The sequence below is a fragment of the Nitrospirillum viridazoti CBAmc genome, assembly GCF_000730165.1.
In the GTDB taxonomy this organism is placed as follows: Bacteria; Pseudomonadota; Alphaproteobacteria; order Azospirillales; family Azospirillaceae; genus Nitrospirillum; species Nitrospirillum viridazoti.
This window is the reverse complement of the sequence record NZ_CP022110.1, coordinates 281,967-336,866: the sequence shown is the minus strand read 5'-3', so window position 1 is coordinate 336,866 and position 54,900 is coordinate 281,967. Positions and strand designations below refer to the sequence as shown.

55 protein-coding genes and 4 tRNA genes (2 of these 59 running past the window's edge) are annotated in these 54,900 nt (G+C 67.7%); 37 read left to right on the top strand and 22 right to left on the bottom strand.

Annotated features, from left to right (window positions below; all coding sequences use genetic code 11):
- Window positions 1-904: the 3' portion of a retropepsin-like aspartic protease family protein gene (locus Y958_RS01660; RefSeq protein WP_186291217.1), read on the top strand. Its footprint begins 173 nt before the window's first position; the window shows 904 of its 1,077 coding nt (coding positions 174-1,077); its start codon lies off the left edge, out of view; the stop codon is at window positions 902-904.
- 110 nt (window positions 905-1,014) lie between these two features.
- The gene (locus Y958_RS01655) at window positions 1,015-2,058 is read left to right on the top strand and encodes a retroviral-like aspartic protease family protein (RefSeq protein ID WP_186291216.1); all 1,044 of its coding nucleotides are present in this window, start codon (window positions 1,015-1,017) and stop codon (window positions 2,056-2,058) included.
- A gap of 173 nt (window positions 2,059-2,231) precedes the next feature.
- On the opposite strand, the gene gltB is transcribed toward Y958_RS01655, so the two are convergent.
- Together gltB and Y958_RS01645 are read right to left on the bottom strand one after the other, a co-directional pair.
- On the bottom strand, window positions 2,232-6,803 hold the full coding sequence (gltB, locus tag Y958_RS01650; protein WP_088870647.1) for a glutamate synthase large subunit: 4,572 nt from the start codon (window positions 6,801-6,803) through the stop codon (window positions 2,232-2,234).
- Between the two features lie 21 nt (window positions 6,804-6,824).
- Window positions 6,825-8,273 (bottom strand): NAD(P)-dependent oxidoreductase, encoded by a 1,449-nt coding sequence (locus tag Y958_RS01645; RefSeq protein WP_088870646.1) that lies wholly within the window; start codon window positions 8,271-8,273, stop codon window positions 6,825-6,827.
- A gap of 453 nt (window positions 8,274-8,726) precedes the next feature.
- On the opposite strand from Y958_RS01645, the gene Y958_RS01640 reads away from it, so the two are divergent.
- Window positions 8,727-9,542, top strand: coding sequence for an undecaprenyl-diphosphate phosphatase (locus Y958_RS01640; RefSeq protein WP_088870645.1), 816 nt, complete (start codon window positions 8,727-8,729; stop codon window positions 9,540-9,542).
- Between the two features lie 151 nt (window positions 9,543-9,693).
- Here the strand turns inward: Y958_RS01640 and Y958_RS01635 are convergent, their stop codons facing one another.
- The gene (locus tag Y958_RS01635; protein ID WP_050898708.1) at window positions 9,694-10,698 is read right to left on the bottom strand and encodes a complex I NDUFA9 subunit family protein; all 1,005 of its coding nucleotides are present in this window, start codon (window positions 10,696-10,698) and stop codon (window positions 9,694-9,696) included.
- A 309-nt stretch (window positions 10,699-11,007) separates the two neighbouring features.
- On the opposite strand from Y958_RS01635, the gene Y958_RS01630 reads away from it, so the two are divergent.
- The 9 genes from Y958_RS01630 (at window position 11,008) to ptsN (ending at window position 18,180) form a co-directional block, all read left to right on the top strand.
- Window positions 11,008-11,094, top strand: a tRNA-Leu gene (locus Y958_RS01630).
- Window positions 11,095-11,395: 301 nt separating this feature from the next.
- Window positions 11,396-11,482: transfer RNA gene (locus Y958_RS01625), tRNA-Leu, on the top strand.
- 147 nt (window positions 11,483-11,629) lie between these two features.
- Window positions 11,630-12,241 (top strand): ribonuclease D, encoded by a 612-nt coding sequence (locus Y958_RS01620; RefSeq protein WP_040850048.1) that lies wholly within the window; start codon window positions 11,630-11,632, stop codon window positions 12,239-12,241.
- Between the two features lie 216 nt (window positions 12,242-12,457).
- Window positions 12,458-13,270 (top strand): LPS export ABC transporter periplasmic protein LptC, encoded by an 813-nt coding sequence (gene lptC, locus Y958_RS01615; protein ID WP_145727979.1) that lies wholly within the window; start codon window positions 12,458-12,460, stop codon window positions 13,268-13,270.
- A 29-nt stretch (window positions 13,271-13,299) separates the two neighbouring features.
- The gene (locus Y958_RS01610) at window positions 13,300-14,331 is read left to right on the top strand and encodes an LptA/OstA family protein (RefSeq protein ID WP_088870643.1); all 1,032 of its coding nucleotides are present in this window, start codon (window positions 13,300-13,302) and stop codon (window positions 14,329-14,331) included.
- Window positions 14,328-15,137 carry an LPS export ABC transporter ATP-binding protein gene (gene lptB / locus Y958_RS01605; protein WP_004272214.1) on the top strand — a complete coding sequence of 270 codons (810 nt, stop codon included), beginning with the start codon at window positions 14,328-14,330 and terminating at the stop codon, window positions 15,135-15,137. The genes Y958_RS01610 and lptB overlap by 4 nt, the downstream gene beginning before the upstream one ends.
- Before the next feature lie 61 nt (window positions 15,138-15,198).
- On the top strand, window positions 15,199-16,734 hold the full coding sequence (rpoN, locus tag Y958_RS01600; RefSeq protein ID WP_088870642.1) for an RNA polymerase factor sigma-54: 1,536 nt from the start codon (window positions 15,199-15,201) through the stop codon (window positions 16,732-16,734).
- A 138-nt stretch (window positions 16,735-16,872) separates the two neighbouring features.
- Window positions 16,873-17,517 carry a ribosome hibernation-promoting factor, HPF/YfiA family gene (gene hpf, locus Y958_RS01595; RefSeq protein ID WP_088870641.1) on the top strand — a complete coding sequence of 215 codons (645 nt, stop codon included), beginning with the start codon at window positions 16,873-16,875 and terminating at the stop codon, window positions 17,515-17,517.
- 204 nt (window positions 17,518-17,721) lie between these two features.
- Complete coding sequence (gene ptsN, locus Y958_RS01590) at window positions 17,722-18,180, top strand: PTS IIA-like nitrogen regulatory protein PtsN (protein WP_088870640.1); 459 nt, start codon at window positions 17,722-17,724, stop codon at window positions 18,178-18,180.
- 154 nt (window positions 18,181-18,334) lie between these two features.
- Here the strand turns inward: ptsN and ubiG are convergent, their stop codons facing one another.
- On the bottom strand, window positions 18,335-19,078 hold the full coding sequence (ubiG, locus tag Y958_RS01585) for a bifunctional 2-polyprenyl-6-hydroxyphenol methylase/3-demethylubiquinol 3-O-methyltransferase UbiG (RefSeq protein ID WP_088872418.1): 744 nt from the start codon (window positions 19,076-19,078) through the stop codon (window positions 18,335-18,337).
- 412 nt (window positions 19,079-19,490) lie between these two features.
- On the opposite strand from ubiG, the gene Y958_RS01580 reads away from it, so the two are divergent.
- The 12 genes from Y958_RS01580 to Y958_RS01525 all read left to right on the top strand — a co-directional run bounded on the left by Y958_RS01580 (window position 19,491) and on the right by Y958_RS01525 (window position 33,695).
- On the top strand, window positions 19,491-20,726 hold the full coding sequence (locus Y958_RS01580) for an aspartate kinase (RefSeq protein WP_088870639.1): 1,236 nt from the start codon (window positions 19,491-19,493) through the stop codon (window positions 20,724-20,726).
- 172 nt (window positions 20,727-20,898) lie between these two features.
- A complete protein-coding gene (locus Y958_RS01575) occupies window positions 20,899-21,996 on the top strand; it encodes an NAD(P)H-dependent flavin oxidoreductase (protein ID WP_244909328.1) in 1,098 nt (365 codons plus the stop codon).
- 155 nt (window positions 21,997-22,151) lie between these two features.
- Complete coding sequence (gene ptsP, locus Y958_RS01570; protein WP_088870638.1) at window positions 22,152-24,359, top strand: phosphoenolpyruvate--protein phosphotransferase; 2,208 nt, start codon at window positions 22,152-22,154, stop codon at window positions 24,357-24,359.
- 140 nt (window positions 24,360-24,499) lie between these two features.
- Entirely contained in the window at window positions 24,500-24,793 is a 294-nt protein-coding gene (locus Y958_RS32700) for a helix-turn-helix domain-containing protein (protein ID WP_088870637.1), read from the top strand.
- Window positions 24,738-25,736, top strand: a complete 999-nt coding sequence (locus Y958_RS32695; RefSeq protein WP_088870636.1) for a RodZ domain-containing protein — start codon at window positions 24,738-24,740, stop codon at window positions 25,734-25,736. Before Y958_RS32700 ends, Y958_RS32695 begins: the two co-directional genes overlap by 56 nt.
- Window positions 25,736-27,352: a GH39 family glycosyl hydrolase gene (locus Y958_RS01555; protein ID WP_244909327.1), complete on the top strand. Its 1,617-nt coding sequence runs from the start codon at window positions 25,736-25,738 to the stop codon at window positions 27,350-27,352. The genes Y958_RS32695 and Y958_RS01555 overlap by 1 nt, the downstream gene beginning before the upstream one ends.
- Before the next feature lie 140 nt (window positions 27,353-27,492).
- A complete protein-coding gene (ispG, locus tag Y958_RS01550) occupies window positions 27,493-28,629 on the top strand; it encodes a flavodoxin-dependent (E)-4-hydroxy-3-methylbut-2-enyl-diphosphate synthase (RefSeq protein ID WP_088870635.1) in 1,137 nt (378 codons plus the stop codon).
- 174 nt (window positions 28,630-28,803) lie between these two features.
- Window positions 28,804-29,892: a peptide chain release factor 1 gene (gene prfA, locus Y958_RS01545; RefSeq protein ID WP_088870634.1), complete on the top strand. Its 1,089-nt coding sequence runs from the start codon at window positions 28,804-28,806 to the stop codon at window positions 29,890-29,892.
- Window positions 29,893-29,918: 26 nt separating this feature from the next.
- Window positions 29,919-30,755, top strand: a complete 837-nt coding sequence (prmC, locus tag Y958_RS01540) for a peptide chain release factor N(5)-glutamine methyltransferase (protein WP_088870633.1) — start codon at window positions 29,919-29,921, stop codon at window positions 30,753-30,755.
- A 347-nt stretch (window positions 30,756-31,102) separates the two neighbouring features.
- On the top strand, window positions 31,103-31,558 hold the full coding sequence (locus Y958_RS01535) for a DUF4167 domain-containing protein (protein ID WP_088870632.1): 456 nt from the start codon (window positions 31,103-31,105) through the stop codon (window positions 31,556-31,558).
- 259 nt (window positions 31,559-31,817) lie between these two features.
- Window positions 31,818-32,753 (top strand): IS110 family RNA-guided transposase, encoded by a 936-nt coding sequence (locus Y958_RS01530; protein ID WP_088870517.1) that lies wholly within the window; start codon window positions 31,818-31,820, stop codon window positions 32,751-32,753.
- A 234-nt stretch (window positions 32,754-32,987) separates the two neighbouring features.
- Window positions 32,988-33,695, top strand: a complete 708-nt coding sequence (locus tag Y958_RS01525; protein ID WP_088870631.1) for a glutathione S-transferase N-terminal domain-containing protein — start codon at window positions 32,988-32,990, stop codon at window positions 33,693-33,695.
- A gap of 1 nt (window position 33,696) precedes the next feature.
- On the opposite strand, the gene Y958_RS01520 is transcribed toward Y958_RS01525, so the two are convergent.
- Window positions 33,697-34,053 (bottom strand): GIY-YIG nuclease family protein, encoded by a 357-nt coding sequence (locus Y958_RS01520; RefSeq protein WP_244909326.1) that lies wholly within the window; start codon window positions 34,051-34,053, stop codon window positions 33,697-33,699.
- 262 nt (window positions 34,054-34,315) lie between these two features.
- Between Y958_RS01520 and Y958_RS01515 the strand changes: the two genes are divergently transcribed.
- On the top strand, window positions 34,316-35,014 hold the full coding sequence (locus Y958_RS01515) for an SDR family NAD(P)-dependent oxidoreductase (protein ID WP_088870630.1): 699 nt from the start codon (window positions 34,316-34,318) through the stop codon (window positions 35,012-35,014).
- A 26-nt stretch (window positions 35,015-35,040) separates the two neighbouring features.
- Window positions 35,041-35,910 carry an NAD(P)-dependent oxidoreductase gene (locus Y958_RS01510; protein ID WP_088870629.1) on the top strand — a complete coding sequence of 290 codons (870 nt, stop codon included), beginning with the start codon at window positions 35,041-35,043 and terminating at the stop codon, window positions 35,908-35,910.
- A 33-nt stretch (window positions 35,911-35,943) separates the two neighbouring features.
- On the opposite strand, the gene Y958_RS01505 is transcribed toward Y958_RS01510, so the two are convergent.
- From Y958_RS01505 to Y958_RS01495, 3 genes are all read right to left on the bottom strand, one after another.
- Window positions 35,944-36,840, bottom strand: a complete 897-nt coding sequence (locus tag Y958_RS01505) for a DMT family transporter (RefSeq protein WP_088870628.1) — start codon at window positions 36,838-36,840, stop codon at window positions 35,944-35,946.
- Window positions 36,841-36,940: 100 nt separating this feature from the next.
- Window positions 36,941-37,495 (bottom strand): flavin reductase family protein, encoded by a 555-nt coding sequence (locus Y958_RS01500; protein ID WP_088870627.1) that lies wholly within the window; start codon window positions 37,493-37,495, stop codon window positions 36,941-36,943.
- A 93-nt stretch (window positions 37,496-37,588) separates the two neighbouring features.
- Window positions 37,589-38,506, bottom strand: a complete 918-nt coding sequence (locus Y958_RS01495; protein WP_088870626.1) for a LysR family transcriptional regulator — start codon at window positions 38,504-38,506, stop codon at window positions 37,589-37,591.
- Window positions 38,507-38,641: 135 nt separating this feature from the next.
- Here Y958_RS01495 and Y958_RS01490 point away from each other — a divergent pair, with 135 nt between their 5' ends.
- The 3 genes from Y958_RS01490 (at window position 38,642) to Y958_RS01480 (ending at window position 41,222) form a co-directional block, all read left to right on the top strand.
- Entirely contained in the window at window positions 38,642-39,397 is a 756-nt protein-coding gene (locus tag Y958_RS01490) for an SDR family oxidoreductase (RefSeq protein WP_088870625.1), read from the top strand.
- Window positions 39,398-39,638: 241 nt separating this feature from the next.
- On the top strand, window positions 39,639-40,058 hold the full coding sequence (locus tag Y958_RS01485; RefSeq protein WP_088870624.1) for a CopD family protein: 420 nt from the start codon (window positions 39,639-39,641) through the stop codon (window positions 40,056-40,058).
- Between the two features lie 165 nt (window positions 40,059-40,223).
- Window positions 40,224-41,222 carry a transporter gene (locus Y958_RS01480; RefSeq protein ID WP_088870623.1) on the top strand — a complete coding sequence of 333 codons (999 nt, stop codon included), beginning with the start codon at window positions 40,224-40,226 and terminating at the stop codon, window positions 41,220-41,222.
- 6 nt (window positions 41,223-41,228) lie between these two features.
- Here Y958_RS01480 and Y958_RS01475 read toward each other — a convergent pair whose 3' ends face one another.
- Window positions 41,229-41,882: a TetR/AcrR family transcriptional regulator gene (locus tag Y958_RS01475; RefSeq protein WP_088870622.1), complete on the bottom strand. Its 654-nt coding sequence runs from the start codon at window positions 41,880-41,882 to the stop codon at window positions 41,229-41,231.
- A 112-nt stretch (window positions 41,883-41,994) separates the two neighbouring features.
- On the opposite strand from Y958_RS01475, the gene Y958_RS01470 reads away from it, so the two are divergent.
- The gene (locus Y958_RS01470) at window positions 41,995-42,813 is read left to right on the top strand and encodes an SDR family NAD(P)-dependent oxidoreductase (RefSeq protein WP_088870621.1); all 819 of its coding nucleotides are present in this window, start codon (window positions 41,995-41,997) and stop codon (window positions 42,811-42,813) included.
- Here the strand turns inward: Y958_RS01470 and Y958_RS01465 are convergent.
- Both Y958_RS01465 and Y958_RS01460 read right to left on the bottom strand, forming a co-directional pair.
- Window positions 42,804-43,205 carry a hypothetical protein gene (locus tag Y958_RS01465; protein ID WP_088870620.1) on the bottom strand — a complete coding sequence of 134 codons (402 nt, stop codon included), beginning with the start codon at window positions 43,203-43,205 and terminating at the stop codon, window positions 42,804-42,806. The genes Y958_RS01470 and Y958_RS01465 overlap by 10 nt on opposite strands.
- A 15-nt stretch (window positions 43,206-43,220) precedes the next feature.
- Complete coding sequence (locus tag Y958_RS01460) at window positions 43,221-43,610, bottom strand: tautomerase family protein (RefSeq protein ID WP_088872414.1); 390 nt, start codon at window positions 43,608-43,610, stop codon at window positions 43,221-43,223.
- Window positions 43,611-43,762: 152 nt separating this feature from the next.
- Between Y958_RS01460 and Y958_RS01455 the strand changes: the two genes are divergently transcribed.
- Window positions 43,763-44,659, top strand: a complete 897-nt coding sequence (locus tag Y958_RS01455; RefSeq protein ID WP_244909325.1) for a LysR substrate-binding domain-containing protein — start codon at window positions 43,763-43,765, stop codon at window positions 44,657-44,659.
- Between the two features lie 19 nt (window positions 44,660-44,678).
- Here the strand turns inward: Y958_RS01455 and Y958_RS01450 are convergent, their stop codons facing one another.
- The 3 genes from Y958_RS01450 to Y958_RS01440 all read right to left on the bottom strand — a co-directional run bounded on the left by Y958_RS01450 (window position 44,679) and on the right by Y958_RS01440 (window position 46,426).
- Window positions 44,679-45,917 (bottom strand): MFS transporter, encoded by a 1,239-nt coding sequence (locus Y958_RS01450; RefSeq protein ID WP_088870618.1) that lies wholly within the window; start codon window positions 45,915-45,917, stop codon window positions 44,679-44,681.
- Window positions 45,918-46,177: 260 nt separating this feature from the next.
- Window positions 46,178-46,252 (bottom strand) — tRNA-Gly (locus Y958_RS01445).
- A gap of 99 nt (window positions 46,253-46,351) precedes the next feature.
- Window positions 46,352-46,426: transfer RNA gene (locus Y958_RS01440), tRNA-Gly, on the bottom strand.
- Between the two features lie 308 nt (window positions 46,427-46,734).
- On the opposite strand from Y958_RS01440, the gene Y958_RS01435 reads away from it, so the two are divergent.
- The 4 genes from Y958_RS01435 to Y958_RS01420 all read left to right on the top strand — a co-directional run bounded on the left by Y958_RS01435 (window position 46,735) and on the right by Y958_RS01420 (window position 49,185).
- A complete protein-coding gene (locus Y958_RS01435; RefSeq protein ID WP_088870617.1) occupies window positions 46,735-47,667 on the top strand; it encodes a thioredoxin family protein in 933 nt (310 codons plus the stop codon).
- A 25-nt stretch (window positions 47,668-47,692) separates the two neighbouring features.
- On the top strand, window positions 47,693-48,358 hold the full coding sequence (locus Y958_RS01430) for an LON peptidase substrate-binding domain-containing protein (protein WP_088870616.1): 666 nt from the start codon (window positions 47,693-47,695) through the stop codon (window positions 48,356-48,358).
- A gap of 189 nt (window positions 48,359-48,547) precedes the next feature.
- A complete protein-coding gene (locus Y958_RS01425; RefSeq protein ID WP_040845462.1) occupies window positions 48,548-48,733 on the top strand; it encodes a Trm112 family protein in 186 nt (61 codons plus the stop codon).
- An 11-nt stretch (window positions 48,734-48,744) separates the two neighbouring features.
- Window positions 48,745-49,185 carry a gamma-butyrobetaine hydroxylase family protein gene (locus Y958_RS01420; RefSeq protein WP_088870615.1) on the top strand — a complete coding sequence of 147 codons (441 nt, stop codon included), beginning with the start codon at window positions 48,745-48,747 and terminating at the stop codon, window positions 49,183-49,185.
- 154 nt (window positions 49,186-49,339) lie between these two features.
- Here Y958_RS01420 and Y958_RS01415 read toward each other — a convergent pair whose 3' ends face one another.
- A complete protein-coding gene (locus Y958_RS01415; RefSeq protein WP_088870614.1) occupies window positions 49,340-49,975 on the bottom strand; it encodes a MarC family protein in 636 nt (211 codons plus the stop codon).
- A 263-nt stretch (window positions 49,976-50,238) separates the two neighbouring features.
- On the opposite strand from Y958_RS01415, the gene Y958_RS01410 reads away from it, so the two are divergent.
- On the top strand, window positions 50,239-50,943 hold the full coding sequence (locus Y958_RS01410) for a CoA transferase subunit A (RefSeq protein ID WP_088870613.1): 705 nt from the start codon (window positions 50,239-50,241) through the stop codon (window positions 50,941-50,943).
- Between the two features lie 12 nt (window positions 50,944-50,955).
- A complete protein-coding gene (locus Y958_RS01405) occupies window positions 50,956-51,621 on the top strand; it encodes a 3-oxoacid CoA-transferase subunit B (RefSeq protein WP_088870612.1) in 666 nt (221 codons plus the stop codon).
- Between the two features lie 115 nt (window positions 51,622-51,736).
- On the opposite strand, the gene Y958_RS01400 is transcribed toward Y958_RS01405, so the two are convergent.
- The 7 genes from Y958_RS01400 to Y958_RS31800 form a co-directional block, all read right to left on the bottom strand.
- The gene (locus Y958_RS01400; protein WP_145728001.1) at window positions 51,737-52,543 is read right to left on the bottom strand and encodes a substrate-binding periplasmic protein; all 807 of its coding nucleotides are present in this window, start codon (window positions 52,541-52,543) and stop codon (window positions 51,737-51,739) included.
- 108 nt (window positions 52,544-52,651) lie between these two features.
- Window positions 52,652-52,867 (bottom strand): hypothetical protein, encoded by a 216-nt coding sequence (locus tag Y958_RS01395; RefSeq protein ID WP_040845461.1) that lies wholly within the window; start codon window positions 52,865-52,867, stop codon window positions 52,652-52,654.
- Between the two features lie 14 nt (window positions 52,868-52,881).
- A complete protein-coding gene (locus Y958_RS01390) occupies window positions 52,882-53,118 on the bottom strand; it encodes a hypothetical protein (RefSeq protein WP_138918615.1) in 237 nt (78 codons plus the stop codon).
- Window positions 53,119-53,338: 220 nt separating this feature from the next.
- Entirely contained in the window at window positions 53,339-53,875 is a 537-nt protein-coding gene (gene pspC, locus Y958_RS01385; RefSeq protein WP_211098509.1) for an envelope stress response membrane protein PspC, read from the bottom strand.
- Window positions 53,872-54,102, bottom strand: a complete 231-nt coding sequence (gene pspB / locus Y958_RS01380; RefSeq protein WP_040845458.1) for an envelope stress response membrane protein PspB — start codon at window positions 54,100-54,102, stop codon at window positions 53,872-53,874. The genes pspC and pspB overlap by 4 nt, the downstream gene beginning before the upstream one ends.
- A 7-nt stretch (window positions 54,103-54,109) precedes the next feature.
- On the bottom strand, window positions 54,110-54,781 hold the full coding sequence (pspA, locus tag Y958_RS01375) for a phage shock protein PspA (RefSeq protein WP_088870610.1): 672 nt from the start codon (window positions 54,779-54,781) through the stop codon (window positions 54,110-54,112).
- Window positions 54,782-54,795: 14 nt separating this feature from the next.
- Window positions 54,796-54,900, bottom strand: partial view of a hypothetical protein gene (locus tag Y958_RS31800; protein WP_157999463.1) — the 3' portion only. It continues 66 nt past the right edge of the window; only the last 105 of its 171 coding nucleotides appear in the window; its start codon lies beyond the right edge, outside the window — the gene reads right to left on this strand; it ends in the stop codon at window positions 54,796-54,798.

Genomic DNA, 54,900 nt, shown 5'->3' with positions numbered 1-54,900 from the left:
CGCGCGCATGCTGGTCGATACCGGTGCCTGGATGTCAGTGCTGACCCGGTCGTCGCTGGCCCCCTTGGGGCTGAAGGCGGTGGATGCGCAAGGCGAGATGATCGGCATCGACGGAACCAGCCGCCTGTTGCAGACCACCATGGACAGCCTGGAACTGGGCACCTGGCATGGCCGCGATGTCCGGGTCTATGTCGGCGGCTATGGGTCCTTGGGGGACAATGCCGTCGGCGCCCTGGGCATGGACCTGCTGGAGCGCTACGACATGGAATTCGACCTGGCCCACAACCTGCTGAACCTGTTCAAGCCGGAAAAGTGCGACAACGACGTCCTGGCCTATTGGTCGAACAGCTACAACGTCACCGACATGGACGATGTGCGCGGCAACCGCTCCCGCATCCGCGTTCCCGTGCTGGTCAACGGCCAGACCGTGCACGCCGAACTGGACAGCGGCGCCAGCATCACCGTGCTGGATGAGGGCGTGGCCCGGCGCGTGGGCATCGACGTCATCGCCGGTGATGCCGCGAAAGCCGGGAACCTGCAAGGCGCCAACGGCTATTCCGTCGAAACCCATATCGGCACCTTCGACAGCTTCAGCATCGGCGATGAGACCATCCGCCATGCCAAACTGCGCGTGACCGACCTCTACAATCGCGTGGGCACAACCTATGTCGGCAGCCGCCTGAGCACCTCCTACGGTGACACGGACATGTATCTGGGGGCGGACTTCCTGCGCAGCCACCGCGTCTATATCGCGTCCAGCCAGCGCAAGGTCTATTTCACTTACCAGGGCGGGCCGGTGTTCCAGGTGGTGGGCCCGGCGCTGACCGCCGTGTCCCGCGGCGCCAAAGCGGACGAGGAGACGGAGCCGTCCGCCGCCGCCCCAACGAAGGCCCAAGGGCAATAGCGGCGGCGGCCCGTTTCCCGTCGCGGCGCTTGATCCCCACACCGTTTGCGTGCACTCCTCAATGTGCATGAATGCGAACGATCATGGCTGGGCGGGAAAGGGGGGAAGAGATGCGCACGCGGTCGCGGGCCTTGCTTGCCGGGGTCGCCTTTGTGGTCCTTTCCATGATCGGCGGGACGACGGGCGCCTGGGCCGCCGACACCTGCCAGATGGTCAAGTCGGACAGCCTACCGGTGGTCATGGACGGCAACCAGCCGCTGGTGAAGGTGGAGGTCAACGGCCATCCCGTCTATTTCCTGGTCGACACCGGCGCCTCGCTCAGCATGATCCTGCGCAACAAGGCGGAGGAGTTGGGGCTTCCAGCCTTCAGCGGCCGCAACGGCACGCTGAGCGGCGTGGGCGGGCGCAGTGACATCCAGACCACCCGTATCCCCACTTTCACCCTGGGCCAGCATACGGTCACCGACATGCCCTTGACCCTGTCGGGGGAGCGTGGCATCGGCCGCGCCGACGTGGTGGGCCTGCTGGGTGAGGACGTGTTCCGCAAGTTCGACGTGGAATTCGACTTGGCCCACGGCGTCATCAACCTCTACCAGCCACGCGGGTGCGAGACCGCTTTCCTGGGCTTCTGGTCGGATGCGGCGATGACCGCCGACATGCGTCCCGTGAACCCGCAGAATCCCAAGATCACTTTGGACGTGACGGTGGCCGGACAGCCGGTCCGGGCCATCCTGGACAGTGGCGCCAGTTATTCCGTCCTCTCCCTGCAAGCGGCGGCGCGCGCCGGGGTCACCCCGGAAACACCCGGCGTGGTCATGGGTGAAAAGGCCCAAGGCATCGGCGCCAAGGGCGTGCAGGATTGGGTCGGCGTCTTCGACGGCTTCACCCTGGGGGATGAGACGATCAAGCACGCCAAGCTGCGTTTCGCCGACCTGTTCGGCATGGGCACCTACACCGAAGCTGGGTCCCGCCTCGCCATCGACAACGCTCAGAATCGGCCGGAAATGCTGCTGGGCGCGGACTTCCTGAAAGCCCACCACGTGCTGATCGCCCACAGCCAAAACAGGCTGTATTTCACCTACAATGGCGGCCCCGTCTTTCAGGTAACCGGCCCCGCCCTGAAGCGCGCGGCGAGCGGCGACGGCACCAACTGATCCACAAACAAAAACCGCCACCGGAATGCCTCCCGGCGGCGGTCGCGTTTTCCGGAGGGCGGTGGCGGGTGCCGGCCGGCACCCCCTTGCCCCCTCTCCTTCGTCCCTCTTCGTGGGGCTCCCTTCACGGAAGATGCCCCGGTCGAAACCGGGGCGTCCGAGAGTGGAAAAGGTTACTCGGCGCTGAGCGCCTGCGGCGGGACGACAGGCACCGCCAGGCGGTGCAGCATCTCCTTGGGCACGATCTGCCAGAAATGGCCGCGCACCAGCGGCCAGTCGTTCAGCAGGGTCATGGCCCAGCGGCTCTGCGTCCGCGCCACATGCTCCTCGATCAGGGACACCAGCATGTCCTCGTAATGCTGGACCTCGATGCGCTGGAAGATGACGCTGTCGGGGTTGATGTGCAGTGGCAGGGTGCCCGTTGGATCATAGACGAAGGCCATGCCGCCGGTCATGCCGGCCGCGAAGTTGTCGCCGACGCCGCCCAGGATGACCACCATGCCGCCGGTCATGTACTCGCAGCCGTTGGAGCCGCAGCCCTCCACCACCACCGTGGCGCCGGAGTTGCGGACGGCGAAGCGCTCACCCGCCTGGCCGGCGGCGAACAGCTTGCCCGCCGTGGCCCCATACAGCACCGTGTTGCCGATGATGGTGTTCTCGTTCGACTTCAGCGGCGTGGCCGTCATGGGCCGGACGATGATGGTGCCGCCCGACAGGCCCTTGCCGACATAGTCGTTGGCGTCGCCGAACACCTCCAGGGTCAGGCCCTGGACGGCGAAGGCGCCCAAAGACTGGCCGGCGGAACCGCGCAGCCGCACTGTGCAATGGCCGGGCTGCAGGCCGCTCATCCCGAACTTGCGGGTGATCATCGCCGACATCCGGGTGCCGATGGCGCGGTGCGTGTTCTGGACGTTGTAGGCCAGCTGCATCTTCTCGCCATCGTCGAACAGCTGGCGGGCGTCGCGGATCATCTGGGCGTCCAGCGTGTCCGGCACCTCGTTGCGGCCCACCTGAGTGCAGTACCGCGCGCTGTCGCCGGCGGGGTCGGCCTGGGCCAGCAGCGGGTTCAGGTCCAGGTCGTCCAGGTGGACGGCGCCGCGGCTGACCTGGTGCAGCAGGTCGGTGCGCCCGATGACCTCACGCAGGGTGCGGAAGCCCAGGCTGGCCAGGATCTCGCGCACCTCTTCCGCCATGAAGCTGAACAGGTTCACCACCTTTTCCGGGGTGCCCACGAACTTCTGCCGCAGGCTTTCATCCTGCACGCACACGCCCACCGGGCAGGTGTTGCTGTGGCACTGGCGGACCATGATGCAGCCCATGGCGATCAGGCTGGCGGTGCCCACGCCGAACTCCTCGGCACCCAGCATCGCCGCCATGACGATGTCGCGGCCGGTCTTCAGGCCGCCGTCGGTGCGCAGGGTGACGCGATGCCGCAGGCGGTTCAGCGTCAGCACCTGCTGCACCTCGCTGAGGCCCATTTCCCACGGCAGGCCGGCGAACTTCACGCTGGTCTGGGGCGAGGCGCCGGTGCCGCCGACATTCCCCGACACCAGGATGACGTCGGCGCCGGCCTTGGCCACGCCGGCGGCGATGGTGCCGATGCCTGAGCGGCTGACCAGCTTCACGCAGACCTTGGCGTCCGGGTTGATCTGCTTCAGGTCGTAGATCAGCTGCGCCAGATCCTCGATCGAATAGATGTCGTGGTGCGGTGGCGGGCTGATCAGCATGACGCCGGGCGTGCTGTGGCGCAGGCGGGCGATCAGTTCCGTCACCTTGAAGCCGGGCAGCTGCCCGCCCTCGCCGGGCTTGGCGCCCTGGGCCACCTTGATCTCGATCTCGCGGCACTGGTTCAGGTACTCGGCGGTGACGCCGAAGCGGCCCGACGCCACCTGCTTGATGGCTGAGTTCCAGTTGTCGCCGTTGGCGTCCGGCTTGAAGCGCGCCGGGTCCTCGCCACCCTCGCCGCTGTCGGACTTGGCGCCGATGCGGTTCATGGCAACGTTCAGCGTGCCGTGCGCCTCGGGACTGAGGGCGCCCAGCGACATGGCCGGGGTGATGAAGCGCTTGCGGATGGCGGTGATGCTTTCCACCTCGTCCACCGAGACCTTGCCCTTGGAGGGGCGGAAGTCCAGCAGGTCGCGCAGCTGCAGGGGCGGGCGCTTGTGCACGCCTTCGGAGTAGCGCTTGAAGGTGGAATAGCTGTCGTTGGACACCGCCTGCTGCAGTAGGTGGATCAGGCCGCCTTCCCAGGCGTGGCGGTCGCCGCCCTTGCGGAACTTGTAGAAGCCGCCGATGGGCAGGGCCACGACCTCCTCGTTCCAGGCCAGCGCATGCTGTTCCAGCACGTCCTTCTGGATGCCGACAAGGCCCAGGCCGGAGATGCGGCTGATCATGCCGGGGAAGTGCTCGGCCACCAGCGAACGGGACAGGCCCACCGCCTCGAAGTTCAGGCCGCCGCGATAGCTGGAGACGATGGAGATGCCCATCTTGGACATGATCTTCAGCAGGCCTTCATTGATGGCCTTCTTGTACCGCTCCAGGCATTTTTCCAGGGGCATGTCGCCGAACAGGCCGCGCCGCTGGCGGTCGGCGATGGCCTCCTGCGCCAGGTAGGCGTTGACCGTGGTGGCGCCCACGCCGATCAGGACGGCGACGTAGTGCACGTCCAGGCACTCGCCCGCCCGCACGTTCACCGAGGTGAAGGTGCGCAGCTGCTGGCGGATCAGGTGGGTATGGACGGCACCCGTCACCAGGATCATGGGCAGGGCGGCACGGCCCGGGCCCATGGCCTCGTCCGTCAGGATCAGGTGGGTGGCGCCGCCGCGCACGGCGTCCTCCGCCTCCTGCCGCACGCGGCGCAAGGCGTCGGTCATGGCGAACTCGCCGCCTTCGGGATCGAAGGTGCAGTCGATCTCCGCCGCCGTATCGCCCATGTAGCGGCGCATGGCGGTGAATTCCGCCGTCGTCAGGACGGGGGTTTCCAGCTGCAGCAGGCGGGTCTGGCTGTCATCCTCGTCCAGGATGTTGCCCAGGTTGCCCAGCCTTGTCTTCAGGCTCATCACCCGCTGCTCCCGCAGGCTGTCAATGGGCGGGTTGGTGACCTGGCTGAAGTTCTGGCGGAAATAGTGGTGCAGGCCCCGGTAGCGGTCGGACAGAACGGCCAGGGGGCTGTCGTCGCCCATGGAGCCCACGGCCTCCTTCGCGTCCTCCACCATGGGGTGCAGGATGGTCTCCACATCCTCCATGGAGATGCCGTAGGCCACCTGGCGGCGGCGCAACTGGTCGCGGCTGAGCTCGGCCGTGGCGGCGGGCGCCCCCTTCACCAGGTCGTCCAGCACCGTGATGTGGCGCACCCAGCTGCCGTAGGGCTTGCCGGCGGCCAGGGTGTCCTTGATCTCGCGGTCCTTGTAGAGGCGGCCTTCGGCCAGGTCCAAGGCGATCATCTGCCCGGGCCCGAGGCGGCCCTTTTCCTGCACCGTATATTCCTCGACCTTGGTCATGCCCGTCTCGGAACCGGCGATCAGCAGGCCGTCGCCGGTGACGACGTAGCGCATGGGGCGCAGGCCGTTGCGGTCCATGCCGCCCACGACCCAGCGGCCGTCATACATGGCCAGGGCCGCCGGGCCGTCCCACGGCTCCATCACCGCGTTGGCGTAGCTGTACAGGTCGCGGTGGTTCTGCGGCATGGTCTCGCGGTCGGACCAGGCCTCCGGCACCAGCATGGTCTTGACCATGGGGGCGGAGCGGCCGGAGCGCACCAGCACCTCGAACACGGCGTCCAGGCAGGCGCTGTCCGACCCGCCGGCGGGGATGATGGGCTTCACGTCCTCGATCAGGTTGCCGAAGATCTCGTGACCCATGCGGGTCTCGTGCGCCTTCATCCAGTTGACGTTGCCGCGCAGCGTGTTGACCTCGCCGTTGTGCGCCAACATGCGGAAGGGCTGGGCCAGCCACCAGGTGGGGAAGGTGTTGGTGGAATAGCGCTGGTGGTAGATGGCGAAGTTGGATTCGAAGCGCTCGTCCAGCAGGTCCGGGTAGAAGGACGTCAGCTGTTCCGCCAGGAACATGCCCTTGTAGATGATGGAGCGGCAGGACAGCGTGCAGATGTAGAAGTCGCTGATGCTTTCCGCCTTCACCGCCTTCTCGATGCGGCGGCGGATGACGTAGAGGTCACGCTCCAGCTGATCTTCCGGGATGTTGCGCGGGTTGCCCACCATGATCTGCTCGATCTCGGGGCGGGTGGCGTTGGCCTTCTCGCCGATGATCTCGATGTTGATGGGGACTTGGCGCCAGCCGTAGATGGTGTAACCGAACTTCAGGATTTCCGTCTCGACGATGCAGCGGCAGCGCTCCTGCGCCTCCATGTCGGTGCGGGGCAGGAAGACCTGGCCGACCGAGATCAGGCCGTCGGGCGGCAGATGGCCGCTGCGGGCCACATGCTCGCGGAAGAAGCTCTGCGGGATCTGCAGGTGGATGCCGGCGCCATCGCCGGTCTTGCCATCGGCGTCGACGGCACCGCGATGCCACAGGGCGCTGAGCGCCTCCACCGCCTTCTCCACGACGGAGCGGCGGGGCTTGCCGTCGATGGCCGCGACGAAGCCCACGCCGCAGGCGTCATGCTCCATCTCCGGCGACCAGACGTGCGCCGCTTCCAGGCGGGCGGCGCTGGCGCGGTAGCGCTCGACGAACTCGGCGCCAGTCTCGGTTCCATTGGAAACGGAAAGGGGGCGGCCGTTCTCGATCATCTCGCTCATCTCAAATCCCCCTTACTCGGCGGCCAGCGGCGCGGTGGCGGCGCGTGCAGCGATATAGTTATGGATGCCGGCGGCGGCGTCGCGGCCGTCGCGGATGCCCCAGACGACCAGCGAGGCGCCGCGCACGATGTCGCCGGCGGCGAACACGCCCTCCAGATTGGTCATCAGGGTGCGCGGGTCGGCCATGACGGTGCCCCAGCGGCTGACCTTCAGGCCCGGCTCGCCGAACAGGGTGGGCAGCGGCTCGGGATCGAAGCCCAGGGCCTTGATCACCAGGTCGGCCTCCAGCGTGAAGGCGGAGCCCTCGATGGGCTGCGGCGTCTGCCGGCCGGAGGCGTCGGCCACGCCCATGTGCATGCGGTGGGCGCGCACGCCCGTCACCTGGCGGTCGCCCAGGAAAGCGTCCGGGGCTGCCTGCCACACGAACTCCACGCCCTCTTCCTCAGCATGGGCCACCTCGCGCTGGCTGCCCGGCATGTTGGCGCGGTTGCGGCGGTACAGGCACTTCACCGACTTGGCGCCCTGGCGGATGGCGGTGCGCACGCAGTCCATGGCGGTGTCGCCGCCGCCGATGACGACGACGTTCTTACCCTTGGCGTTCAGGCGGCCGTTCTCGAAATCCACCACCGTGTCGCCCAGGCCGGTGCGGTTGCTGGCAGTCAGGTAGTCCAGCGCCGGGACGATGCTGTCCACGCCGCTGCCCGGGCCTTCCAGCTCACGCGCCTTGTAGACGCCAGTGGCGATCAGGATGGCGTCGTGCTGCACGCGCAGCTGGCCCAGCGTGGCGTGGCGGCCGACCTCGAAGCCCAAATGGAAGACGACGCCGGCGTCGGCCAGCAGCTTGGCCCGGCGCTCGACCACCTCCTTCTCCAGCTTGAAGCCGGGGATGCCGTAGATCAGCAGGCCGCCCACGCGATCGTAACGGTCGTAGACATGCACCTGATAGCCCTTGCGGCGCAGCTGGTCGGCGGCGGCCAGGCCGGCGGGGCCGGCGCCGATGATGCCGACGCTCTGCGGCCGCTCGCGCACCGGGGCGGCCGGCTTCACCCAGCCGCGTTCCCAGGCGGTGTCGGTGATGTACTTCTCGACGGCGCCGATGGTGACGGTGCCGTGGGTCGACTGCTCGATGGTGCAGTTGCCCTCGCACAGCCGGTCCTGCGGGCAGATGCGGCCGCAGATCTCGGGGAAATTGTTGGTGGCCTGCGAGACCTCATAGGCCTCTTCCAGGCGGCCCTCGGCGGTCAGCTTCAGCCAGTCGGGGATATTGTTAGAGACGGGACAATGCACCTGGCAGAAGGGCACGCCGCACTGGGAGCAGCGCGAGGCCTGGGTGGCCGCCTGGTCGTCCGCAAAACGGGCGTAGATTTCATCGAAATCCCGACGGCGCAGCGCGGGCTCGCGTTTGTCAGGCATCTGCTGGTCCGTGTGGACGAACTGGAGCATCTGCTGCTTCTGCGCCATGGCCTTGATCCTTCGTGCTCTGCCCCGACGGCCCGTGCGGTGGCCGGCGGAGATGTTCCCCGTCTCGCCCGCGCCGCAGCGGAAGGCCGCCGGGTCATGGGCTTGCGCACAAGCGGGTGCGCCGAGTTCATATAAGTCGTTACGCCCCACCGCTCCAGCACTTTTTCACGTTAGGTCAGCTTAACTGTCCTATTGTGCATCGAGCACGTGACTCAGGTGTGGAAAAGCGGTGACTGCCCCATTCGCATCCGCGATATATAATACACATTCGTTTACCATATCCCTATATCCCATTGATTTACATGGAGACATAGAATGAGAATCCTTGTCACGCTACGGCATCCGCATTCCCAAGCGGCTGTCGCCGCCCGGCGCGACCGCTGCTATAAGCAGGCTGCCATCCAGCGGCCGGGTCCCGTCCGGCCGCCAATCGCCCCTAGACGTTGAGGCGCCATGTCTTTTTTGCAGACCCTGATCTTCGCGATCATCCAGGGCATCACCGAGCTTTTCCCCATCAGCAGCGTCGCCCACGGGGTGCTGACGCCCTTCCTGCTGGGCTGGGGTCTGGACCAGGCCTTCCTTAAGGAACACTTCCTGCCCTATCTGGTGATGCTGCACCTGGGCACGGCGGCGGCCCTGCTGGTGTTCTTCTGGCGCGACTGGGTCAACCTGCTGGCGGGCGTGGTCAAGGGGGGCCCGGACCGCCGCGTGCTGGCCCTGCTGGTGGTAGGCACCATCCCCGCCGCCATCCTGGGCCTGGCCTTCGAGAAGGTGCTGCGCGCCGCCTTCAGCGACCCGTTCAACGCCGCAATCTTCCTGATCGTGAACGGCTTCCTGCTGTTTTTTGGCGAGCGGCTGCGCGGCCGGGGCGAGCGCACGCTGGCCGACCTCAGCTTCGTCCAGGCCCTGCTGATCGGTCTGGCCCAGTCCCTGGCCTTGATCCCCGGCTTCTCCCGGTCCGGCGCCAGCATGGTGGCGGGCTTCTGGGCCGGCCTGAAACATGAGGAGGCGGCGCGCTTCTCCATGCTGCTGGCCACCCCCATCATCGCCGGCGCCAGCCTGTTGGTGGTGCCCAAGATGCTGCGCCAGGCGGAGGGCGACGTGATCCAGAGCGCGCTGGTGGGCGGCGCCGTATCAGGCGTTTGCGCCCTGGTCGCCGTCTGGGCGCTGATGCGCTGGTTCAAGCGCAACGAGATCGACGCGATGCGGCCCTTCGCCTTCTATTGCTGGGCCTTGGGCGCCGTCGTGCTGGGAATGATCTATATTTAAGAAGCGCGCCGATCCCGAATCGGTCAACGAAAAGGGCGCCTCCCGGCCGGGAAGGCGCCCTTTCCATTTAGATCTCTACCAGCAGCATGAGCCTTCGCTCGTGCCGCTGCAGGATGCGACTGCGTCCGCGCCCGGCGCCTGAGGGAATCTCTCAGTAATGCGTGCCGTGGGCGTCGATCTTGGTCAGCACCGGCAGGGACGGACCCTGGCGATGGCTGTCGTAACGGCCGGCCAGCTGGAAGCGATCCAGGTAGGTCGGCAGGATCACCTCGGCGGCGGTGGGCGCGACACCGAGGTCGGCCAGGCCCGGCAGCTTACCGGACAGGACGTTGTCGCTCTTCAGCAGGGTCACCTGGTCGCGGGTCAGCGGCTTGCCGGGCACCATCTCCAGAAAGGCGGCCTGCAGGCTGGCCAGGCCCCAGGGTAGGGACACCAGGCGGGTCTTACGGCCGGTCAGGTCCAGGACCAGTTGGATCAGCTCGCGGAAACTGTAGGCGCGGGGGCCGCCCAGCTCGAAGGTCTTGCCCTCGGCGCCGGCGCGGGTCACGGCGTTGATGATGGCATCGGCCACGTCACCGACATAGACGGGCTGGAAGCGGGTGGCGCCGCCGCCGATCAGCGGGACGAAGGGCAGCGTCTTGGCCATCCCGGCGAAGCGGTTGAAGAAATTGTCCTCAGGCCCGAAGACGACGCTGGGGCGTAGGATGGTCGCCTCGGGGAACACGGCGCGGACCGCCTGCTCCCCCGCCGCCTTGCTGCGGGCGTAGGCGGAGCGGGAATTGGCGTCGGCGCCCAGGGCGGAGACGTGCACCAGCCGGGCGACATCGGCCCCCTTGGCCAGGCGGGCGATGCGGCCGGCGGCCTCGGCATGCACTAGGTCGAAGCGCTGGCGTCCGCTCTCGGCCAGGATGCCCATCAGGTTGATGACGATGTCGGCGCCCTGGATGGCGCGGGCGACGGAGGCGTCGTCGGCGATGTCCACGGCCATGGGGACGATCTGGCCCACGGCGCCGTTCATCTTGAGGAAGGCGGCCTCGCCCGGGTGGCGGGCGGGCACGCGGATGACGCAGCCCGTCTTGGCCAGGCGCCGGATGACATGGCGGCCGATGAAGCCGGCCCCGCCGAACACGGTGGCGATACGAATGCTAGTGCCCATCCTCTTAGACCCTCTGCCCACTAAACGAATGACCCGCCAGACCTGTTGGTTCCGACCATACCCGCATGCGGGCAGTGATCGGGGCCGGCGGCGGCCGGAGACCCAAGCTTATAGCGAAGCCCGCGGGCCAGGGCTAGGCGCTTGGCCAAGGCCTGAAATGCAAGGAGGAGGACGCGCCCATGCACGTGCGTGGGCGGGCGAGGCGGGACACCGGACGCCCCTTCCCGTATGCCTTCCCCAAAAACGAAAAAAGCCAAAAGAAGAGTATTGACAGGCCCCGGCCATAATCGTACTTAGGCGGCCCGCGCTGCCCAGGTGGCGGAATTGGTAGACGCGCAGGTTTCAGGTACCTGTGGCAGAGATGTCGTGGAAGTTCGAGTCTTCTCCTGGGCACCAATTACAGCGCGGGTTCAACGCAGGGCCGCCGTGTTCCAAATGGAACCGGCGGCCCGCGGCGTTTCTGGGGCCTGCTGACGCGTCCATCGCCCCCATCTTTCCCATCGAATACCTGCCCCATCGAATACCTGCCAGGTCGCCTCCCCCCAACACCTCGTCCTTGCCGGGTGCGATCGCGTCGTGCGTGGGGCCACTCCGGTGCTTGGCCCGGCGCCTGGCGCCACCGTCAAAAAAATTCAAAGGCGCCCAAAGAAGGGTGTTGACAGGCCCCGGCCATAATCGTACTTAGGCGGCCCGCGCTGCCCAGGTGGCGGAATTGGTAGACGCGCAGGTTTCAGGTACCTGTGGCAGAGATGTCGTGGAAGTTCGAGTCTTCTCCTGGGCACCAATTCAGCGCGGGTTTAAGGTCGCAGGGCCGCCGATGTTCCGATGGAACGCCGGCGGCCCGCGGCGTTTCTGGGGTTCGCTTTCGCGGAGCACCCCTGGCGCCGGCGGGCCTTCCTCGGCAGCCCCTCCAGCATGAAGGACCGGTTTGATGCCCATCGATCTTTATGACGGCGATTTGCCCGACGGCCTGGACCTGGGCCCGGTGGTGGCCATCGACACCGAAACCATGGGCCTGAACCCCCACCGCGACCGCCTGTGCCTGATCCAGCTGTCGTCCGGCGACGGCCGCTGCCACCTGGTGCAACTGCGCCAGGGCCAGTACGACGCCCCCAACCTGAAGCGCCTGCTGACCAATCCGGCGCAGCTGAAACTGTTCCACTTCGCCCGCTTCGATATCGCCGTGCTGAACCAGTACCTGGGCGTCGTGACCGCCCCGGTCTACTGCACCAAGATCGCGTCCAAGCTGGTGCGTACCTACACCGACCGCCATGGCCTGAAGGATCTGTGCCGCGACCTGCTGGGCGTGGAGCTGTCCAAGCAGCAGCAGTCGTCCGACTGGGGTGCGGAGGAGCTGACGGCCGAGCAGCTGAAGTACGCCGCCTCCGACGTGCTGTACCTGCATGATATCAAGGCGAAGTTCGACGCCGTGCTGGCCCGCGAAGGCCGCACCGAGTTGGCCGAGGCCTGCTTCCGCTTCCTGCCGCACCGCGCCCTGCTGGACCTGAGCGGCTGGGACGAGCCGGATATTTTCGCCCACTAGGACACCCCTTGGGGGGCAGGTGCGGGCCGCTTTCCCCTTCTCCCCACCCCGCGCGGGCGCGCCGCATGGGTGGGTGGCGCGCCGTCCCCCTGGAAAAAGGGACGGCGCATGACGATTTGACCGTGGAATCCCGGCTCAGTTAGATTGGGCCTCAACCGGTGGCGGTGGCCGCCGGACATGCCTGCGCCACAATTGGTGGCCAAACCCCGTGGAACCATGACCCTGCCCCCCCCTTCAGAAAACCCCGGCGCCGACAACGGCGACGCGGGCGGGATTCGGCAGCCGGCACCCCCGGCCGGTTCCGCGCCGCCTTCCGGCCGTGCCCCGGACCAGCGCGGCCAGGAGCACCGGGGGCGGGGCGCCAGCGCCCGGCACACCCGTCGCGTCAACCAGGCCAAGGTGGTATTGCCCACCCTGGCCGGCTTGACCATCGCCGCCATCGCGCTGTGGCCCCTGATCAAGGAAACCACCAACCCCCGCCCCGCCGATCCCGGCACCGGCCAGCTGGAAATGCTGGACGCCCATTTCCTGGGAACGGACAAGACCGACCGGCCCGTGGAAGTACGTGCCGACCGAGCCATGCAGGAAAGCAATCAGGACAACCTGATCGATCTTGTTTCGCCCGAGGCGGAGATCACGCTAAAGAATGGGCAGTGGGTGACCCTGAATGGGGACACCGGGCGGTACGACAAGCAGTCTGGCCACCTGACGCTGGAGGGGAGGGTCACGCTGTTTCACGACCACGGCTATGAGTTCACCACCGACAAGGCGGAAGTGGACACCAGCAAGAACATCGCCTGGGGCAACGCGCGCGTGGCTGGCCAGGGCCCGTTCGGCGACATCGACGCCGGCGGCTTCCGCATGACCGACAAGGGCAGCACCATCGTCTTCACCGGCAAGGCGCGCCTGCGCCTGGTGGAGAAGGAGCACCACGCCGACGGCGCCGCGCCTGCCGGCCCGTTCCCCGCTCCCCCCACCATGGCCCCCCCCACCACGGCACCGTCGCGGCCCGGAGGCAAGAAACCTTGAGTATCCGGTTTACGAAGACGGTCCCGGTGATGCGGACCCTGATGCTGGGCGGCCTGGCGGTTGCAGCCACGACCCTGGTCGCCTTGGCCCCATCCTCCCGCGCGGAGGAAACGGCGGAGGCCAAGCCCGCCGCCGAAAAGCCCGCCGCCGAAAAGCCCGCTGGCGAAAAGCCCGCCAAGGCCAAGAAGCCCGCCGCCGCGCCGGCGCAGAATCCCGCCGCCCCGGGCGAGCCTGGCCTGCTGCCCTTCACCCCCGCCGAGGTCACGGCGTCCCCCCCGGGCGCCATCGACATCACCTCGGACGAGACGATGGAGTGGCACAATGACCAGCTGGCCGCCGTGGCCCGGGGCCACGTCATCGTGACGCGCGGGGAGGATACCCTGCACTGCGACACCCTGGTGGTCTATTACCGCAAGGCCAATGACGGCTCGACCGAGATGTACCGCATGGCCGCCGACGGCCAGGTGGTCATGACATCGCCCAGCCAACAGGCCTTTGGCGACCACGGCGTCTATGACGTGGACCAGGACGTGACCGTGCTCACCGGCGACCACCTGCACCTGGTCACGCGCAGCGACACGGTTTACGCTCGCGACACCCTGGAATACTGGAAACAGCAGCAGTTGCTGGTCGCGCGCGGCAACGCCATCGCCATCAACGACAAGGGCGACCGTATCCGCGCCGACGTGCTGGTGGGCATCATGGAAGAGAACGCCGCCAAGCAGCTGGAGATGACGCGCATGGATGCCAAGGGCAACGTGCTGATCGTCACACCCAAAGATGTCGCGCGCGGCACCGAGGGCACCTATAACGTGAAGACGCGCATCGCCATCCTGACGGGCGATGTGAAGCTGACCCAGGGTCAGAACCAGGTGAACGGCCACAGGGCCGAGGTCAACAACGCCACGGGGGTCAGCCGCATGCTGCCCGACGAGACCGTCAAGGGTGGGCGCGTGCACAGCGTGCTGATACCCAAGAAGTCCGATCAGCCGGCAGCCCCGGCCCCCGCCGCGCCGCCCGCTGGCGGCGCCAAACCCCCCGGCGGCGGAGCACAGCCATGAGCATGACGTCCGAACCCGCGAAGGTGCCGGCGGCACCCAGGGAACCCAAAGCGGGAGGCCCGCGCCTGGTGTCCGACAACCCCAACAGCGGCCTGACGGCCACCAAGCTGGGCAAGAGCTACAAGGGCCGCCCCGTGCTGCGCGATGTCAGCGTCAGCGTGCGCCGGGGCGAGGTCGTAGGCCTGCTGGGCCCCAACGGCGCCGGCAAGACCACCAGCTTCTACATCATGACCGGGCTGATCATGCCCGATTACGGCACCATCACCCTGGACGGGCTGGAGGTCACCGACCTGCCCATGTACCGCCGCGCGCGCTTAGGGATAGGCTATCTGCCGCAGGAGGCCTCCATCTTCCGCGGCCTGACGGTGGAAAACAACATCCGCGCCGTGCTGGAGGTGGTGGAGCAGGACCGCGACAAGCGTGAAGCCACGCTGGACGAGTTGCTGGCCGAATTCTCCATCAGCCATCTGCGCCGCACCTCGGCCCTGGCCCTGTCGGGCGGTGAGCGCCGCCGCGTGGAAATCGCCCGCGCCCTGGCGTCCCAGCCCAACTTCATCCTGCTGGACGAGCCGTTCGCCGGCATTGACCCCATCGCCGTCAACGACATCCGCGAACTGGTCAGTCATCTGCGCGAGCGCGGCATCGGCGTCCTGATCACCGACCACAACGTCCGCGAAACCCTGGACATCGTTGATCGCGCATACATTCTTCACGATGGTATGGTATTGATGGAGGGTGAACCGTCCGAGATCGTGGCCCACAAGGACGTGCGCCGCGTATACCTTGGCGAACGGTTCAGTCTGTAACTAAGTATAAGCGCGTTCTGCGCAATTCCATTTCGGGCCACTGTTCTTATTTGGGCGGGTGATGGCGCTTCAACAACGCCTTGATCTTCGGCAGACCCAGGCGCTGGTGATGACTCCCCAGCTGCAACAGGCGATCAAGCTGTTGCAGCTGTCTAACCTGGAGTTGGCCGACTACGTCGATCGCGAGATGGAGCAGAACCCGCTCCTGGAACGCGATGATGGCGACCGTAACCGCGATCCGGCCCCCGATGGGGTGGACCGGGAGGAGGTGGTCGCGCGTGGCGACGACCTGCCCGTGCGCGACACGGCCGACCTCACGTCTTCCGACCACATGGGCTCCTCCAGCGACGCGCCGCTGGACACGGACTTCGAGAACGTCTGGACCAATTCCAGCGCGGTCGACATGGCGGCCGACGGCATGGGCGAGGGCGGCGAGGCCTTCGGCAACTGGTCGGGACGCGGCGGCAGCTTCGAGGATGACGAAAACTCGTTCGAGCAGACGCTGTCCGGCAGCGTCTCGCTGCGCGACCATCTGACCGAACAGATCACCATGGACATCGCCGATCCCCTGGATCGGATGGTGGCCTTCGCCCTGATGGACTACCTGGACGAGGCCGGCTATTTCACCGGCGACATCGCCGTGGTCGGGGATCAGCTGGGCTGCACCGAATCCCAGGTCGTTTCGGTTCTGGAACGGTTGCAGCGCCTGGACCCCGTTGGCATTTTCGCCCGCTCGCTGAAGGAATGCCTGGCGCTGCAGCTGCGGGAGCTGGACCGGCTGGACCCCTGCATGCAGGCCCTGCTGGACAACCTGCCCCTGCTGGCCGCGCGCAACGTGCCGGCCCTGCTGAAGGTCTGCCAGGTGGATGCCGAGGACCTGGCCGACATGGTCGGCGAGATCAAGGCGCTGAACCCCAAACCAGCCCTGGCCTTCGATCATGAGCCGGTGCAGACCGTGGTGCCGGACATCGTCATGCGCGCCCAGCCCGGCGGCGGCTGGCTGGTGGAGCTGAACAGCGACACCCTGCCCCGTGTGCTGGTCAACCAGCGCTACTACGCCCGCATCCAGGGGGCCGCCCGGAACAAGCAGGACAAGGAGTATCTGACCGAGCAGTTCCAGTCGGCCAGCTGGCTGGTGAAGTCGCTGCACCAGCGGGCCAACACCATCCTGAAGGTGGCGACCGAGATCGTGCGCCAGCAGGACGCGTTTTTCCTGCACGGCCTGCAGTTCCTGCGCCCCCTTATCCTTCGGGATATAGCGGAGGCGATCGGCATGCACGAATCCACCGTCAGCCGCGTTACGACCAACAAGTTCATGGCCACGCCCCGCGGCCTGTTCGAACTGAAATACTTTTTTACATCAGCCATTTCCGGGGCGGACGGCCAGGCCTCGCACTCGGCCGAGGCGGTGCGTTACCGCATCAAGGTGCTGATCGACGCGGAAAAGCCGGATGAGATCCTTTCGGATGACCGTCTGGTCGAGATCCTTCGGGATGAGGGGATCGACATTGCACGGCGGACGGTCGCCAAGTATCGTGAAGCCATGAAGATCCCTTCCTCAGTCCAGCGTCGCCGGGAGAAGGCCCTTGGGATCTGAACCATGCGCCCGATGGATGGCGCATGACGGCTGGCCTTCCCAGCAGCAAAAGGCCGGCCGAGGGCTATTGTAAAGGCCGACGGCAAGGCACCACGCCGCCGCCACTCCTGGCTTCCAACCAAGCGAGACGGACAGGCCATGCATATAATCGTCAAAGGCAAGCAGCTAGACGTTGGCGAGTCCCTGCGCACCCATGTCGAGACCACACTGACTGGGTTGGTGGAGAAATATTTCAGCAGTCCGCTTGAGGCGACCGTCGTGCTGTCGCGCGAAGCGCATCTGTACAAGGCGGACATCCAGGCCCACGTCGGCCGCGGCATCCTTCTGCAAGCCTATGCCGAAGCCACGGAACCCTATCCCGCCTTCGATGAGGCGGCGGAGCGCGTCGCCAAGCGCCTGCGACGCTATAAGCGCCGGTTGCGCGACCATCACCAGCGCGTGCACGGCGAGGCCGAGGCCGCCGTGCCGGCCCGCAAATACATCATCAACGCCGACGCCCACGACGACGAGGCCGATGAAGGCGGTCAAGGGGCCGGCAGCCACAACGGGCACGCGGTGAACGGCAACGGTGCCGACCACCACCCCATGATCATCGCCGAGATGCAGACCAACATCGACATGCTGACGGTCAGCGAGGCGGTGATGCGCATGGACCTGGCGGATCTGCCGGCCCTGCTGTTCCGCAACCGCGCGCATGGCCATCTGAACATGGTCTATCGCCGGCCCGACGGGAACGTCGGCTGGGTCGACCCCTCCGACGGCAAGCCCACGGCCACCCACTGATCGGAACCTGCTGATCAGGATACAGCTTCCGGAGCTATCCCCGCCGGCCTTGGCCCCATTGACCTCGGGGCGGGGATAGCCGAAGCTTGGAACCGGGGGTTGGGCGGAAAAGTTTGATAAACCTTTCCGCCCTATAAAACTTCAAGCGAAATGCCCGTGTAAGCGAGTGTGGTGGCAATGCCGTCCCAGTTTTTGTTGACGCCGATGGTCGAGCTTTTGAGGCCGGACGGCATTGTCGCCAATCTCAAGGCCTCCTCCAAAAAGCAGGTGCTGCAGGAACTCGCCAAACGGGCCGCCGACCTGACCGGCCAGCATGAGCGGGCCATCTTCGACGTACTGTTGGAGCGGGAGCGCCTGGGCACCACCGGCGTGGGCCGGGGCATCGCCATCCCCCACGGCAAGCTGCCCACATTGCCCAAGGTCTGCGCCCTGTTCGCCCGTCTGGAACGGCCGGTGGATTTCGACTCCATCGATGAACAGCCGGTGGACCTGATCTGCCTGCTGCTGGCCCCGGAATCGGCTGGGGCCGATCACCTGAAGGCCCTGGCCCTGGTCTCGCGCATGCTGCGCAACCCGCTGTTCTGCGAGAAGCTGCGCGGCGCCGACACCGCCGACGCCATCTACGCCCTGCTGACGCACACGGAAGCCAGCAACGCGGCTTAGTTCGTTTTCCTCAAGCGCCGGCAGGCCCGTCCGGGCCTTTGGCTGTCCTCGCTGCGCCCTTCGGTGCTCGCTCCGGCGCCCGCGGTCGCGGGCTACGGCGGCCTGTGACCATGCCGCCGCTTGGGCCGTGTTGCCTATTTGGCCGCTGGTTGCCTCAGCGGCTGGCCCAGAGCAGGTAATTCACATCCAGGTCGCGGGCGTCCAGGCGGAAGGTGTCGTTGAAGGGGCTGTAGACCAGGCCCATGACCTCGCGCACCGTCAGGCCGGTGGCGCGGAGGCCGGCGGCCAGTTCCGACGGCTTCAGGAACTTGCGCCAGTCGTGGGTGCCGCGCGGCAGCCAGCGCAGGACGTATTCCGCGCCGATGATGGCCATCAGATAGGATTTGGGCGTGCGGTTCAGCGTGGCCATGACCAGCAGGCCCTCGGGCTTCATCAGGGCGGCGAGGCTGTCCAGGAACAGCGGAACGTCGGCCACGTGTTCCACCACCTCCAGCGACAATACGGCGTCGAACTTTTCGCCGGCGGCCACCAACGCCTCCGCCGTGGTGTGGCGGTAATCGACCGGGGTGCCCGTTTCCATCGCGTGGGTGGCGGCGGTCTTCACGTTGCGCTCGGCGGCGTCGATGCCCACGACGTCGGCCCCCATGCGGGCCAGCGGTTCCGACAGCAGGCCGCCGCCGCAGCCGATATCCACCAGGCGCAGGCCCTTAAGCGGCTGGGGCGCCAGCGGGTCGCGGCCGAAATGGGCGCAGATGCGATCGCGTAGATATTCCAGGCGCACCGGGTTCAGCTTGTGCAACGGCCGGAACTTGCCCGCCTCGTCCCACCATTCGGCGGCGATGGCCGAAAAGCGCTGGATTTCCCCGGGGTCGACGGTGGTCGTGGCGGTCTGGCTCATCATAGGCACCCTTGAACGGAACGCGCCCCAATGGGGGCGCGGCGGAGTATGTGCCGCCCTTGCGGTCAACTCAACCGCGCCGGCTGAATGGCTGCACCCGGCCGGGCTCGCAGGAAAAACGGGGGACGCGACCGCGTCCACGGGAATGTTTCAGGGGGCGTCGGCGGGCTGAAACGGGAAGATAAGCCCTGGCCGGCGGATGCCGGCGCCCGGCGTTGGAGATGAGCCATGACCACGAAATAGAAATGCTCTGTCGCCCGGTTTACGCAACCCTGACCTTTTATTGCCCATTTATTGCCTGCGCGCGCCCGACAGGGTAAGGATAGCGCGCTTTCCGGAAAGCCTCGCGCCCGGGAGCCCCTTGCATCCACCGGCTGGCGCCTGCCGGCCTCTCACAAGGCAGACACGGGTTATGGCACGCCTCGTTTTGAAGTTCGGCGGGACATCGGTCGGCACCATCGACCGGATCAAGAATGTCGCCCGCAAAGTGAAACAGGAGGTCGACGCCGGCCATGAGGTGGCGGTGGTCGTCTCCGCCATGTCGGGCGTGACCAACCAGCTGGTGGACTATGTAAAGCAGGTCAGCCGCCTGGCGGACGAGCGCGAGTACGACGCCGTGGTCGCCTCGGGCGAGCAGGTGACGAGCGGCCTGCTGGCCATCGCCCTGCAGGAGATCGGCATCCCGGCCCGGTCGTGGCAGGGCTGGCAGATCCCCCTGATCACCGACGACGTGCATGGCAAGGCCCGCATCGAGCGCATCGAGTCCGGCGATCTGGTGGCCCGCATGTCCACCGGCGAGGTGGCCGTGGTGGCGGGCTTCCAAGGCGTGTCCAAGGATGGGCGCATCGCCACCCTGGGCCGCGGCGGTTCCGACACCTCGGCCGTGGCCCTGGCGGCGGCTGTCCAGGCCGAGCGCTGCGATATTTACACCGACGTGGATGGCGTCTACACCACCGACCCGCGCATCGTGACCAAGGCCCGCAAGCTGGGCCGCATCACGTACGAGGAAATGCTGGAGATGGCGTCCCTGGGCGCCAAGGTCCTGCAGACCCGGTCGGTGGAAATGGCGATGAAGCACCGGGTGCGTGTCCAGGTGCTGTCGACCTTCGAGGAAGCGGCCGGCAGCGCGTTGCCGGGAACTCTTGTCGTTGATGAGGACGAAATCGTGGAACAGGAACTGGTCAGCGGCATCGCCTACAGCCGGGATGAGGCGAAGGTGACCCTGGTGGGCGTGGAAGACCGGCCGGGCGTGGCGGCGGCCATTTTCGGCCCGCTCACCGACGCCGCCATCAACGTTGACATGATCGTGCAGAACGTATCGGAAGACGGCACCACCACCGACATGACCTTCACCGTCACCAAGGCCGACCTGGACCGCACCGTACAGGTGCTGGAAGGCGCCAGGGACGACCTGAAGTTCCGCCGCCTGATCGCCGACAGCAACGTGGTCAAGGTCTCGGTCATCGGCGTCGGCATGCGTAGCCACGCCGGCGTGGCCCAGCGCATGTTCAAGGCCCTGGCCGACCGCGGCATCAACATCCAGGTCATTTCCACCAGCGAGATCAAGGTCAGCGTCCTGATCGCCGAGGAGTACACCGAACTGGCGTTGCGCGCCTTGCACACCGCTTACGGCCTGGACCAGGCATAAGCATCTGAGCGACACTCTGCCCCGGGGGACTGGAAGAGCGTCCCCCGGGGCATTGTTGTTTTCAGGGGTTGTTTTAGGTTAGGGATCGGCGTCGTTCCCCGCCCGCGGGGCACCGGCCGCCGCATCACGGGCGCGGGTGACACATTTTTTCCGCCAAAAGGAAGCGTTTTTGATGTCGACCACCACCACGATTGGAACCGCTCGCGACAAGCTGGACGCGCTGTGGACCCGTGGGCGCGATTTCCTGGGCACGGAGCTGGCCGTCATGGGCGGCGCGATGACCTGGGTGTCGGACGCCGGCCTGGTGGCCGCCATTTCCAACGGCGGCGGCTTCGGCGTGCTGGCCTGCGGCGCCATGACGCCCGAGATGCTGGCCCAGGAGATCGACGCCACCCGGGCGCTGACGGCGAAGCCCTTCGGCGTCAACCTCATCACCATGCACCCGCAGCTGGACACGCTGGCCGCCGTTTGCCTGGACCACGGCGTGCACCATGTCGTCCTGGCCGGCGGCCTGCCCCCCGCGCCGGTGATCAAGCAGCTGAAGGACGGGGGTGCCAAGGTCGTGTGCTTCGCGCCGGCCCTGGTCCTGGCCAAGAAGCTGGTGCGCATGGGCGTGGACGCCCTGGTCATCGAGGGCATGGAGGCCGGCGGCCATATCGGGCCCGTCGCCACCTCGGTCCTGGCGCAGGAGATCCTGCCGGAGATCCGGGACGTGCCGGTGTTCGTGGCCGGCGGCATCGGCCGGGGCGAGGCCATCGTGGCTTACCTGGAACTGGGGGCCGCCGGTGTGCAGCTGGGCACCCGCTTCGTCTGCGCCACCGAATCCCGCGCCCATCCCAATTTCAAGCGCGCCTTCATCCGCGCCAGCGCCCGTGACGCCATGCCCTCCGCCCAACTGGACAGCCGCTTCCCGGTCATCCCGGTCCGCGCCCTGCAGAACGAGGGCACCCGCCGCTTCATGGATTTCCAGCGCGAGGTGGTGGAGCGTTTCAACCGCGGCGAGGTGGACCAGAAGGACGCCCAGCTGGAGATTGAGCATTTCTGGGCCGGTGCCCTGCGCCGCGCCGTCATCGACGGCGACGTGGAGAACGGCAGCCTGATGGCCGGGCAATCGGTAGGCATGGTGACGCGCGAGCAGCCGACGGCCGAGATCCTGGCCGAACTGGTGGCCCAGGCGGAGGACGCCCTGGCCGGCCGGTACGGGCATGCCAAGGCCCCTAGGGCGAAGGAAGCGGGACCGGCGCTGGCGCTGGCGGGAGCGGCAGGCTAGTGGCACCGCATTCCGGAACTCCCCCCACCCTTATCGACCCGGGGCTTGAGGTTCCGGAAACCGGTATCATTACCACCGGTACCGTTACCGAACGCCGCCGGTCCGCCGACGCGGCGGGCGGGGCTCGGCGCCTGCTGGCTCGGCTGCGCGATGTCATGGCCGCCGGGGGCACCGCCCAGTCGCGCCTGGACAAGATCGTCATGCTGATCGCTGCCGAAATGGGGGCGGACGTCTGCTCCTGCTACGTCATGCGGGCGGGCGAGGTGCTGGAACTGTTCGCCACCATCGGCCTGAACCTGGATGCCGTGCACAAGACCCGGCTGCGGGTGGGCGAGGGCCTGGTGGGCGACATCGCCGCCCACGCCCGGCCGGTGGCCCTGGCCAACGCGCCCAGCCATCCCAATTTCGCCTACCGTCCGGAAACGGGCGAGGATCCGTTCGACAGCTTCATGGGCGTGCCCATCCTGCGCGGCGGCCGCGTGCGCGGCGTGCTGGCCATCCAGCACATCGCCCGCCGCGCCTATGACGAGCAGGACGTGGAGACGCTGGAGACCATCGCCATGGTGGTGGCCGAGCTGGTGGCCACGGGCGAGCTGGTCGACAATCGCGAACTGCAGGTGGCCAATGACTTGGTGCTGCTGCCCTCGCGCCTGGACGGGGTCAGCCTGAACCGGGGCATCGCCATGGCCATGGCCGTGCTGCACCGGCCGCAGCTGACCATCCGCCAGATGGTGGCCGATGATCCGGAGCTGGAGCTGCGCCGCCTGCGCGAGGCGGTGGACAGCATGCACTCCGCCATCGACCGCCTGCTGATCCTGTCGGGCGAGACCGGCGGCGAGCATCACGAGATCATCGAAACCTATCGCATGTTCGCCACCGACCGTGGCTGGCTGTCGCGCATCCGCGAGGCCATCCGCACCGGCCTGACGGCGGAAGCGGCGGTGCAGCAGGTGCAGAACGACAACCGTGCCCGCATGGCGTCGGTGACAGACAGCTACATCCGTGAGCGCCAGCTGGACCTGGACGACATCACCAACCGCCTGCTGCAGCATCTGGCCGGCCGCCAGGACAAGGCGGACGGCGGCACGTTGCCCGACGCGTTCGTGCTGGTGGCCCGCAACCTGGGTCCCGCCGAGCTGCTGGACTATGACAGCACCCGCCTGCGCGGCCTGGTGCTGGAGGAGGGGGCGGCCTACAGCCACGTGGCCATCGTGGCGCGCGCCCTGGACATCCCCGTGGTGGGGCAGTGCACCGGCGTGCTGAACCGCATCGACCCGCTGGACTTCGTCATTGTCGATGGCGATCACGGCCAGGTGTTCGTGCGCCCGGCGGAGGACATCACCGAGGCCTTCCTGAAAAGCATCGAGGTGGGGGAGGAGCGCAAACGCGAGTTCGCCGCCGCCCGCGAGCTGGAGTCGGTGACGCGCGACGGCGTGGCCGTGCGCCTGATGCTGAACGCCGGCCTGTTGATCGACCTGCCCCACCTGCACGCCACCGGCGCCGACGGCATCGGTCTGTACCGCACCGAAATTCCCTTCATGGTGCGGCATACCTATCCCGACACCGCCGTGCAGAAGGAAACCTACGCCAAGGTGCTGGACGAGGCGGACGGCAAGCCCGTCACCTTCCGCACCCTGGACGTGGGCGGCGACAAGACCCTGCCCTACTTCCCCGACCTGGGCGAGGAGAACCCGGCCCTGGGCTGGCGCGCCATCCGCATCGGCCTGGATCGTCCCGCCATGCTGCGCAAGCAGTTGCGGGCCTTGCTGTGGGCGGCCTCGGGCCGCGACCTGCGGGTGATGTTCCCCATGGTGGCCGAGGTGTCGGAGTTCCTCCGCGCCCGCCGCATACTGGATCTGGAACTGCGCCGGCTGGATCAGGACGGCGTGGCCCGCCCCCGCGACCTGAAGGTGGGCGTGATGATGGAGGTACCGGCCCTGCTGTTCCAGCTGGACGCGCTGCTGCCCCACATCGACTTCATGTCCGTGGGATCCAACGATTTGCTGCAGTACCTGTTCGCCAGCGACCGCGGCAATCCCATGCTCAACAACCGCTATGACCTGCTGTCGCCGGCCATGCTGTCGGTGCTGCGCATGCTGGTGCGGCGGTGCGATGAGGCCGGGGTGCAATTGTCGCTGTGCGGCGAAATGGCAAGCCGGCCCTTGGACGCCATGGCCCTGCTGGGCTGCGGCTTCCGCACCCTGTCGATGAGCCCCGGCGCCTTCGGCGAGATCAAGACCATGATCCGCTCGGTCAACGTGGACGTGCTGCAGCGGTTCCTGGACAGCCTGTTGGGACGCCCCGACCGCAGCTTGCGCCAGCACCTGCTGGCCTTCGCCCGCGACCATGGCGTTCGGCTGTAGCCAATCTAATGAATTCTGACGGCAGCATGGTTGCGGTACCGCGAAGCCCTTGATAAGACTCCCGCGACATCGTCGTCGGCGCAATAAACGAACCGGCGGTTGGGATAATTCGTGCACCATTCTGTGCTGGGACAGCCGTCATGACTGAACGCCGCGACCGTTATCGGGACATGATCGACGCTGGCCGCGCCGCCGAACCGCAGGCGCCGCGCGAAACCGTGGGCGACATCCTGCGCATGCGGCGCGAGGAACTGGGCTATGACCTGACGGGCGTGGCCAACGTGCTGCGCATCCGCCGCCCCTATCTGGAAGCCATCGAGGACGGCCGCTATGGCGACCTGCCGGGCCAGGCCTACATCCTGGGCTTCCTGCGCAGCTATGCCGATCTGCTGGGCATCGATCTCGGGCGTCCTGCTGAACCGCTTCCCGGATGAAACGGCGGGCCACGTCCGCCCGGCGGAACTGTACCTGCCCATCCCGGTCAGCGAGAACCGCGTGCCCAGCGGCGCGCTGATTGTTGGCGCCGTGGTGCTGGCCGCGGCCCTTTATGGCGGATGGTACCTCTATTCCTCCGCCGACCGCAGCGCCCTGGACCTGGTGCCCAAGCTGCCGGAGCGGCTGGCCCACCTGACGGGCAACAGCGATGCCTCCTCCCCGCCGCCGGCCAACGTGCTGCCGGCCCCCGCCGTGCAGGCCCTGCTGAACCAGGCGCAGCCCACGGCGCCGGAGGTGGGGGCCGCCCCCGACGCCACCGCGCCGCTGCCCGACGCCATGCCCGGCCCCGTGCCCGCGGCCCCCGCCAACGCCCCGGCTGCCCCGCAGGCGCCGGCGACCAACGCTCCCGCAGGCCAGGGGACCGCCGCGCCGCCCGCCGCACCGGGCAAGACCGCGACGGCGCCACAGTCGGCCGCGCCCCAGCAAACGACCTCGGCACCGGTCGCATCCGAGGCGCCGGATGACGAGGCGCCGCAGATGCCCGACCTGGGCCAGCCCAAGACCGCCGCGGCCGATCCGGACGCCGCCCCGGCCGACGCCAGCATGCGCCCCGACACCACCGCCCCGGGGGCGGTGCCGGCCCCCGCCAAGGGCCGCGTCTTCGGCCAGACCGGCCCCGCCCGCGTGGTGGTGCGCGCCACGGACGAAAGCTGGATCCAGGTGCGCGACGCCAAGGGCACGCTGTGGGCGTCCCGCGTGCTGCACCCGGGCGACAGCTTCCGCGCTCCCGACGTGCCTGGCCTGACCCTGGAAACCGGCAACGCCGGCGGCGTGGTCGTCAGCCTGGACGGCAAGGACCTGGCCGCCCTGGGCGCCAAGGGCCAGGTGGTGCGCAGCTATCCCCTGCAACCGGATGATTTACAGGCTCGGGTGACTCACTGATGGCTTCCCTGTTTCGCAGCAAGGCGGCCGTCGCCGCTTGTCTTTCCGCCTGCGCGACCCTGGCCGTGGGCCTGGCCACCCAGTCGGCCCGGGCCGAGGGCCGCATCCGCCAGGTCGAGGTGGACGTGGCCAAGGCGACCCAGCCGCTGGACCGCTTCTACGACCTGTCCGTCGGCTCCGATTATCCCGGCACGCTGATGCGGCCGGACAGCATGGCCCAACTGAAGACCACCCAGGACGAGCTGGGCTTCCGCTACATCCGCTTCCACGCCATCTTCCACGACGTGCTGGGCACGGTGAAGGTCGAGAACGGCACGGTCACCTATGACTGGAGCAAGATAGACCAGCTGTACGACGACCTGAAGGCGCGGGGGCTGAAGCCCTTCGTCGAGCTGGGCTTCACGCCCAAGGCCATGGCGACGTCGGAGAACAAGATTTTCTATTGGGAGGGCAACACCTCCCACCCCCGGCCCAACGCCTGGCGCGACCTGATCACGGCCTTCGTCCAGCACATCGAGGCGCGCTATGGCCAGGCCGAGGTGCGCAGCTGGTTCTTCGAGGTATGGAACGAGCCCAACCTGGCTGGCTTCTGGGAAGGCGGCGACCAGCAGGCGTATTTCGCGCTGTACGACCTGACGGCCAACACCATGAAGGCCATCGACCCGGAACTGCGCGTAGGCGGCCCCGCCACGGCCGGCGCCGCCTGGGTGCCGGAATTCCTGGACCATGTGGCCAAGAGCGGCGCGCCCGTGGACTTCGTCACCACCCACACCTATGGCGTGGACGGCGGTTTCCTGGATGAGGCGGGCAAGGCCGACACCAAGCTGTCGCCCTCCCCCGACGCCATCGTGGGCGACGTGCGCAAGGTGCGCCAGCAGATCGCCGCCTCCCGCTTCCCCACCCTGCCGCTCTATTTCACGGAGTGGAGCACCAGCTACACCCCGCGCGACCTGGTGCACGACAGCTACGTCAGCGCGCCTTATATCCTGACCAAGCTGAAGGCCAGCCAGGGCATGGTCCAGGGCATGAGCTACTGGACCTACAGCGACCTGTTCGAGGAACCCGGCCCACCCACCGCCCCGTTCGAGGGCGGCTTCGGCCTGATGAACCGCGAGGGCATCCGCAAGCCGGCCTATTTCGCGTACAAGTACCTGCACGCCCTGCAAGGCCAGGCGGTGCCGGTGACAGACGGCCAGGTGATGGCGTCCGCGACGGAAGGCAAGACCGCCGCCCTGGTGTGGGATTTCCAGCAACCGCACCAGCCGGTCAGCAACCGGTCCTTCTACAGCAAGATCGTCCCCAACAAGGCCGCCCCGTCGGTCAAGGTGTCGTTCCGGGGCCTGAAGCCCGGCACATACCACCTGGCCGTGCACCGCACCGGCTTCCGCGCCAACGACGCCTATTCCGCCTACATCGACATGGGCGCGCCCAAGAACCTGTCGGCGGAGCAACAGGCCAAGCTGACCGACCTGACGCGCGACCTGCCCGAGGCGGACAAGACCGTGACCGTGGGCGCCGATGGCCGCTATGCCACCACCCTGCCCATGCACAGCAACGACATCATGCTGGTCACGCTGGACAAGGCCGCCGGGGATCAGGCCGCCGGCGGCAAATAAGCCAACCGCGTCGGCTGCTTAACCATTATGCACCGCGCCGTCCCGCACACGGCGCGGTGAAGCCTTGTGCGATGGCCTCTTGATCCCGGGGCCTTCCGGCAGCACTTTACCGATCAAATTCCCCCATGAGGCCAGTTCCCATGTCCACCTCCCATCGTGCGTATCGCCAGATCCTGCGCCGGACCTCCCGTCAGATTCGTGTCGGCAACGTCCTGGTCGGTGGCGACGCGCCGATCTCCGTCCAGACCATGACCAACACCCTGACCGCCGACGCCAAGGCGACGATCGAGCAGGTGTTGCGGGCAGAAGAGGCCGGCGCCGACATGGTCCGCGTCTCCTGCCCCGACGAGGAGTCGACGGCGGCGCTGAAGGAGATCGTGAAGGCGGTGCACGTGCCCATCGTGGCCGACATCCACTTCCACTATAAGCGCGCCATCGAGGCCGCCGAGGCGGGTGCCGCCTGCCTGCGCATCAACCCCGGCAACATCGGTTCCGCCGACCGGGTGCGCGAGGTGGTGCAGGCCGCCAAGGACCACGGCTGCGCCATGCGCATCGGCGTCAACGCCGGCTCGCTGGAGCGCGAGTTGCTGGAGCGTTATGGCGAGCCTTGCCCCGAAGCCCTGGTGGAAAGCGCCCTGACCCACGCCAAGATCCTGGAAGACCATGACTTCCGGGAGTTCAAGATTTCGGTGAAGGCCTCGGACGTGTTCCTGGCCGTGGCCGCCTACCAGGGCCTGGCCGAGGCCTGCGACTATCCCCTGCACATCGGCATCACCGAGGCCGGCGGCCTGCGCGCCGGCACCGTGAAATCTTCCATCGGCCTGGGCATGCTGCTGTGGTCGGGCATCGGCGACACCATCCGCGTGTCGCTATCCGCCCCCCCGGAGGAGGAGGTCAAGGTCGGCTTCGAGATGCTGAAGTCGCTGGGCCTGCGCCGCCGCGGCGTCACCGTCATCTCCTGCCCGTCCTGCGCCCGCCAGCAGTTCGACGTCATCAAGACGGTCGAGGTGCTGGAGGAACGTCTGGCCCACATCACCACCCCCATGACCGTCTCGGTCATCGGCTGCGTGGTGAACGGCCCGGGTGAAGCCACCATGACCGACATCGGCTTCACCGGTGGCGGCAAGGGCGTGCACCAGGTGTTCCTGGCGGGCCAGCCGGCCCACCGCCTGAAGGACGAGAGCATCGTCGACCACCTGGTGTCGCTGGTGGAGAAGAAGGCCGAGGAGATCAAGGCCGCCCAGGCCGCCGAGGAGGCCGCCGCTGCCGCCGAATGATACGAGGCCCGCGGCTTGAGTTCCGGACTCAAGCCGTCAGGCCGCGACTGCGGCCGCCGGAACTTTCCGGGGAGCGTCAGCGGACTGGAAAGTGAGGACAAGCCAAGGCGGCGGATGCCGCCGCCCGGCGCTTGAGGGCTTTAGTCAGCCCGGATACGGGATGACGGATAAGATATGACCACCACATTGGAAGAACGGTTCGGGGACACGCTGGCCAAGCTGTCGGCCCGGCATGACGAACTGCGCGACGCCCTGGCGACGGGCACGCTGGCGGCCGACGCCTACACCCGCATGAGCAAGGAGTTCGCGGAGCTGACGCCGGTGGCGGAGTCCATCGCGGCCCTGCGCCACGCCCGGTCCGACTTGGCCGAGTTGGCCCGCATGGCGGAGGCGGAAGCCGATCCCGAGATGCGGGAGCTGGCGCAGGATGAGCTGATCCAGGCGGAGAAGGCCCTGCCCGGACTGGAACGTCAGGTCATGCTGGCCCTGCTGCCCAAGGATGCCGCCGACGACAAGAACGCCATGCTGGAGGTGCGCGCCGGCACCGGCGGCGACGAGGCGGCCCTGTTCGCCGCCAACCTGTTCGACATGTACCGCCGCTACGCCGCCATCCAGGGCTGGCGCTTCGAGGTCATCGAGATCTCGGAGACCGGCCTGGGCGGCTACAAGGAAGCCATCGCCAGCATTTCTGGGCGGGGCGTGTTCCGCCGGCTGAAGTTCGAATCGGGCGTGCACCGGGTGCAGCGCGTGCCGGCGACCGAGACTCAAGGCCGCATCCACACCTCCGCCGCCACCGTGGCCGTATTGCCCGAGGCGGAGGAGGTAGACATCCAGATCGATGAGAAGGATCTGCGCATCGACGTGTTCCGCTCCTCGGGCCCCGGTGGGCAGTCGGTCAACACCACCGACAGCGCCGTGCGCATCACCCACCTGCCCACCGGCCTGGTGGTCAGCCAGCAGGATGAGAAGTCGCAGCACAAGAACAAGGCCAAGGCCCTGCGCGTGCTGCGTTCCCGCCTGTATGACCTGCAGCGCAGCGCCCTGGACGCGGAACGCGCGGCCAACCGCAAGAGCCAGGTGGGCAGCGGCGACCGCTCGGAACGCATCCGCACCTACAACTTCCCCCAAGGCCGGGTGACCGATCACCGCATCAACCTGACGCTCTACAAGATCGACAAGGTCATGGCGGGCGAGGCCCTGGACGAGGTGGTGGAGGCGCTGATCGCCCAGGATGAGGCGGAGCGCCTGGCCGAACTGCAGTGAGCGGGCCCCTTCTCCTCCGTGATGTATTGAAAACGGCCGAGGACCGCCTGGCCGCCGCCGGCTGCGCCAGCCCCCGGCTGGACGTTCGCCTGCTGGCGGAGGAGGCGCTGGGTTGGTCACGCACCGCCCTGCTGCTGGACGGCGACCGGCCGGTGCCAGCCGAGGCGCAGGCCGCCCTGGCCGCCCTGGTCGATCGCCGGGCGGCACGCGAACCGGTGTCGCGCATTCTGGGCAGGCGGGAGTTCTGGAGCCTGGAGTTCCGCCTGGCGCCGGACACGCTGGACCCCCGGCCCGATACCGAGACCCTGGTGGAAGCCGCGTTGCGCCACCTGCCCGACGGCCAGCGTCCCCGGCGCCTGCTGGATCTGGGCACGGGCAGCGGCTGCATCCTGCTGGCGCTGCTGTCCGAGCTGCCGGGCGCCTGGGGCCTGGGCGTGGACATCGCCCCCGGTGCCGCCCAGACCGCCGCCGCCAACGCGAAGGCCCTGGGATTCGCGAGCCGCAGCGCCTTCCTGGTCGGCAGCTGGACAGACGCGCTGGGTGCGGGGGGCCGCTTCGACGCCATGGTTTCCAACCCGCCCTACATCCCGGCCGCCGACATCGCCGGCCTGGAGCCGGAGGTGCGGACCTTCGATCCGATGCGGGCGCTGGATGGCGGTGCCGATGGACTGGACCCGTACCGTCACCTGGCCACGGTGGCCCGTGGCCTGCTGCTGCCCGGCGGCCTGCTGGCGGTGGAACATGGCGCCGGCCAAGGGGCGGATGTGGCAGCCTTGTTCGCCGCCGCGGGCCTCGAGGTGCTGGAACGGGTGGACGATTTGGCCGGCCACGACCGGGTGGTCGCCGCCCGGCGGCGCAGCTGATTCCCCAAAAGACCAGGGCCCCTGACCGCTTGCGCCAGCCGCGCAGGGCCGCATCGCCAAAAAAAATGTTGGATTAGCGGGATTCAGCGTTTAGGGTCGTTTTGCGTGGTGAAGGCCGAAGGGGCGACGCGCCAGGTTCGAAACGGGGGACACCGTTATAGGGGCCGGGCTAGCGTTCATGGGCCAATGATGATCACCACGGCATGCCAGTTTGCCCAGCATGGTCGATCCGGTTCCTTCCGGGTTACGGTGTGGATTCCGGGATCGGATGCGGTGGCGCGGATGATGATGTCCGCCCCCTTGGCACGGCATGCATCGAACTCCAACGGGGCTAGAGCAGCAGTCGGATGAGACAGGGACCGAACTCCAGGCGTTCGCGTGGACGCGGCGGTAACAACGGTGGCAATGCCGGCGGCAACAGCGGCGGCAATGGCGGTGGCAACAACGGTGGCGGCAATAACCGCCGCCAGAACGTGCCCCTGCGCCACCAGACCTTTGACAGCAACGGCCCGGATGTGCGCATCCGCGGCAACGCCTTCCAGGTGCATGAGAAGTACCTGGCCCTGGCCCGCGACGCCCAGTCGTCCGGCGACCGGGTGGCGGCGGAAAACTATCTGCAGCATGCGGAGCACTATTTCCGCATCATCACGCAGATCAACGAGTCCGAACAGCGCCAGCGCAGCGGCGAGCCCCGGGGCTACCAGCCCCAGCCGGGCTACGACGACGCCGAGGGCGGCGATGCGGCCGACGACGGCGAGGGCGATGCCCAGGCCGAAGATGAGCGCGAGCCGCTGAGCGCGTGATCTTAAAAAGCCCCGCCTGACAGCGGGGCTTTTTTGTTGCCTCAGGCGCCGGCGGCGCATCCGCGCCTTGTGTCTTCCATAATCTGCGTAAAATGCGCTGTCACGAGCTGGGGCATGCCCCAGCTCGTGACCCGTCCGGAAGACCGCTCCGCTTTTCGGTAGTTCGCGCTCCGTAGCCAAGCAAGGCTCTCCGAACGGCCCCTTCATTGACCCGAACAGTTGCCGGGGGTTGCCGCCCCGTACGTGCAAGGATGGGAGCATGAAGATGGCGCAGAACGACTCTATCATCGCCCTGGATGTCAGCAAGGCCCGCCTGGACGGCTTCGATGCCGCGACGGGAGAGACCTTTCAAATCGATAACACCAAAGCCGGATATGCCACCCTCCTGCAACGGTGCCGGAAGCGGGCTGTACAGGTCGTTGTGGAGGCCAGCGGCGGCTACGAGCGACTTGTCATGAAGGCTTTATGGAAGGCCAATATTCCCGTCCGTATCGTCGATCCCCGCCGGGTTCGGCATTTCGCACGAGCCAGTGGGCGCTGGGCCAAGAATGACCGCCTCGATGCCCGAATGATCACCGCCTTCGCGCAGGCAATTGAAGGGGAGCCATACCAGGCAGACCCACATCGGGAGAAACTGGCGGAACTGGCCACGCGACGGCGTCAGCTCACCAACATGCAGACCATGGTCCGCAACCAGGCTCAGCTTCTGGAGGACCTGGAGTTGGCCCGTCTGAGCAAACGCCACCTGAACATCCTGGCCCTTCAGATCGCCCGCATCGAAAAGCGTATCGCTGACCTCATCGCCCAGCATGAAACCTTCAGGACCAACAACGCCAGGCTCCAGTCCATCCCCGGCGTCGGTCCGGCCTGCTCAACCGTCCTGTTGGCCTACATGCCCGAACTGGGCGCCATCACACGACACCAGGCCGCCGCATTGGTCGGCGTCGCTCCCATGGATAACCAGAGCGGCAAACGCGACAGGCCCAGGAGCATTTACGGCGGAAGATCAGAGGTCCGATCCGTCCTCTATATGGCCGCCCTCGTCGCCAGCAAGCACAACCACACCCTCAAAGACTTCTATCGGAGGCTGATCAACGCCGGCAAAAAGCCCAAAGCCGCCCTCGTCGCTGTCATGCGTAAGCTCATTATCCTCGCCAACGCACTCATTCGAGACCAGAGGGCATACGCACCTTAAAGACTGTTGCTTGGCTTCCTCCCTTTCCAGTCCGCTCCGCTCCCCGGAAAGGTCCGGCGCCCGCAGTCGGGCTACAGCGGCACGAGTCACCATTTCATGCCGCTGGTATAAGGTCATGGGAAAGGGCGGTCGCGGGTGGCCGCCCTTTTCTTTCGCGTTGTGACCGCGCTCGTTGAAGCGGGGGCGGATTGGCGGTTCAATGCCGCACCCCGAGCCGACTGATGAGAAGCCCCGATGACCGACCTGTCCGCCTTTCCCATCACCCGCCGCTGGCCGGCCCAGCATCCCGACCGCATCCAGCTCTATGGGCTGCCCACGCCCAATGGCGTGAAGGTTTCCATCATGCTGGAGGAGACGGGGCTGCCCTATGAGCCGCATCTCGTCAACATCATGCAGAACGAGAGCTGGACGCCGGAATTCCTGTCGCTGAACCCCAACGGCAAGATCCCGGCCATCATCGACCCCAACGGGCCGGAGGGCACGCCCATCGCCCTGTTCGAGTCTGGCGCCATCCTGGTCTATCTGGCCGAAAAGACGGGCAAGTTCCTGCCCGCCGGGGCGACCGCCCGCTACGAGACCCTGCAATGGGTGTTCTTCCAGATGGCGGCCATCGGTCCCATGTTCGGCCAGGTGGGCTTCTTCCACAAATTCGCCGGCAAGGACTATGAGGACAAGCGTCCCCTGAAGCGCTACGCCGACGAATCCAAGCGCCTGCTGGGCGTGCTGGAGGGCCGCTTGGCCGACCGCCCCTGGATCATGGGCGAGGAGTACACCATCGCCGACATCGCCTGCCTGGGCTGGGTGCGCAACCTGGTGGGCTTCTACGGCGCGGGTGAGCTGGTCGACTACGACAGCCTCAAGAACGTTCCGGCTTGGCTGGAACGCGGCTTGGCGCGTCCGGCGGTGCAGCGCGGACTGGATATCCCGAAGCGGCCGGGGTGACTTAAATCCCTTCCGCTTTCAGCGCCGTCCGCCAGTGGGCGGCGCGATCCTTCAGTTGGGCACGGGCGAGATAGGGGCTTTCCTCCGGCTCCAGCCGTTCCAGCACCTCGAAGGTGAAGGCGTCGGCCCCGTGGGTGTTCCAGGCGGCTTGCAGGCCCCGGTGGGTGTGGCCGCCGTGACGCAGGCTGAACCACAGCCGGTTCCGGATGGTGTCCAGGGTCGGCGTGGGTCCCACCCACACGGTGTCTGGCAGGGCGGCGCAGCGCAGGGCATAGATGCCGGGCTCATCCTCCCGCTTTTTGTAGTCGGCGATGGCCGCCTTCCTGTCCTGGCTCTGCATGGTGCGATCCTGTTTCACCCGGGTGATATCCTGGCTGGAGGTATAATACCCGGGTAAAATAAGGTCAAGCCCGGTGGCTATGACGGCCGGTCAGCCGCCTGATGACTCATCGTCAATCGCGCGGATGGGAGGCGCTGGGGCATGCTCATTCCCAGGCCTCCCTAGACTTTCGCCCCTGACTTTCACAGGGGCCACCCCATATCAGGCATCTCCCTTCCCTCATGGCCCGATCCCGGCGCGCACCGGGGCGGCCGGCGCCCCTAGCAGAAAGGGTCCCCCTATGTCCGCGTCCCCCACCGCCTTCATCGTTGGCGCCTCCCGTGGCCTGGGCCTGGCCTTGGCGCAGGAGTATCTGACCCGTGGCTGGCAGGTTATCGCCACCGTCCGTCCCGGTGCCGAGCCCGGGCCCCTGCATGAGCTGGCGGGCGAGGCCCAGGGCCGCCTGACGGTGGAGACGGTGGACATCGTCCATGCCGACCAGATCGCGGCCCTGCGCCGGCGCCTGGAGGGCAGCCGGGTCGACGTGCTGTTCGTCAACGCTGGCGTCACCAACAATCCGGAAGAGACCATCGGCGAGGTGTCGACCGAGGAATTCGTCCGCATCCAGGTGACCAACGCCCTGGCGCCCATGCGCTGTGTCGAGGTGCTGGGTCCGCTGGTGACGCCCAAGGGCACCATCGCCGTCATGTCCTCCGGCCTGGGCAGCGTGGCCAACAACCTCAGCGGCGGGTGGGAGGTGTATCGCGCCAGCAAGGCGGCGCTGAACACCCTCATGCGCTCCTACGCCGCCCGGCAACCGGCGCACGGCCGTACCCTGCTGGTCATCGCCCCCGGCTGGGTGCGCACCGATATGGGCGGGCCGGCCGCCAGCCTGGATGTGTCTGAAAGCATTCCCCGCGTGGTCGACGTGGTGACCGCCCAGGCTGGGAAGCCCGGCCTGCAGTATCTGGATTACAAAGGCGCCACCGTTCCCTGGTGAGCCGCCCTTCAAGGAGCATTGAAAACATGAGCAAGGTCGCATTCCTGGGCCTGGGCGCCATGGGTGCCCGCATGGCCGCGAACCTGGTCAGGGCGGGCCACGCCGTCACGGTGTGGAACCGCTCGCCCGCCGCGACGGCGGACCTGACAGCGCTCGGCGCCACCGCCGCCGCCAGCCCGCGCGCGGCTGCGGCGGGGGCGGACTTCGTCATCACCATGGTGGCCGATGACGCGGCGTCCCGGGCCGTGTGGCTGGATGACAGGACGGGCGCCCTGGGGGGCCTGGGCAAGGACGCCGTCGCCATCGAGTGCAGCACCGTCTCCCCCGCCTGGGCCACCCAGCTGGCGGCGGCGGTGACCGCCACCGGGGCGGGCTTCCTGGAGGCGCCGGTGGTGGGCAGCCTGCCCCAGGCGCAGGACGGCAAGCTGATTGTCCTGGCCGGGGGCGAGCGCGACGCCTTCGACCGGGCGCAGCCGGTGCTGGCGCCCCTGGCGGCGGCCGTCCGCCATGTCGGTCCGGTGGGCCGGGGGGCGGCGATGAAGCTGGCGGTGAACGGCCTGCTGGGCATCCAGCTGGCCGCCTGGGCGGAGATGATGGGGTTCCTGGGCAGGGCCGGCTTCGACGGCGCCACCGCCCTGGATGTCCTGACCACCCTGCCTGTGGCCAGCCCGGCAGCGGCCGGCTATGCCCGCCTGATGCAGGCGGGCGACTTCGCCGTGCGCTTCCCGGTGGACCTGATGGCCAAGGACTTCCGCTACGCCACGCAGGCGGCGGATGCGCTGAAATCCGACACCCCCGTGGCGGACGCGACCCTGTCGGTCCTGGAGCGCGCGCGGGAGGCCGGCCATGGCGCCGAGAACGTCTCCGCCCTCATCCGCCTCTACACCGGCGGCTGAGGGGCTCCGGGCTGGCCGATTGGGGCTGGCCAATCAGGATTGGGCGGTGGCCGGTCGGGGCCGGGCAGGGCGTTGCGCCAGCACGATGCCCAGCACCACCAGGCCGCCGCCCACCAAATGATAGGGGTGCAGCACCTCGCCCAGCAGCAGGGCCGCCAGCACGGCGGTGGTGATGGGCAGCAGGTTCATGAAGATGGCGGTGCGGCCCGGCCCCAGGTGCTTCACTCCCTGCATCCACAGCACCGGCGCCAGGATGGATGTCGGGATGCCGGCATAGGCGATCATGGCGATGGTGGCTGGCGTGGCCGGGGCCGGGGGCGCCAGCAGATAGCCCGGCAGCAGGAAGACCAGGCCCGCCGCCACCTGGGCGTAAAGCGAGGTCCATACCGGCAAGGGCAGGGGCCAGCGCTTCAGGCAGACGCCATAGGCGGCATAGGCGACGCAGGCGCCCAGCATGAAGGCGTCACCCCGGCCCACACCGTGCGACAGCAGGCGACCGTAATCGCCCTGGCCCAGCACGAACAGGATGCCGGCCAGCGACACCAGCCCGCCCACCAGGGCCAGGGGCCCGTGCTTCTGCCGCAGCCACACGGCGCTGATCGCCAGGGTCAGCAGCGGCACCAGGGCCACGAAGATGCCGATGTTGGTGGCGCTGGTGCTGGCCGCCGCGTAATAGGCCAGCCCCTGGTACAGCGCCATGCCCAGCAGGCCGAGGACGATGATCTGGGGCAGGTGCTGGCGGATGACGGATCGCCGCGCCCAAGCGCCGCGCAGGCAGAAGGGCGTCAGCAGCACGAAGGCGACGAACCAGCGATCAAAGGCGATGACGCTGGGCGGGATGGCGCCGGCCGAGGCCTTGGTCACCAGATTGTTGCCGGTCCAGATCAGCACGGCCAGCAAGGGAAAGGTCAGGTACAGGCGGGGCGACATGGAACGTGCCGGGTCATCATCCTTGGGATGGCGACCCTAATGCCGGACGCGCCCCGGCTGTAGAGCGACTTTGCGACGGCAGGTATCGGCCCGCCAACAGTTAGTCCAGAAGTTCGGGCCGGAACTGCTCCCGCCGATTGACGATCTCGCCTGCCACCATGAACACGCCGTCGCCGGTATAGTGCAGGGTCTCATGGTGTTCCGGCTGTGGCACCGCGTGGGCCCTCATCACCTGGAAGATGAAGAAGTTGTAGCGCTCCACCAGGCTGGTGTCGGCCAGCCGGCACTCCAGGTTGACGGGACAGTCGCGAATCAGCGGGGCGTCCACATCCACCCCCCCGCCTGCCGTCAGGCCGAAATGCTCGAACTTGTCGACCTCCGTCCCGCTGGTGTTGCCGATGCCCACCACGGTGTCGATCATGGCGGCGGTGGGCAGGTTCAGCACGCATTCGCCGCTGCTCCGCACCAACTCGAAGCTGTGGTTGTCGGCGGCGATGACGCAGCCCACCAGCGCCGGCGTGAACTCCATCATCGTATGCCAGCCCAGCGCCATGATGTCCCGCTGCCCCCGATGGGCGCTGGACAGCAGCACGATGGGTCCCGGTTCCAGATAGCGGCGCACCTTGGACACTGGAAACTCCGCTTTCTCGGTCATGTCTCGCCTCCCGCGGTTGCCGTTGTAAACCCCGGATGTGAACCCCGGGCGGTGGCCTGGGTTCCTTTCGTGGCTGGCGCCACGCGGGGGTTCCTATCGCGGCTGGCGCCACGCGGGGCGGGCCATGTGCTTGATGAAAAAATCCGCCAGCGCCTCCACCTTGGCGGGGCGGGCGCGGGTAGTGGGGGTCACCAGGTACAGCCCGCCCAGGGGCATCGACCAGCCGTCCAACAGCTCCACCAGCCGGCCGTCGGCCAGGTATTCAGCCGCCAGGAACTCCGGCAACTCGGCGATGGCCAGGCCGTCCAGCACGGTGGGCAGCAGCGCTTCCCCATTGGTGACGCGCAGGGGGCCGGTGGGCGCCACGGCCACCTCCTGCCCATTGGTGTTGATCAAGCGCCAGACGTCCTGGCGAGCGCGGTAGGCGTAGCCCAGGCAGTGATGGGCCGCCAGTTCGCCCGGATGCCGGGGGCGGCCATAGCGGGCGATGTAGGCCGGGGCGGCCACGATGTGCCGGGCGATGGGGCACAGCTGGCGCGCCACCAGCGAGCTGTCGGTCAGCACGGCGATGCGCAGGGCTGCGTCGAACCCCTCGCCTATCAGGTCCACCGTGGCGTCGCTCAGATGCAAATCGATGGTGATCTCGGGATATGCCCGCAGGAAGGCCGGCAACAGCGGCGCCACCCAGTGCACGCCGAAGGACATGGGCACCGCCAGGCGGATGGTGCCGCGCGGCCGGCTGGACAGTTCCCGCGCCGCATCCTCCACCGCCTCGGCCTCGGCATACAGCTGCGACGCCCGGGCGGCCAGGGCGGCGCCCACGTCGGTCAGGGCCAGGCGGCGCGAGGTGCGGTTGAACAGGCGGGCGCCCAGCCTGTCCTCCAACCGGCTGACGCCGCGCGACACGGTGGCGACCGACACGCCCATGGCCCGGGCGGCGGCGGCGTACGACCGCTCCTCCGCCACCTTGGCGAACATGGCCAAGCCTTCGAAGTCTGGAACCTTGGTCACACCAAACCTGCAACAATAGTTTTCAGCCCTTTCTATTTTGAAAAGACGGGTTTGGCGACATCTTTTGCCCATCGGCCGCCGCCCACAACGGACAGAGACGGACGGCGCAAACCAAGGTACTGAAAGGAAAGAAAAATGGCTCGCAAACTCGAAGGCAAGATCGCGGTCGTCACCGGTGGCACCAGCGGCATCGGCCTCGCCACCGCCAAGGCTTTCGCCGCCGAGGGCGCCCGGGTGTTCATCACCGGCCGCCGTGCCCCGGAACTGCAGGCGGCGGTGGCGGCCATCGGCCCCAATGCCACCGGCATCCAGGCCGACAGCGCCAAGGCGGAAGACCTGAACCGCCTCTATGAGCAGGTGAAGGCCCAGGCCGGCCGTATCGACGTCCTGTTCGCCAATGCCGGTGGCGGCACCATGTTGCCCCTGGGCCAGATCACCGAAGAGCACTACGATGACATCTTCGGCCGCAACGTGAAGGCCGTGCTGTTCACGGTGCAAAAGGCACTGCCCCTGCTGGTGGACGGCGCCTCGGTCATCCTGACCGGCTCCACCGCCGGCAGCACCGGCACGGCGACCTTCAGCGTCTACAGCGCCAGCAAGGCGGCGGTGCGCAACTTCGCCCGCAGCTGGACCCTGGACCTGAAGGAACGCGGCATCCGCGTGAACGTCCTCAGCCCCGGCCCCATCCGCACGCCGGGCCTGGTGGAACTGGCCGGTCCGGACGCCGCCCAGCAGCAGGGCCTGCTGGACTACATGGCCAGCCAAGTGCCCCTGGGCCGCGTGGGCGAGGTGGAGGAGATCGCCAAGGCCGCCCTGTTCCTGGCCTCGAGCGACAGCAGCTTCGTCGCCGGCGCCGAACTGTTCGCCGACGGCGGCTTGGCGCAAGTCTGATGCGCAGGGCATTTGATCTTGATCGATCAAATACCCTCCCTCAGGCGCCGGGCGCCACCATCCGGTGGCTTGGCTTACGGGCCTGACCGGCCCGGGCCGGCAGTCGCCGTCCTAAATCCCGAGAAGTGCGGTGCGGCCCCGGAGCGATCCGGGGCCGTTCCGCTTGGTCAAATTGGCCCCACCCGGTGGGGTGGCGGCTGGTGTATCAAGGGGGCAGACTTAAGATCGGGGACCCGGACCCATGCCCTACCTCTGGCTGGAATCGCTGCACGCCGCCGCGGCCGTCACCTTTGTGGCGGGCCTGCTGGCGGCGGCCCTGCTGCTGGCCTTCGTGCCCAGCGCCGATGCCCTGTCGCCCGCCTTCTGGCGCGCGGCGCGGGCCTGGCATCGCTGGGTGACGGGGCCGGCCATCCTGCTGGTCTGGGGCCTGGGCCTGACCCTGGCGGTCAAGGGCGGCTGGCTGCCCTCCGCCGGCTGGCTGTGGGCCAAGCTGGCGCTGGTCACGGCGCTGTCGGGCCTGCACGGCGCCCAGGCCGGCGCCCTGCGTCGCTTGGCGGCCGGGGAAGGGCGCCGCCGCACCGCCCTGGGCCGTTTCATGCCCGCCCTGATCGTGCTGGCAGTGGTGGGCATCCTGGTCCTGGTGATCGGCAAGCCCTTCTGATCAGCGCGCTTTCTTGCGGCAAAGCGACGCATGCCATCGCGTCGCAGGGCCGGGGGCGGTCCTGTCACAAAGCCGTAAGATTCCAAGGCATTGACGTTGGCCGTTTCCGCCCGGCATCACAGGGAAGGGCGGCGGTGTCGGGCCGTCCCGATAGGCGGAGGGGCCATGGGCACGCGCGCGGCATCGGACATCAGCGAGGAACACGGACTGATCTGCGGATTCCTGATCCGCAACGGAACAGTGGCGCCGGTTCCCTGGCCCGGGATCAACGACGCCATGGCGGAGCCCGGCGGCCTGGTCTGGCTGCATTTCAACCTGGTGGACGTGCGGGCGCGGCAGTGGATCGAGGCCATGCCCACCCTGCCGCGTGGTGCCCGCCAGGCGCTGCTGGGCCAGGACAGCCATTTCCGCCTGGAACCGGTGGGCGACGGCCTCACCGGCGTGCTGGCCGACCTGCATCACCGCTTCGATGATCCCGCCGGCGGCCTGGGCCAGTTGCGCCTGTACATGGATTCCCACCTGGTCATCACCGCCCGGCGCCAGCCGCTGATGGCGGTGGACCAGCTGCGCCGCGCCATCAGCCAAGGCCTGGCGCCCACCAGCGCCGTCGACCTGATCGCCCACCTCATGTTCCACCTGACCGACACGGTGGCGGCGGAAGTCAGTGAGCTGGCCAACGATGTCGACGATGTGGAGGACGCCTTGCTGGCCGACCGGCTGGAGGATGAGGGGGAGAAGCTGGGGCGCATCCGCCGCACCTCCGCCCGCCTGCGCCGCCACATCGGCCCGCAGCGGACGGCGCTGAACGTGGCGCTGGGCCGTCTGCCCGGCTGGTGCGGGGGGGAGGACCAGGCCCGCCTGCGGCAGGGCATCGACCGGCTGGACGGCGTCGGCCAGGATCTGGACCTGGTACAGGAGCGCGCCCGCCTGCTGCAGGACGAACTGTCCAACCGCTTCAGCGAGGCGACGAACCGCAACCTTTATGTCCTGTCCATCGTCACCACCATCCTGCTGCCAGTGAACCTGATCACCGGCATCTTCGGCATGAACGTGGGCGGCCTGCCGTGGAGCGGCCACGACGCCGGCTTCATTTGGGTCTGCGGCGTCATGGTCTTCACCATCCTGGTGTCCCTGGTGGTGCTGCACTGGCGCCGGCTGTTCTAGGCGGTCCTAGGTCGCCGACGGCACCTGCCGGTCCAGCAGGGCGAACGTGGCCTTCAGATGCTCAGCCAGGGGGCGGGCGGTGTCTGGATGGGCCGCATGGTCGTGGCGCCACTCCTCCTGGGCCAGGCGCAGGGCGCCGATCGCCAGCATGGCCGCCACCCGCAGTTCCTCCGTCGCGCGGTCGGGCCACCGTTCCGCCATCACCTGGGCCAGGTCACGTTCCATATCCACCATCTTGGCCAGCTTGCGGGCGCGCAGCGTCTCGGTGGAGCGCAGCAGGGCGTCGGCGGCAATGGACGTCTTGGTTTCGAAGCGGGCGGCCAGCGTCAGCAGGCAGTGCCGTGCGGCGGCCAGGGGGGGCTGGTCCGCCGGTTCCTGCAGCAGGGCCGGGCCGATGGCCTCCACGAAGCCGCTGCCTTGCCAGGCCAGCAGCACGTCCTCCTTGGACTTGAAATAATAGAAGAAGGTGCGTCGGGCGATGCCGGCGGCGGCGGCGATGGCGTCGAGGGTCGTCGCCTCGAACCCATTTTCCATGAACAGCTTCAGGCCGGTGTCGGCGATGCGCTGCATCGTCTCCCGGCGCTTGCGGTCGCGCAGGCCTTCGGTCTTGCCCGGCGTCGTGGGTGATGGGGGGGCGGGTGATGGGGGGGCGGTGTCCATGGGCGCCCTTATCGCATGAATGGCCCGCTCTTGAAATATCGCACCCGGTGCGATATTTGATATCGCACTCAGTGCGAATTCGCGCATGGTGTAAATTTGTTGGAGAGGCACAATGGCGAAGACATGGTTCATCACCGGCGCCAACCGCGGCTTCGGCCGTATCTGGGCGGAGGCGGCGCTGCGGCGGGGCGACCTGGTCGCCGCCACCGCCCGCGACATCGGCGCCTTGGCCGACCTGGCCGCCGAGCATGGCGACCGGCTGGCGCCCCTGGCCTTGGACGTCACCGATCGCGACGGCGTGTTCCGGGCGGTGGCACGGGCGCACGCGCATTTCGGCGGGCTGGACGTGGTGCTCAGCAACGCCGGCTATGGCTGCATGGGGGCTGTGGAGGAGATGACGGCGGAGGCGGCGCGCGCCAATTTCGACACCAACGTCTTCGGCACGCTGTCTGTCATCCAGGCGGCCGTGCCGTTGCTGCGGGCCCAGGGGCATGGTCATATCCTGATGGTGTCCAGCATTGGCGGCGTGGTCAGCTTCCCCACCGCCGGCGTCTACACCGCCACCAAGCATGCGGTGGAGGCATTGAGCGAGGCCCTGGCCGGAGAGGTCGCGGGCTTTGGCATCAAGGTGACCATCATCGAGCCCGGCAGCTTCGCCACCGATTTCCGCGCCTCCATCGCCTTCGCGCCGGCGATGGCCGACTATGACGGCGTGCGCGCAGCCGTCATGGCCAATTTCAAGCCGGAGATGTCGGGAAATCCCCAGGCCACTGCGGATGCCATCCTGAAGGTGGTGGATGCCGAGACCCCGCCCCTGCGCCTGCTGCTGGGCACGGGGCCGTTGCCCCTGATCCGCCAGGTCTATGCCCGCCGCCTGTCCGTGTGGGAGGAATGGGCGGAGGTCTCGGCCGCAGCTCACGGTCAGCGCTGAACAGCCTCCATCCCGGCCCCTGCCGCCAGCGACCCCAGCGCCAGCGCGGCCAGGGCGCTGCCGCCCGCTGGCAGGAAGGCGGCGCCGTCCAGCGCCATGCCCACCAGTGCTGCGGCCGCCGCCGCCAACAGGGCCAGGGCAGCCAGCAGCAGGCCGCCGCCCCTTAGCCGCTGGCGGGTGGCAGCCAAGCCGGCCAGGGCCGCGATGGCGTAGGCGGCCATTTCCACCCCGCCCGCCCCGTGCGGATCGTGGCGCAAGGCCATCAGGGCTAGGCCGCCGGTGGTGGACGACAGGGTCGGGAACAGCGGCCCCAGGCGGGTGAAGGGGGAATTGGCCAGGGGGCTGCGGGCATAGGCCTCGCGGGCCAAGGTATCGTGGACGAGGGAATCCATGGCGCTTCTCCTATGTTAGGCGGGGTTGACGTAAGAGGCGAGGCCGTTGCCGAAGGACCAGTCGTCCCGCTGGTTGGGCGCCAGCACCACCATCACATCCTCCGGTCGCAGGCCGGGGGCGCGGGTCAGATTTTCGGCGATGGCGCGGTACAGGGCCTGCTTCTGCGCGGTGTCGCGCCAGTTGCTGGCCAGGATGGTGACCATCACCAGGTCGTCGGTGCGGTGCACACCCAGGTAATCGGCATCAAAGAGGAAGGTGTCCCGCTCATGCTGGTCGATTAGCTGGAAGCGGTCGTCGGCCGGCACGCCGAAGGTATCGGCCAAGGCCTGGTGGACGCCGTCGGCGATGGCGCGGATGTGGGCGGCCGGCTTGCCCTTGATCAGGGACATGCGGACGAGGGGCATGATGGCGCTCCGTTCTTCGAAGGGGGTGGGCTTCGAAAGGGGCGGGCGGACCCGCTTGACGACCTTGAAGGTAGGGGGGCACAATAATTCCGAAAATTTGAAACTTACTAAACAATGCATTCATAAAATCGAACTATCGGAGCCCGGCTTTGGTGGCGCGCGTCAACCTCGACATGGATGTCCTGCGGACTTTCGTGACTGGCTTCGAGCTGGGCAGCTTCGCCCGCGCGGCGGAACGGCTGGGCCGGTCGCAGTCCGCGATCAGCACCCAGTTGCGCAGGCTGGAGGATCAGATCGGCCGGCCCCTGGTTCAGAAATCCGGGCGCGGCCTGGCCCTGACCCCCGCCGGCGAAAGTCTGCTGAGCTACGCCAAGCGCCTTCTGGACTTGAACGACGAGGCGGTGGACGGCATCCGGGGGGCGGAGGTCGCGGGCTGGGTGCGCCTGGGCCTTCCCCAGGACTTCGCCGAAACCTGGCTGCCCGGCGTGCTGAACCGTTTCAACCGGGCCCATCCCAAGGTGCGGGTGGAGGTGCAGGTGGACCGCAGCACGCCCCTGACGGAAAAAACGGTGAAGGGCGAACTGGACCTGGCCCTCATCTGGGGTGACGGCCGGGGCACGCCCTATGCCCGGCAGGTGGCCGAACTGCCCATTGCCTGGATCGGGCGGCCTGATTGGCCCGGCATGGTTGCCTTGGAGGGGGAGCCCCTGCCGCTGGCCGTGCTGCCGGCTCCTTGCGCTTTCCGCTCCGCCGCGGTGGCGGCGCTGGATGGTGCCGGCCTGCCTTGGCGCCTGGCCTTCACCAGCCCCAGCCTGTCCGGGCTGTGGGCGGCGGCGGAGGGGGGGCTGGGCCTGACGGTGCGTACCACCGTCACCATGCCCCGCACCTTGTCCGTGCTGGACCCCGCCGCCACCGGCTTGCCGCCCCTGCCGCGCGTTCCCCTGGCCCTCCACCGGGCGGAGGCGGATCCGTCCCCCGCCGCCGCCCGTCTGGCCGGCATCCTGCTGGACACCATCCGGGATGAACTGGGGCTGCCGGCGGAAGGCTGACCGCCGTCCCCGCCACGGGTCAGGATGGCAGGCCCGGGGCCAGGCTGGCGGCCGGCCGCATCTGGCGCCAGGGCAGCAGGACGGGCGTCGCCAGCATGAGGATGCCGGCGATGGCGATGGCGATGCGGGGGCTGGTCATGTCGGCCAGCAGGCCCCACAAGGCGATCAGCGCCGCCGTGGTCAGGCTGTTGGTGACCGACCAGGCGGACAGGGTGCGGGCGACGCGGTCGGCGGCCAGCTGTTCCAGGCGGAACGAGGCCATGACCGGGTTGAAGGCGCCGCAGCACAGCACCAGCCCGAACTGCACGGCGATGACCAGGACCAGGCCGGGGGTGCCGGGGCCGATGAAGGCCAGGCCCAGCGACCAACCGGCCCGCAGGGTTCCCGTCACCAGGATGGTGGTGCGCTGGCCCAGGCGCGCCGCCAGCGGGCGCGCCAGGCGCGACCCGATCAGGCCGCCGACGCAGGGCAGGCCGAAGGCCAGGCCGTACTGCCAGGGCGTGTAGGCCAGCGGCCCTAGCATCAGAAAGGCCATCAGCGGTGCGCTGACCATGATCATGGCGTTCACCAGCACGGTGTTGAGGAACAGCCGCCGCAGCGTCGGGTGCGCCAGGATGAAACGCCAGCCGTCCAGCAATTCGGCCAGCCGCCGGCTGGGGCCGGCGGGCCGCGTCGGCGGCCGCTCCCGTCCCTTGATCATGCCGATGCCCAGGGCCGAGAGCAGATAGCTGACGGCGTCGACCAGGACGGTCGCCACGGGACCCATCAGCCCGATGGCCATCCCGCCCAGGGGCGGCCCGGCGATGGTCGCCACCCAGCTGGTGGATTCCAGCACGGCGTTGGCGGTGATCAGGTCCTCCCGGGGAACCAGCGCCTTGATGTAGGCGCCGCTGGCCGCCGTGAAGGTGATATTGGCGGTGGCAACGATGATGGAGACGACCAGCAACTGGGCATAACTCAGCCAGCCTAGCGGATAGGCGATGGGAACGGTGATGATGGCGGCGAAGCGGACCAGGTCCATGGTAATCAACACGCCCCGCTTGGCCCGGAACTCGGCCCAGGGGCCCATGGGAATGGCGGCGGCCGCCCCCGCCGCCAGGCCCCCCGCCATCATCAGGGACACGGCGGTGGGGCCGCAGTGCAACACCGTGACCGCGATCAGGGGAAACCCGCCCCAGGCCAGCCATGTGCCCGCGACGCTGACGGCGTAGGCCGTCCACAGCCAATTGAACTGCGGGCCCAGCGACCTGCCGCCCATTGCCCATCCCACCCGTGACCGCCCCCACGCCACCATTGCCCCCAAGCCCCCGCGAACACCCAGGCAACAGGAAAGCAGGAGAGGGCGCCGCCTGCCAGCGGCTTTCACCGGCGCCGGCACGTCAGATGGCGGATGTCTAGGGCTTAGCATGGTGCCCCCGTCTCGCTGGAATGCAGGGGGGAGTCGAGGCCGGAAACGCAAAAGGCGCCCGGGTGGGCGCCTTTGATGCTTTTGCGTTCTCTGCCGTGTTCTGGAGAGACTGGAGCGGGCGAAGGGATTCGAACCCTCGACCCCAACCTTGGCAAGGTTGTGCTCTACCCCTGAGCTACGCCCGCATACCCAACTCTCCGCCTTCACAGGGAAGGCTCACCTAAAAGCGAAAGGCCGAACCAGCCGGCCCGGCCTTTTCTCGCTTGCTCTTCCCTGAGGAAGACTGGAGCGGGCGAAGGGATTCGAACCCTCGACCCCAACCTTGGCAAGGTTGTGCTCTACCCCTGAGCTACGCCCGCACTCCATCCCGACGTTCGGCACCGACCTTGCGATCAGTGCCCCCCGGCGGTGAGCGCGGATAATATGCAGGTGCCGATCGAATGCAAGCGCTTTTTTCAGGAAAAATCGGGCGCCTTTTTTCCCCGCGCAGGGGCAGCTATAAGGGACCGGTCACCCGCCCCGACGGCGCGTGGGGCACGCGTGCCCCTTGCGGCGGCGGCCCGGCGGACTCATTTCAGGGACCTATGCGCAGGGGCCCCCATGCCGTGCCCAGGTGGGCGGCAGTTCGTGGGCGGCGGCTCCTGCGGCTGAGAAGGGATACGAGGCCATGCAGTTTCCGACCAACGCCGCCCCCGGTGGCAACGCCCCGGTGGACAAGTCCGACCTGATCAAGGACGGCAGCGACCGCACCTTCATGGCCGACGTCATCGAAGCCTCACGCGAGGTGCCGGTGATCGTGGACTTCTGGGCGCCGTGGTGCGGCCCCTGCAAGACCCTGGGCCCCATCATCGAAAAGGCCGTGCTGGCCGCCAAGGGCGCCGTGAAGTTGGTCAAGATCGACACCGACCAGAACCCGGCCATCGCCGGCCAGCTGCGCATCCAGTCCATCCCCGCCGTCTATGCCTTCTTCCAGGGCCGGCCGGTGGACGGCTTCACCGGCGCCCTGCCGGAAAGCCAGGTGAAGCAGTTCATCGACCGCCTGGTGCAGGCGGCGGGCGGCGTGCCCGGCGCTGCCGACATCGCCGCCGTGCTGGAAGAGGCGGGCCAACTGCTGGAGTCGGGCGACGCCCAGACGGCCGCGGCTCTCTATAACGAGGTGCTGGGCGAGGAACCGGAGAACGCCGCGGCCTATGCCGGCCTGATCCGCTGCCTGCTGGCCGCCGACCAGGCGGACACCGCGCAGGAGATGCTGGACCAGGCGCCGGCGGCCCTGGCCAAGGCGCCGGAGATCGTGGCCCTGCGCACGCAGATGGACCTGGCCCGCCAGGCGGCGGACATGGGCCCCGTGGGCGACCTGGAACGGGCGGTGGCGGCCGATGCCGACAACCACCAGGCCCGCTATGACCTGGCCTTGGCCCTTTATGCCGGCGGCCAGCAGGAGGCGGCGGTGGACCACCTGCTGGACATCGTGAAGCGCGACCGCGAATGGAATGAGCAGGCGGCCCGCAAGCAGCTGGTGAAGTTCTTCGAAGCCTTGGGCTTCAAGCACCCGCTGGCCATCGCGGGGCGGCGCAAGCTCTCGTCCATCCTGTTCGCCTAAGTGATTTCGCTGTCGTAACGAAGTGATGAGCCCCTTCGCCCCCACCTTCGAGCAGCTGCCGGCCAGCATCCCCGTCTTTCCCCTGACGGGGGTGCTGGTGCTGCCCCGGGCCCGCCTGCCGCTCAATGTGTTCGAGCCGCGCTACCTGGCCATGGTGCAGGACAGCCTGGCCGGTGACCGGCTGATCGGTATGATCCAGCCGGTGGAACCGGGAACGGAAACGGACAGCAGCATCGATCCGCCACTGGCCGGCGTGGGCTGTTGCGGCCGGCTGACGGCCTTCGCCGAAACGGACGACGGCCGCTATCTCATCACCCTGTCCGGCCTTTGCCGTTTCCGCATCCGGGAAGAGGTGTCGACCATGCGGGGCTATCGCCGCGTCATGGCCGACTGGTCGCCCTTCCCCGGCGACTTCGTTGCCCCGGCCGATGGCGGTTTCGACCGTGCCGGCCTGATGGCGGCGCTGAAGCCCTATTTCACCCGGCGGTCGCTGACGGTGAACTGGCAGGCGCTGGAGACGGCGTCGGACGAGCAACTGGTCGCCACCATCGCCATGCTGTGCCCTTTCCCACCGGCCGAGAAGCAGGCCCTGCTGGAGGCGCCGGATTTCATCGGTCGCGCGTCGATGCTGCTGGCGTTGGTGCAAATGGCGGTGCATGAATCGGCGGACGGCGACGCCGCGCGGCATTGATACTACGGGGATTTGATCGTAACCGCTCAAATGCCCCCTCAAGCGCCGGCTTGGCTTCCTCGCTCCGCGCCCCCTTTTCTGTATAAAAGAGGGTGCTCGCTACGGCGGATGCGGTCGCATCCGATAGCGGGATGAGGCAAAATCTCATACCGCTGCTATGACTTCCTTTTTTCGCAAGGTTTTGCCGCCATGTCCGATACCGCCAAGGTCGATCCCAAGCTGCTGGAGATCCTGGTCTGCCCCCTGACCAAGGGGCCGCTCAGCTATGACGCCCAGCGCCAGGAACTGGTGAGCCAGCAGGCGCGCCTGGCCTATCCCATCCGCGACGGCATCCCCATCATGCTGGTGGACGAGGCCCGGTCTCTCGACGACTGAGGCTGACAGTCATGACCCAGGAAAACTTCGCCACCGACGCCCACGGCACCCAGCACTGGCCGACCGAGATCCGCTACAAGCGGGCGGAGCGTGAACTGGTCATCACCTTCGACAACGGTGCCCGCGCCACCCTGCCGGCCGAGTACCTGCGGGTGGAAAGCCCGTCGGCCGAGGTGCAGGGCCACAGCCCCGATCAGAAGCAGACGGTGCCGGGCAAGCGCACCGTCGCGGTGGCGGAGCTGGAGCCCATCGGCAATTACGCCGTCCGCCTGATCTTCGACGACGGCCACGACACCGGCATCTTCTCCTGGAAATACCTGTACGAGCTGGGCATCGAGTACGACGAGCGCTGGGCCCGCTATCTGTCCGAGCTGGAGGCCCAGGGCCTCAACCGGGACACCGCCCCCCATCGCCACGGCCCCAGCTGCGGCTCGGGTGGGGGCTGCGGCTGAAGCAGGCGGCACCATCTCCGCCCAAACATATCCTTGGAGCGCCACGGAGCGCAGCGACAAGGCCGCGACCGCGGCCGCCGCAGCATTTTGGGGAGCGCAGCGGACCGAAATGCGAGGAAGCCGAGCCGCCGGACGGCGGCGCTGGCGCCTGAAGCTAACTCGGATGAATCAATCCGCTGGCCAAGATCCCGTCGATCACGAACTGGCAGGCCAGGGCGGACAGCAGGATGCCCAGCACGCGGTTCAGCACGGTGATGCCGGTGCGGCCCAGGATGCGGCTGACCTTGGTGGCGAAGATCAGCACGAACAGGGTCAGGGCCAGGATGCCGGCCAGGACGCCCAGCACCACGGCCTGCTTGGCCAGATCGCCGTGCGCGCGGCCCATGAACAGCACGATGGTGGTCATGGTGCCGGGGCCGCTGATCAGCGGGATGGCCAGGGGGAAGACGGAGATGTCGGCGCGGTGGCGCGCCTCTTCCCGCTCGTCCGCCGTGGCGGTGCGCACGCCGCTTTCGCGGGCGAATACCATGTCGATGGCCACCAGCATCAGCAGCACGCCGCCGGCGATGCGGAAGGCGGCGAAGCCGATACCCAGCGCCCGCAACAACAGGTCGCCGGCGAAGGCGAAGAAGAACAGGATCAGGGCCGCGATGACCGTGCCCTTGATGGCCATGCGCCGGCGATAGCGCTGATCCATGCCGGCCGTCAGGCCCACGAACATGGGGCCCAGCCCGACGGGATCAATGGTGACGAACAGGGCGACGGCGGTGGTGAGGATGAGGTCCAGCACGGGGGAACGGGCCTGAGGAAAGGGGGTAGGCCGTGGGAGGCAGGACCATAGGTCGCGGGCGTCCCGGCAGACCCTCCTGGGTCTAGCGCGTTGGGGCGCCTGCTGCAAGCGGCGGCTGGCAGGGGTCAGGGCTGCCGAACTTGAAGGGTCGTTCAAGTTGACTTAACCCCCGTCGGGGCCGTAAGCAATGCTGCGGTGCATAGTGCCTGGGAGAGGGGCCGGCGCCGGAATCCAAACATCTTAGGGGGCCGTCCGGAGACACGATGAGCAAGAAGGTCTACCCCGACGCCGCAACCGCCCTGGCCGGGCTGTTGCGCAACGACATCACCGTCATGGCCGGCGGCTTCGGCCTGTGCGGCATCCCGGAAAACCTGATCGAGGCCATTCGCCTTTCGGGCGTGACCGGGCTCACGGTCGTCTCCAACAACGCCGGTGTCGATGGCTTCGGCCTGGGCGTGCTGTTGGAAACCAAGCAGATCAAGAAGATGATCAGCAGCTACGTGGGTGAGAACAAGCTGTTCGCCCAGCAGTACCTGTCCGGTGAGCTTGAGCTGGAATTCAACCCCCAGGGCACTCTGGCCGAGCGCATCCGCGCCGGCGGCGCCGGCATCCCCGCCTTCTTCACCAAGACGGGCGTGGGCACGCTGGTGGCCGAGGGCAAGGAGCTGCGCGAGTTCGACGGCGAGACCTATGTGATGGAGCGCGGCATCGTCGCCGACCTGTCCATCGTCAAGGCCTGGAAGGGCGATACCGAGGGCAACCTCGTCTATCGCAAGACAGCGCGGAACTTCAACCCGATGATGGCCACGGCCGGCAAGGTGACGGTGGTCGAGGTCGAGGAGCTGGTGGAACCGGGCAGCTTCGACCCCGACCACATCCACACCCCCGGCATCTTCGTCCAGCGCATCATCAAGGGCGCCAAGTTCGAAAAGCGCATCGAGCAGCGCACCACCCGTCCGCGCGCGTGAAGGAGCTGACCTATGGCATGGACCCGTGAGGACATCGCCGCACGCGCCGCGAAAGAGCTGCGCGACGGTTTCTACGTCAACCTGGGCATCGGCATTCCGACGCTGGTGGCCAACTACATCCCCGACGGCGTGCAGGTTACCCTGCAGAGCGAGAACGGCATGCTGGGCATGGGCCCCTTCCCCTATGAGGGGGAGGAGGATCCGGACCTGATCAACGCCGGCAAGCAGACCATCACCGAACTGCCGTACAGCAGCTTCTTCAGCTCCGCCGACAGCTTCGCCATGATCCGCGGCGGCCATATCGACCTGTCGGTGCTGGGCGCCATGCAGGTGGCGGCCAACGGCGATCTCGCCAACTGGATGATCCCGGGCAAGATGGTCAAGGGCATGGGTGGCGCCATGGACCTGGTGGCCGGCGTCAAGAAGGTGGTCGTGGTCATGGAACACTGCGCCGTCGACAAGAAGACCGGCGCGCTGGAGCCCAAGATCCTGAAGGCCTGCACCCTGCCGCTGACCGGCACCAAGGTGGTGGACATGATCATCACCGACCTGGGCGTCTTCCAGGTCGACAAGGAAGGCGGCAGCGGCCTGATCCTGGCCGAGGTCGCCCCCGGCGTGACGGTGGACGAGATCCGCCAGAAGACCGAGGCGGAGTTTAAAACGGGGCCCGGCCTCTGAGTCCGGAGAACCTCACCTGATGTATCGGCGGGCCGTCCCCCTGGGGCGGCCCGTTTGTTATTCTATGGGCCCAGCCGGCGGACGCCGGCGTCCGGCGTTTGAGGGCTGGAAAGATTCAGCTCGCCGCCCGCCCCGTGGCGGCCAGGCGCAGGCGGGTCAGCGTGCCGTCGGCCCGCATGGCCTCGATGGCGGCGTCCAGCGTTTCCATCGGCAAGGGCGACCGGGGGGCGTTGGCGCAGCGTTCCTCATGATCGCCCACCGTCTGGGGCAGGACGGTCAGTGCCTGGGCCCAGGTCTTGTCCGCCGTCTGGCGGTAGTCGGCCTCCAGGTCGGTGGTCAGGATGGCGTCCACCCGCCGGTTGCGCAGCTTCAGGAAATTGCTTTCCGCGGACGGCGCGTCTTCCCGCTGCCAGGTGCCGTCGATGAAGGCCGCCTCCACCTCGCGCGGGTAGCGGAAACCCAGGATGGCGCCGATGGGCCGCCCGGCCAGGTCGCCCAGGGTGCGCAAGCGCTCGCTGTCGGCCCGGCGGACGACCAGCACGCTGTGGCTGACCAGGATGGGGGTTGAGAAGCGGGTGATGGCCACCTTGGGCAGCCAATCGGGGCTGTAACCGCAGGCCAGGTCGATCAGGCCGTCGGCCAGGTCGGCCTCCAGACGGTTGCGGGGGACCAGGCGGTAGAGGGGCCTCAAGCCCGTGCGCCGGGCGATCTCGTCGCCAATGGCCTTGATCAGGCCGCCGGCCACCTCGCCGTTCCGCAGGTCCACCAGCGGCGGCTGTTCCGTCTCCAGGATGCCGAAGACCAAGGTGGGGGATTGGGCGGCGGGGGACTGGGCACCGGCGCCATCGGAAAACAACGCTGTCGAGACGGCCGCCAGGGCCGACATCAGGAAAGCAGCCCCGGCAAGGGTGGGTCGCGGCACGGGGGCTGGGTGTCCTATCGCGGGGAAGATGACGATCTTCCCATCTAAGGCCCCGTCGCGGTGCCGTTCAAGTGCGCCGTGGCGGGGCGAAGGGATAGGGGAATGGGGTCAGGCGCGGGCGCGCCAGCCGGGGGATTCGGCATCCAGCAGACGTTCCAGCTGCTGCACCCGCTGCTCCAGCCGGTCGGCGCGGGCCAGCAGGTCGCCGGCGGCGTGATCCGACAGGCCCTGGGCCTGCAGCTCGCGCGCGCGGATCATATAACGGGTCACCAGGGCCACGATGGGGATCATCAGGGCGGCGAGGGGGATCAGCAGGGGGGACATGGGGCTTCGTCCTATCAGCGCTGGGCCAGCTGGCTCAGCTTGCGGTTGAGGTCGAATTCGGGGCTGGTGACGTGCCGCTCCATCTGGGTCACGCGGCGCTCCAGATCATCATAGCAGCGGAAGCGCTGGTCCTGCTGGCCGCGGCGCGCCTGGGCCATGGCCTCGATATCCTGCAGCTTCTGCATCGCCCGCAAGACGATGGCCACGATGGGAATGCACAGCGCCAAGAGGGGGACGAGTATCGGCGACATGGGGAAGGCCACCTGCTAAGGGTCGTGTGACGGGTAAACCTGGGGCGTCGACGGGACCGTGCCGATCCCGTCAGGCCACGCAATCTTAAATTATTTTGTGCCTGGTGACAGGCCCTGGCAACCATTGGGATGGGCTGCCGCAATAAACGGCCGGGGTGGCCGCCGCCGGGGGAGGGGGCCGAAAGGTCTTTCCCCGCATTCCCCGTGCACGCCTGGAGACCTATTTCTCCAGGTCTTTGAACTGCCGCCGCAGGTCGAACTCGCGGGAGGCGACGGCGCTTTCCATGGCGCCGATCTCGCGATCCAGGTCGCGGAACTTGGCGCGCAGGCCGGCCAGAGTCTGGTCGGGGCGGGTGGTGACCGACCGCCAGAACACCTCTTCCTCGTTGCTTTCGTACAGCCCCTGGGGCTGCGGCTTCAGCACGACGGCCAGCACGATGTAGGCGATGATCGTGGCCGGGAAGAAGAACACCAGGCCCAGGACCATGCCCAACCGCACCAGCCAGGCATCGACGCTGAAGTAGTCGGCGACACCGGCGCAGACACCGGCCACCTTGCCGGCGCGGGGGTTGCGATACAGGCGGTGGGGATTGGGGCTGCGGAAGGTACCGCCGCCCCCATGGGTACCGCCCTGGGCACCGGCGGCGGGGTTGGTCCAGCGGCTGCCGCCGCCATACCCGCCCGAACCGCCACCGGAGGGTCCGCCGGGGGGCCGCCGCCCGGGGAAGGGCGGCGGGTTAGAGCCTCTACCAGTCATTGCCGTGCCCTCCAGCCCGGGGCCTCCGCATCCAGGATCTTCTCCAGCTGCTGGATGCGGCTGTCCATTTCAGTGGCGCTGTGCCACAGGTCCGACAGCATGCGCTCGTCATCGACCGACAGTGTCTTGGCGACCCGCCACTTGGTCACATAGTGGGCGATGATCCACACCGGCGCCACGATGACCATGAAGATGATGGGTACGGCGACAAGTGCGTCCAGGTCCATGGACAGATTACCCCTGGTTCTTGGTCGCCAGCTTGGCCTTCAGGGCCTGCAGCTCGGATTCGACCTTGTCGTTGTTCTCCAGCTCGGCGATCTCGTCCGCCAGGCTGCGCTTGCGTCCCATATCCAGGACTTCCGCCTTGCCTTCCAGGACATCCAGGTTGCGCTCGATCTGGTCGAAACGCGAGAAGGCATCGGTGATGCGGTCGTCGTGAAGCTGGGTCTTGACCTTCAGACGCGCCGTGGCGGTCTTCTGGCGGGCGATGATGGTGCGTTCCCGCGTCTTGGCGTCCTGCAGCTTGGCCTGCAACTGGCCAATGTCATCGTTGGTCTTCGCCAGGGCCTCGTCCAGGCGGCCCAGGTCGGTCGTCAGGCTGTCGGCGGCTTCGGCGATCTTGGCGCGGGCCATCAGGGCGCCCTTGGCCAGGTCCTCGCGGTCCTTGGACAGGGCCAGCTCGGCCTTGCGCTGCCATTCGTCGGCCTCACGGCGGAGTTCGACCAGGCGGCGCTCGATCTCCTTCTTCTCCGCCACGGTCTTCACCGCGGAGGAACGAACCTCGACCAGCGTGTCTTCCATTTCCTGGATGACCAGACGGATGATCTTCTCCGGCTCCTCGGCGCGATCCAGGATGGCGTTCAGGTTGGAATTGATGATGTCGCTGAGGCGCGAAAAGATGCCCATGAGTCAGGTCTCCTTCAGGCAAGGGCGATGAAAAGGTTGCTCAACACGGTGGCGACCGCAAGGATGATCCAAGCTTCAGCCGGCACGGCGCGGAAATCGTCCGCCAACATGGCCAGTTG

Excerpts from the sequence above, each read along its gene's own strand:
- Y958_RS01655 (WP_186291216.1), top strand. The coding sequence starts at position 1,015 with ATGCGCACGCGGTCGCGGGCCTTGCTTGCCGGGGTCGCCTTTGTGGTC.
- gltB (WP_088870647.1), bottom strand. The coding sequence starts at position 6,803 with ATGATCGAGAACGGCCGCCCCCTTTCCGTTTCCAATGGAACCGAGACT.
- Y958_RS01645 (WP_088870646.1), bottom strand. The coding sequence starts at position 8,273 with ATGGCGCAGAAGCAGCAGATGCTCCAGTTCGTCCACACGGACCAGCAG.
- Y958_RS01640 (WP_088870645.1), top strand. The coding sequence starts at position 8,727 with ATGTCTTTTTTGCAGACCCTGATCTTCGCGATCATCCAGGGCATCACC.
- Y958_RS01635 (WP_050898708.1), bottom strand. The coding sequence starts at position 10,698 with ATGGGCACTAGCATTCGTATCGCCACCGTGTTCGGCGGGGCCGGCTTC.
- Y958_RS01620 (WP_040850048.1), top strand. The coding sequence starts at position 11,630 with ATGCCCATCGATCTTTATGACGGCGATTTGCCCGACGGCCTGGACCTG.
- lptC (WP_145727979.1), top strand. The coding sequence starts at position 12,458 with ATGACCCTGCCCCCCCCTTCAGAAAACCCCGGCGCCGACAACGGCGAC.
- Y958_RS01610 (WP_088870643.1), top strand. The coding sequence starts at position 13,300 with ATGCGGACCCTGATGCTGGGCGGCCTGGCGGTTGCAGCCACGACCCTG.
- lptB (WP_004272214.1), top strand. The coding sequence starts at position 14,328 with ATGAGCATGACGTCCGAACCCGCGAAGGTGCCGGCGGCACCCAGGGAA.
- rpoN (WP_088870642.1), top strand. The coding sequence starts at position 15,199 with ATGGCGCTTCAACAACGCCTTGATCTTCGGCAGACCCAGGCGCTGGTG.
- hpf (WP_088870641.1), top strand. The coding sequence starts at position 16,873 with ATGCATATAATCGTCAAAGGCAAGCAGCTAGACGTTGGCGAGTCCCTG.
- ptsN (WP_088870640.1), top strand. The coding sequence starts at position 17,722 with ATGGTCGAGCTTTTGAGGCCGGACGGCATTGTCGCCAATCTCAAGGCC.
- ubiG (WP_088872418.1), bottom strand. The coding sequence starts at position 19,078 with ATGAGCCAGACCGCCACGACCACCGTCGACCCCGGGGAAATCCAGCGC.
- Y958_RS01580 (WP_088870639.1), top strand. The coding sequence starts at position 19,491 with ATGGCACGCCTCGTTTTGAAGTTCGGCGGGACATCGGTCGGCACCATC.
- Y958_RS01575 (WP_244909328.1), top strand. The coding sequence starts at position 20,899 with ATGTCGACCACCACCACGATTGGAACCGCTCGCGACAAGCTGGACGCG.
- ptsP (WP_088870638.1), top strand. The coding sequence starts at position 22,152 with ATGGCCGCCGGGGGCACCGCCCAGTCGCGCCTGGACAAGATCGTCATG.
- Y958_RS32700 (WP_088870637.1), top strand. The coding sequence starts at position 24,500 with ATGACTGAACGCCGCGACCGTTATCGGGACATGATCGACGCTGGCCGC.
- Y958_RS32695 (WP_088870636.1), top strand. The coding sequence starts at position 24,738 with ATGCCGATCTGCTGGGCATCGATCTCGGGCGTCCTGCTGAACCGCTTC.
- Y958_RS01555 (WP_244909327.1), top strand. The coding sequence starts at position 25,736 with ATGGCTTCCCTGTTTCGCAGCAAGGCGGCCGTCGCCGCTTGTCTTTCC.
- ispG (WP_088870635.1), top strand. The coding sequence starts at position 27,493 with ATGTCCACCTCCCATCGTGCGTATCGCCAGATCCTGCGCCGGACCTCC.
- prfA (WP_088870634.1), top strand. The coding sequence starts at position 28,804 with ATGACCACCACATTGGAAGAACGGTTCGGGGACACGCTGGCCAAGCTG.
- Y958_RS01535 (WP_088870632.1), top strand. The coding sequence starts at position 31,103 with ATGAGACAGGGACCGAACTCCAGGCGTTCGCGTGGACGCGGCGGTAAC.
- Y958_RS01530 (WP_088870517.1), top strand. The coding sequence starts at position 31,818 with ATGAAGATGGCGCAGAACGACTCTATCATCGCCCTGGATGTCAGCAAG.
- Y958_RS01525 (WP_088870631.1), top strand. The coding sequence starts at position 32,988 with ATGACCGACCTGTCCGCCTTTCCCATCACCCGCCGCTGGCCGGCCCAG.
- Y958_RS01515 (WP_088870630.1), top strand. The coding sequence starts at position 34,316 with ATGTCCGCGTCCCCCACCGCCTTCATCGTTGGCGCCTCCCGTGGCCTG.
- Y958_RS01510 (WP_088870629.1), top strand. The coding sequence starts at position 35,041 with ATGAGCAAGGTCGCATTCCTGGGCCTGGGCGCCATGGGTGCCCGCATG.
- Y958_RS01505 (WP_088870628.1), bottom strand. The coding sequence starts at position 36,840 with ATGTCGCCCCGCCTGTACCTGACCTTTCCCTTGCTGGCCGTGCTGATC.
- Y958_RS01500 (WP_088870627.1), bottom strand. The coding sequence starts at position 37,495 with ATGACCGAGAAAGCGGAGTTTCCAGTGTCCAAGGTGCGCCGCTATCTG.
- Y958_RS01490 (WP_088870625.1), top strand. The coding sequence starts at position 38,642 with ATGGCTCGCAAACTCGAAGGCAAGATCGCGGTCGTCACCGGTGGCACC.
- Y958_RS01485 (WP_088870624.1), top strand. The coding sequence starts at position 39,639 with ATGCCCTACCTCTGGCTGGAATCGCTGCACGCCGCCGCGGCCGTCACC.
- Y958_RS01480 (WP_088870623.1), top strand. The coding sequence starts at position 40,224 with ATGGGCACGCGCGCGGCATCGGACATCAGCGAGGAACACGGACTGATC.
- Y958_RS01475 (WP_088870622.1), bottom strand. The coding sequence starts at position 41,882 with ATGGACACCGCCCCCCCATCACCCGCCCCCCCATCACCCACGACGCCG.
- Y958_RS01470 (WP_088870621.1), top strand. The coding sequence starts at position 41,995 with ATGGCGAAGACATGGTTCATCACCGGCGCCAACCGCGGCTTCGGCCGT.
- Y958_RS01465 (WP_088870620.1), bottom strand. The coding sequence starts at position 43,205 with ATGGATTCCCTCGTCCACGATACCTTGGCCCGCGAGGCCTATGCCCGC.
- Y958_RS01460 (WP_088872414.1), bottom strand. The coding sequence starts at position 43,610 with ATGCCCCTCGTCCGCATGTCCCTGATCAAGGGCAAGCCGGCCGCCCAC.
- Y958_RS01450 (WP_088870618.1), bottom strand. The coding sequence starts at position 45,917 with ATGGGCGGCAGGTCGCTGGGCCCGCAGTTCAATTGGCTGTGGACGGCC.
- Y958_RS01435 (WP_088870617.1), top strand. The coding sequence starts at position 46,735 with ATGCAGTTTCCGACCAACGCCGCCCCCGGTGGCAACGCCCCGGTGGAC.
- Y958_RS01430 (WP_088870616.1), top strand. The coding sequence starts at position 47,693 with ATGAGCCCCTTCGCCCCCACCTTCGAGCAGCTGCCGGCCAGCATCCCC.
- Y958_RS01425 (WP_040845462.1), top strand. The coding sequence starts at position 48,548 with ATGTCCGATACCGCCAAGGTCGATCCCAAGCTGCTGGAGATCCTGGTC.
- Y958_RS01420 (WP_088870615.1), top strand. The coding sequence starts at position 48,745 with ATGACCCAGGAAAACTTCGCCACCGACGCCCACGGCACCCAGCACTGG.
- Y958_RS01410 (WP_088870613.1), top strand. The coding sequence starts at position 50,239 with ATGAGCAAGAAGGTCTACCCCGACGCCGCAACCGCCCTGGCCGGGCTG.
- Y958_RS01405 (WP_088870612.1), top strand. The coding sequence starts at position 50,956 with ATGGCATGGACCCGTGAGGACATCGCCGCACGCGCCGCGAAAGAGCTG.
- Y958_RS01395 (WP_040845461.1), bottom strand. The coding sequence starts at position 52,867 with ATGTCCCCCCTGCTGATCCCCCTCGCCGCCCTGATGATCCCCATCGTG.
- Y958_RS01390 (WP_138918615.1), bottom strand. The coding sequence starts at position 53,118 with ATGTCGCCGATACTCGTCCCCCTCTTGGCGCTGTGCATTCCCATCGTG.
- pspC (WP_211098509.1), bottom strand. The coding sequence starts at position 53,875 with ATGACTGGTAGAGGCTCTAACCCGCCGCCCTTCCCCGGGCGGCGGCCC.
- pspB (WP_040845458.1), bottom strand. The coding sequence starts at position 54,102 with ATGGACCTGGACGCACTTGTCGCCGTACCCATCATCTTCATGGTCATC.
- pspA (WP_088870610.1), bottom strand. The coding sequence starts at position 54,781 with ATGGGCATCTTTTCGCGCCTCAGCGACATCATCAATTCCAACCTGAAC.